We start from the raw sequence: 57,671 nt of genomic DNA, 5'->3' as shown, positions 1-57,671 counted from the left end.
TCTTGGATTGTCTACATATGTTCAGCAAAATTATTTTCCAATTTTTGGTCGTGGTTGGGCTCGCTTGAATGGCCATGAGCCAGCAAAAATAGCATTATCGCGACTGAATGTCCCCGATAGCTTGATGGGCGAGGCTTTTACGCTACGAGTTTTGGATAAAAGTCGCTATGAATTGCTCCTTGGCGGCAATAAAGTCTTAGATGGACAAATTGGGAAATTGGCCTCTGGACATGGTGTTTCATTGCTGGTCAGTGATATTGACACCCCAGACGGAACTGAATTCACAGTAATAAAAAGGACCAAACTTGCTGTTTTGGCAGACATGGCTAGCAATTTGTCTGTCGCTGACAAAGGCAAGGATACCGGTGTATTGGGCTTAACCTATCGCGGCGAAGATCCTGAATTAATCAGCAAAATACTTAATAGCATTAGCCGCAATTACTTACAACAAAACGTAGAACGCAAATCAGAGGAAGCAGCAAAGAGTCTGCAGTTCCTTGAGCAACAATTGCCGAAAGTTCGTATGCAGTTGGATGAAGCTGAAAATAAATTGAATGCCTATCGGCAACAAAAAGACTCGGTAGATATGTCTTTAGAAGCTAAGTCTCTATTAGATTCGGTTGTTGGCGTAGAAGCTCAACTCAATGAGTTGACCTTGAAGGAGGCTGAGATTTCTCAACTTTATACCAAAGATCATCCGGCGTACCGTGCACTGATGGATAAACGTCAGACGTTGGTAACAGAAAGAGAAAAATTCAATAAGCGCATTAGCAAAATGCCTGCAACACAGCAAGAAATTTTGCGTCTGACACGGGATGTACAAGCAAGTCAGGAAATATACATGACTTTGCTAAATAAACAGCAAGAGCTAAGTATTAGTAAAGCCAGTACCATTGGCAATGTGCGAATAGTGGATAGTGCTGTAACCATGCCAAAACCAATAGCACCGAAGAAGTCGTTATTGGTTGCATTAGTGGTGATATTGGGCGGTTTCTTCTCGGTAGGTCTCGTTTTTGTCAGGGTATTACTGCATAAAGCGTTACAGAGTCCTAGTCAAATTGAGGAGCTAGGGGTCAACGTATATGCCAGCATCCCAATTTCGGAAGTACAGCAAAAGAAAGACCTGTTATTGATTCGTAATAAACATCGTCAGAAAGAGAGTGGCTTGCTGCTTGCGGAAGCTAACCCAGCTGATCTAGCGATCGAAGCTATACGTAGCCTACGTACCAGTTTACATTTTGCCATGATGGAAGCAAAAAATAAGGTAGTGATGATTTCTGGCGCATCACCCGAAATTGGTAAAACCTTCGTTTGCGCTAACTTAGCCGCAGTGATCGCGCAGTCGGGTGAAAAGGTATTATTAATTGATGGTGATATGCGAAGGGGGCGCTTGCATGAAGTGTTGAACTGTAACAATAAAAAAGGGTTGTCTGCTGTGTTGTCTGCTCAGGCATCTGCCGATGATGTTGTTCGGACAACGGGAGTTACCGGTTTGGATTTCTTGCCGCGTGGACAAGTACCGCCTAATCCTTCAGAGTTATTGATGGGGGAGTGGTTTACAAAGTTAATGGCATGGGCTACTGAGCGCTATGATATGGTACTGATTGATAGTCCTCCTATTTTGGCTGTAACAGACGCATCAGTTATTGGTAGTATGGCTGGAACCAATATGTTGGTTGCACGTTGTAATGTTACTACAGCGAAAGAACTCGAAGTGAGTATTCGTCGTTTTGAAAATAGTGGTGTGGATATTCGAGGAGTTATTTTCAATGCTCAGGAAAAACGCACATCCGGTTATTACGGATATGATTATTATAATTATGAAAGCAAAAAAGATTAATTGACTTATTGCCAGCTCGGCACTCAGTATAGTACTGAGCTGGGTTTTATTTTTTTCGTTTTTATTAAGGCTTTTAATATGCTATATGTAAATGCTCGTTTTCTTACACAGGAAATGACGGGTGTGCAAAGATTTTCCGAAGAGATCAGTCTTGCATTAAATGAGTTAAGAGATGATATAGTATTTGTTTCACCACCTGGAATATTAAGAGAAGACATTGCGGAAAAACTTAAAGTACGGATCGTTGGTGAAAGAGGTGGTCATCTTTGGGAACAAGTAGACTTGCCTCGCTATCTAAATAGCCAGGGGAAACCCTTGCTACTTAATTTATGTAGTACTGCCCCTATTTTTTATAAAAACAAAATAGTTACGCATCATGATATAACTTATAAACGATATCCGCAAAGTTTCTCCAAAAAGTTTCGTCTTTTTTATAATTTATTTACACCATTTATGTTAAAAGGTAGTCGTCATTTGATTACCGTTAGTAACTTTTCAAAAAGTGAAATTTGTCAGGTATATAAATACCCTCAAGATAAAATATCTATTGTTTATAATGCTGTTAGTGATTTATTTAAAGAGCATGCAAATTCTGATATTAAGAGTGAACGATATTTGCTTGCTGTATCATCACCCAATTTTCATAAAAATTTCCACGGGATGATCAAAGCATATGCTCAGTTAAATCATCCTGATTTGACGTTAAAAATCATTGGAAAAGCGTCCGGTGTTTTTTTACCGCAAATGTTTGAAAGTCAAGTCTTGGGAAATGATAAAGTACAGTTTCTTGGACGGGTAGACGATCGTGAATTAATTGAATTATACAGTAATGCCTTAGCTTTTGTTTTTCCCTCTTTCTATGAGGGGTTTGGAATTCCTCCTTTGGAAGCTCAGGCATGCGGCTGTCCAGTTATTTCTTCAAATGCGGCTTCAATGCCTGAGGTCTTAGCTGATAGCGTATTATATTTTAAACCTGATAATGATGATGAAATCGCGGAAGCAATGAAAAAAGTTATTAGCGATGAAGAGCTACGGAATGAGTTAAGTAAGAAAGGCTCTGAAAATATTAAGCGTTTTTCTTGGGTTTATTCTGCTGGAGTAATTTCAGATTTGGTCAATCGGCTAAAATAAAGGAGCTGTCTGTAAAGTGAAAATTCTCCATGCAGCTGAAATAATTAAAGGCGGTGTTGCTACTGTCATGCGACAACTTGCTATCCATCAGTCTGGGGTTGTTGATGTCGACGAGCTTATTTGCCTTGTTCCTGAAGATCAGGCAAGAGAGCTATCTCCACTGAATGAAAAGCATATTAAAACGTTTAAACGTAGTGGGAGAAATGTTTATTCATTAATTTGCTTTTTGCGGAGCTTCGTTCGTTACGTTATTTTCCACAAACCGGATGTGATACATGTTCATAGCTCCTTTGCTGGCGTATTAGCGCGAATGGCATTGATAGTATTACGCCCAGTTTATCGTCCAAAAATTATTTATTGTCCTCATGCCTTTTCATTTATAATGCAAGGGAGTGAAAAAAAGAAAAAATTTTATGGTTTCATCGAGCGGTTTTTAGCGAGATTTACCGATAAAATTATTTGTGTAAGTCAGTATGAAAAAGATATTGCTGTTAATTATGGTTTGCCGGAAAAAAAATTGGTGGTTGTCTATAATGGTGTTCCTGTAATTACTTGTGATAATGCAGAATATGTTAATCCTTACCCGAAGGATGTCACCAACCTCCTTTTTGTAGGACGTTTCGATTTTCAGAAGGGCTTTGATATTTTAGAAAGACTCGTTACCCGCTTGGAAGGAAAACCATTCCATTTAACCGCGGTAGGGGGGGCTGTACTTAATGCTAATGTAGAACCCTTACAATCGTCCCAGATAACTTATACTGGATGGTTGAGCAGCGCTGAGTTGGCACCGTACCTGGCATATGCTGATCTGTTGATTATCCCCAGCCGTTGGGAAGGATTCGCGATGGTACCGCTTGAGGCGATGAGCTATGCTTTACCCGTTGTGGCGAGTAATTCTACCTCACTACCTGAGGTAGTGGTTGATGGTGAAACTGGCAGACTTTTCCCATTAGAAAATGAAGATATTCTTTTTGAAATTATTACCACAACATCAATGAGTGAATGGATTGATATGGGGTGTAAGGCTAGACAAATTTTTCTTAATAGATTTACGGCAGCCAACATGGTGAGTAATACAGATAAAATATATAAAGAATTGATGAAATAATTTATATATTGGCACTGCATCTGTTTATTTGTAATGTTGATTGTTAAATAAAAATTAATCCACCATATTAAATAATATATCTCTCATTAAAATAATAGGTAAGAGAATATGAGTGTTTATCAGCGTGGTACAATTCAAGCAAATGCCTCTTTGACATCAATGCTCCAGAGGTTTTCTGACATATTTATTATGTTTTTAGGGCTTTATCTGAGTTGTGCTATTTTTGACATGAGTTTTGATTTAACTAAAATGATCACTATCCTTATCGGTTTGGTAATTTTCCAAATGATAGGAGGTATCACCGATTTTTATCGTTCATGGCGTGGTGTTAGGGGGATGCTTGAAATTAAAGCTATCTTCATAAATTGGACGATTAGTTTTATTCTAAGCATGTTTATACTTTCAGTATTCAATATTTCAGATGGTGAGTATATTTTCCGTTTTAATTGGTATTGGATTGTGCTGATTGGATTAATTGCCGGGAGGTTTTGTATAAGGCTGGCATTGGCTTATTTGCGTAAAATAGGATATAACACGAGGAATGTTGCTATAATGGGTTCTTTACCGATCGGAATTCATTTGGCAGAAACACTGAATGAAGCCCATTGGATGGGGTTCAATGTTCTAGGTATTTATTCAGATGAAGTTATTCCCTCTTCTACGCACATCCCATTTTGCGGCGATCTTGCTACTTTAGTTAAAGATGCAGAACAGGGTAAGATCGACCGTATTTATATTGCGATGTCTATGTCTACGGAAATGAAAATACGCGAAACGGTTGCAAAGCTCACCGATACTAAATGTTCTGTTTTGCTGATTCCCGATATGTTCACATCAAATATCTTGCAGTCAAGACATGAAGAGATCAATGGAGTCCCGGTGATATCATTGTTTGATACACCCATGAGTGGTATTAATGCGGTCATTAAGCAGATAGAAGACCGTACTTTAGCTTTATTTATTCTATTGTTTATTTCGCCTGTGTTGTTGGCTATTGCTGTACTTGTTAAATTGACTTCGGAAGGACCTGTTATTTTTAAACAGCAACGCTATGGTATTGATGGCAAGGCAATTGAAGTTTGGAAGTTCCGCTCTATGAAAGTAATGGAAAATGGTAATTCGGTTATTCAGGCAAAAAAAGGCGATGCAAGAGTAACTAAGTTAGGGGCTTTTCTACGACGTACATCATTGGATGAATTACCTCAGTTTATCAATGTGCTAAAGGGTGATATGTCTATCGTTGGACCTCGTCCACATGCGGTGGCGCATAACGAGCAATATCGAAAGTTGATTAATGGTTACATGTTGCGGCACCGAATGAAGCCGGGGATCACCGGATGGGCTCAAATTAATGGCTGGCGCGGAGAAACAGATACGTTAGACAAAATGGAAAAGCGTGTCGAGTATGACCTTGAGTATATCCGTAACTGGTCTGTTTGGTTTGATATAAAGATAATATTTTTAACTGTATTCAAAGGTTTTGTTAATAAGGCAGCATATTGATAAGTCAAATTGCCAATATTTTTTGATAGTTGGCTGGCGTATGAAAAGGGGATGAAGCATTTCTGCCCATCCCCTTTTTAGTTGTAGAACTTATGCTATGGTTAGCTCAGACACTGGCGCGTTTACTACCCCATTCAGTGCAACCTGTGGTGCATAATGCAGCGTATCTAGTAGGTTCTGGTGGTTTTGATCCGTCAGATAGATTACTGAGTCGGCATTATCCAGAGTACCATTGTCATTGTTGTCAATAATCACGTAGGAATCAGCGTTGAGACCATCAAACACAACTGAAGCCACGCCGACTTTAGATGTCAGAGAGTTACTGTTATCCAACCCTAGGATCCCGCCGAGTAATCCAGCTGCAGAGCCAACAACACCGCCCAACAAGCTGCCCAGAATACCATCCAACAAGTCAGCTGAGCGCGTTCCATAATCAGCAACAGCGGTACCGGCTGTATCATTGGATATTTCTAAGCCTGACAATCCATCAATGATGTTATCTTTTGTGCTGCTGAAGTCGTTAATGGTTACACCAGCAGATGAGGTACTGGATTTCAGGTCGTAGGTGTTTGCACCCGCACCACCAGTAACGCTGGTGTTAGAAGCTATATCGAATGTATCCGCCGTACCGGTGCCAGTAACATTCAGTTGATAACCATTCAAACCTAGCGCTGTTAGCACTGGTGTCAACAAAGCAGTAGTAAGTGCACCTAATGGTAAGGCATTCAGTAATTGTACGATCAGACCATCACCCGTACCTCCGTGATCAGAATCAAGATTTAGGCCACCAGTATTGCTGGATGCATTGATGGTACGAACGTTGCTAAAACCGCTGGATAATGTCAAATCAAGCGTATGATCGCCTGTCACGTTAATAGTTTGTACTTGGGAGTTGGTTCCTACTAGCGACAGAGAATTATCAAAGTCACCGGTACCACCGGAGGCTATGTTTACCGTAGCAAGGGCGGTGCCCAACAACGCACTGCTGCTGCTGTTAAGGCTTATTGAACCAGCATTAATATCTGTATTACTCGTCGCGGTGAAGGAAATATCGAATTTGTTGGTAGCGTTCTGTACGAAGGTGAAGTCCAAATTGCTTGCGGTTGTAGCATCACCTGTGACTTCAAGTTGTGCTGCGCTACCACCTGCGGCGTTAATGACTTTAACCGCATCTGCCAAGCCAGACAGAACAAAGCCTTGGGTACCTAGTGCAGTAGGTACGTTAGCTTGTGTAATCGTACCGCCAGCGGTACCTTCAACTGTTGCGCTACCGTTCAGCAAACCGAAATCGAATGTATTTGCTGCGGTGGTCACTGCGGCGCCATTCAATGTGCCTACTGATTTACCAATATAGCCGGCCAAGTCAACTTTCTCAAAGCTGGTGAAATTATTGGCATTACTGGTGATTGTACTGCTACGGATACCAAGCACGTTTGAGGTCGTGGCGACTGATTTCGTAATAAAGTTAGCAGAAATAATATCGGTGCCCTGACCACCGTTACCACTAATGCCTGCGCCGACAGTGTTGGCGCCAGTTGTTGCATTGCCAGCCCATTTTAGCGTGTCATTACCCGCACCTAAGTTGAAATCAGCGGAACCGCCAGCGATGTTAGCTGCCGATGTTACTGTGGCGATATCGGCTCCAGAGCTACCGTTAAGAACCACGTTGCTGTTGTTGACCGTAATCGCTACACCGTCATTGACCCCGTTGTCCGATAAGTTAACCGTCGCCGCGCTGGTACCATTAATTGTAAGGTTATCCAGGTTATCGGCAAATTTAAGGTTAACATTACTGGCAGCATTGGCATCCAATATGACGTTAGTTAAAACGGCAGTTTCAGCATTACTCAATACATGGCTTGAACCGGTATTTACCGTGCCTGTTGCATTGCCGCCAACTGCAGTTGCCGTCAAACTGGCCGCTGTTTTATACAGTAGGCTGGTGCCGATATCTGCTTCAAATGCATGCTGTTGTGTAACGGTTGCATTATCTGTTGCTACAGAATTGCGCAGATCTTGAATGATCGCACTGGTGATTGCTTCTTTTGATCCGAGAGATGAATAAGCTGCTAACTGGGTTGTATCTGCTGCAATTCCGTTAACTGCGGTGAATACGTGTTGAATAAACGCGTCGCCAGTTAACTGTGCGCCTTTGTTTTGGAATTCAGCAGAAGCCAGCAGCTTTGCGTTAAGCGCGGTGAAACTTTTACCTGCGGCGAGTTCCTTACCCCATGTATCCAGCGCTCTGGCATCGATACCACGTTCTGGTACGGCAAGATAGATAGAGGCTGCTTGCTCTTGGAAATTCAAGTCAGGCAACTCGCCTGGCTGGTACACTTTGGTTGCCGCATTGAAATTAGTTTGCGCTGCAGTATCACCTGTAGCAACACTGCCACGGATGGCGGTAATGATATCGACCAACACATCACCGCGGCTTGAACCACCAGTCAATGCATTGACATACTGATCCACTTCAGTAGTGGTGGCGGCTCTGCTATAGGTATTTTGGAAAACAAAATTAACAAAATCGTCGTTTGAAAGGGCTTTGAGCGCTGTTGTCGACGTTGCAAAGGCATTTGCGACTTCAGAGAAGGTCTTACTACCGTTTGCTAAAACTGTTCCCCAATAATTAATCCCTGATTGAGCTTGGGATTTGCCAAGAGAATAATACAACGCCTGTACGTCAGCAGAACCTGCTGTCGCAGAGGTTTGTGTTACTGGGAACAAAATGGTATCAATGGTAGCTTCAAACGAAGCCTGCGTCGCTAAAGTGCCTTCATCAAATCCATTATAATTCAGCAAATCATCAACTAGTTTAGCTAATGCTGCAGAGGTTGTTCCCTCGGAAATCAATTCAGACAAAGGAGTTGCTGCCGGGGCTGAACCGTACACGCTAGTATAAACTTGGGTAATGATTTGTTCTAGAGTTTTACCCGAGAAACGTGCGCTTGCCTCACTGGAAGCTAAAAGTGATTCTGTTAATGTGATTAGTGTTTTACTTCCGCCTTCCAATTGTTGACCAAAGAAATCATAGGCGTCTGCGGTTGCATTTTTACCAATGACCGCAAAGTAAAGTGCTGCTGCCTTTTGCTGTGCTGCTAGAGAAGCCATAAATTACCCCTTGAGATACTGGTTAAATTATCCACTTAAAAATAAGAGGTGGAGACAAAAAATGTGCCTGAAAGTAGCACTCGGTAATGAGGGTCGTGTAAAAAAGTGAAAAATAGACCCAACAGTGTCTAATAAATAAAGAAGCTGTCCCTTAAAAAGTCAAGCTAGGCTGGTTTATATTTGCTTTTTTTGCAGGTAAAAAGAACAATGCATGAATAAATATAGTAATAACAGATAGATGTGTAAAATGCATAACTTCTGTGTTTTCATTGCTGATGAAATAATGACTGTTCTAATTTGTTGTGGTCTTTTTTACAAGCCAATATCTAAGTTTATGAAATTAAACTATTTTTAAGTTTTCGGGTTTTTTTTAAGATTTCATCTTGCCGAAAATCAGTGTGTTTGCCTATAGTTAGAAGAAAGCTAAGATAGCAAAAAATATACATGAAAACTTTCTATTGATTTTTGGTTTTCTGGTTTTATTCTGAAAATTTATCTTGTAATGATAAAAGTATTAGTAAGGAAGAAAAGTGAACCAATTCATACCGCGTAATGAGATTGCGGATGTTATTCGAACACGTAGTAAAGTTTTTTGGACCGTTGGCATATTCACTGCATTTATTAATTTATTGATGCTCGTCCCCTCCGTTTATATGTTGCAGGTTTATGACCGTGTACTTCCTTCGGGCAACGAAATTACCCTACTAATGTTAACGCTAATTATGCTAGGACTATTTAGCATGATGGGGTTATTAGAGTATGTTCGCAGCATGGTTGTCATCCGTATAGGAAGCCAATTGGATATGCGTTTAAATACGCGTGTTTATACCGCAGCCTATGAGGCGAATCTGAAAAATGGCTCATCCGATGCCGGTCAAATGTTGGGTGATTTAACGACATTACGTCAATTTCTAACGGGTAACGCATTATTTGCTTTTTTTGATGCGCCCTGGTTCCCGATATATTTGCTGGTAATCTTCCTGTTCAATCCGTGGTTAGGGTTATTCGCGTTAGTGGGGTCACTGCTGCTGATTGCACTCGCAATAATCAATGAAATGGTGTCGAAGAAACCACTAGGCGAAGCCAGTAAGCTATCGATCATGTCTGGAAACTTAGCGAGTACTAATTTACGCAATGCTGAAGTGATTGAAGCATTGGGCATGCTACCGAATTTAAAGCGTCGTTGGTTTGGCTTACATCAGAGGTTTCTGAATAGTCAACGTGTTGCCAGTGAACGTGCGGCGACGGTTACGTCCATCACCAAAGTGGTTCGTCTCTCGTTGCAATCTCTGGTGCTTGGGCTAGGGGGATGGTTGGCTATCGATGGGTTGATCACGCCAGGCATGATGATTGCGGGATCGATTCTGATGGGGCGCACGTTGGCACCGATTGAACAGGTGATTAACGTTTGGAAAAGTTGGAGCGCTGCCAAGCTGTCTTATGGCCGTTTGGTCAAGTTGTTAGATGAGCACCCGCAACGTGGCACAGGTATGTCGCTTCCACGGCCGGAAGGCATTTTGGCTGTTGAGGGGGTTACTGCTACGCCTCCTGGCTCTAAAGCTGATGCAGTCTTGCACAATGTCAGCTTTGCTTTGCTGCCGGGTGATGTATTGGGGATTATTGGTCCTAGCGCCTCAGGAAAATCTACGTTGGCACGTTTATTGGTTGGTATTTGGCCGGTCAGTGAAGGCATTGTTCGTTTGGATAACGCTGATATTTATCAATGGAACAAAGACGAACTGGGGCCGTTTATCGGTTACCTGCCGCAGGATATTGAATTATTCGCAGGTACCATCGCTGAGAATATTGCACGCTTCAACGATGTGGACTCTGAAAAGGTGATCGAAGCCGCCAAATTGGCCGGCGTACATGAACTGATTCTGCGTTTTCCTAAAGGTTATGATTCGATTATTGGTAACGGCGGTGCTGGCTTGTCCGGGGGGCAGAAGCAACGCATCGGGCTAGCTCGCGCATTGTATGGCGATCCTTCACTGATCGTGCTCGATGAGCCGAATTCAAACTTGGATGATGCCGGTGAGAAAGCGCTGAATCAGGCCATTCAATTCCTCAAGCAACGTAATAAAACCGTAATACTGATTACGCACCGCACTAATCTGCTGTCGATGACCAGCAAGTTGTTGCTGTTGACCAATGGTGTGGTCAATGCATTTGGTCCGACGCAACAGGTACTACAAGCGCTGGCGAATGCGCAAAAAGCCCAAGCCAGCCAACAAGCGGTGCGTGCAGTCAATACACCGACGGATGAAGGCAACTTCCCAAAAACTCAAACTAATTAGTTGTGAACTTGCCTGGCGGCACTGCGATGGCCGCCCGCAGTTAAAGGAGTTGGTATGTCTATGCAGATTGGCGAGCCGCAAGACTCGTATTCACAGCAGATTCCACAGGATGAAAAGCGTTTTACCCGTATGGGATGGTTGGTCGTTGGTATTGGGTTGTTTGGTTTCTTTGCCTGGGCTGCTTTTGCACCATTAGATAAAGGCGTGGCATCTCAGGGGTCGGTGATCGTTTCCGGGAACCGTAAAACTGTGCAGGCACCTGCCAGCGGCATAATCAAAAATATTTTGGTAAAAGAAGGGGACAAAGTAAAAGCAGGTGAGGTGCTGGTACAACTGAGCCAGGTTCAAGCCCAGGCTCAGGTGGATTCCCTGCGTGACCAATATTATACCACGCTGGCGACCGAAGGACGGTTGCTGGCGGAGCGAGATGGTCTCAGTGCTATTGCTTTCTCCCCGGTTTTAGAACAAGTTCAGACTCAGCCTCGTGTGGCGGAAATTATTGCGTTACAAAATCAGTTGTTCTCATCGAGGCGTCTTGGCTTGCAAAGTGAAATTGATGGTTATAAGCAATCGATGGAGGGGATGCGCTTTCAGTTAAAAGGTCTGCAAGACTCTAAAGCCAACAAGCGCATCCAGCTTTCTAGTCTGCGTGAGCAAATGAACAGCATGAAGCAATTGGCTGCGGAGGGATATTTGCCGCGTAACCGTTATTTGGAGGTTCAGCGTCAGTTTGCTGAGGTTAATGGCAGCATTGATGAAACGGTCGGGCGCATTGGTCAATTACAAAAGCAGTTATTGGAATCGCAACAGAGAATTGATCAACGTTTTGCCGATTATCAACGCGAGGTAAGAACCCAACTGGCGCAAACGCAGATGGACGCAAGTGAGTTTAGAAACAAATTGGAAATGGCCAATTTCGATCTTGGCAATACCGCCATCACGTCACCGGTCGATGGTAGCGTAGTGGGGTTGAGCATTTTTACTCAAGGGGGCGTCGTGGGAGCGGGTGACCACCTGATGGACGTGGTACCAAGTCAGGCTACGTTAGTGGTGGATGCGCGTCTAAGAGTCGATTTGATTGATAAAGTTTATCAGGGGTTACCTGTTGATCTGATGTTTACGGCTTTCAATCAAAATAAAACCCCAAAAGTTGCGGGCACAGTGACGCTGATTTCCGCTGACCGCTTGGTGGATAAAGCCAACGGTGAACCTTATTTTCAAATGCAGGTTACAGTCTCTCCCGAAGGCATGAAAATGCTCAATGCGGAAGAAATCAAGCCTGGCATGCCGGTTGAGGTGTTCGTCAAAACCGGTTCGCGTTCGCTGTTGAGTTATCTCTTTAAACCTATTTTGGATCGCGCTTATACTTCATTGGCAGAGGAATAATTTTGAATCGATTTAAGCGGCGGGCTGCTGGCCTGGTGGTCAGCTCCCTTATGTTTGCGGTGTCTGCGCCGGTTTATTCGATAGGTATTTTGGACGCATACTCGCTTGCACTGGATAAAGACCCCACCTTTCAGGCGGCGTTAAAAGAAAAAGAAGCCGGTGATGAAAATAAGAATATTGGTCGTGCAGGATTGCTGCCCAAAGTCGCGCTTAGCTATCAAAATGCGCCGAAAAACTGGCAAACGGTAAAGCAGCCGCAAAGCAATATCTTCACTGGCGAAACCATCCAAACAACCAATAGTCAGCAGTATCGGAGTTATTCCGGCTCTGTGACGTTGACTCAGCCATTGTTTGATTATGCCGCCTATGCCCGTTATAAAGCGGGCGTGGCGCAAACGCTGATGTCTGATGAGCGTTATCGTGCCAAGTTTATGGATTTAGCTGTGCGGGTAGTGGGTGCTTATGTTGAAGTGGCCTATGCTAAAGATCAGATTGCATTAGCACAGGCACAAAAAACGGCCTATAAGGAGCAGCTAGCGTTAAACGATCGTTTACTAGCCGCTGGAGAAGGTACGGTGACCGATCTCTCAGAAACCCAGGCTCGTTATAGCTTAGCTGAAGCGCAAGAAATAGAGGCGCGCGATACCTTAGATGCAGCACAGCGTGAGCTGGAAGTGATCATCGGTATGCCGCTAAATCAGTTTGATGAGTTACAGATTTTGCGACCGGGTAAATTTGAGGTTGTACCACTCATCCCTTCCAAGTTCGAGGAATGGCAAAAAATCGCCATAAAAAATAATCCTGAACTTGCGGCCTCGCGCCACGGTGTTGATGCGGCAAAGTATGATGTAGAACGTAATCGCGCCGGTTTCATGCCTCAGGTGCAACTTTATGCAAGCCATTCAGAAAACGATTCTAGCAGTGATAACACTGTCAACCAGAAGTACCGTACTGACAGCATCGGAGTGCAGGTTAGTATGCCGATATATTCAGGCGGTGGTGTAGCAGCTTCAACTCGACAAGCTGCTGCGCGCTACGGGCAAGCGATGTATGAGATGGATGCGCAGGTTGGTTCTACAATTAATGAGTTGCGCAAACAGTTTAATCTATGTGTGAGTAGCCGTGCTAAACTTGCGGCCTATGAATTAGCGGTTAAATCGGCGACCACTCAGGTAGAAGCCACGCGCAAAAGTGTGCTTGCCGGACAGCGTGTTAACGTTGATGTGCTGAATGCGGAACAGCAGCTTTACAGTGCGCAGCGTGACTTGGCTTCGGCTAAATATACCTACATCAAATCCTGGATTTCGTTGCTAAGTGATTCGGGTACTCTGGATGAAAATGACGTGAAGCGAGTTGCACAGTACTTTACCTCTTTGAGATGAACATTAAATCATCGACACTTCCCTACTCCCTGAGTATTAATCTGAAAGAGCAGCAGTTCGCTGCTCTTTTGACGTTCAATACGTTATGTTAGAAAGCTTATGTAAGTTACACATTTTCCGTAATCTTTACAGATTGTTAGTTTTTTTCTGAAATCGAGGAAGCATGGAGCAACTGGAGTTATGGAACAGGTTAATTATCAACTTGATTTATAAGGTTTTTACTTGAGATTTTTATGACAATACAATGAGATCTCATGTTTATAGAATGAACAACTCAGTACAAAGGGTAATTTAATGCCTAAGCTAATTCCTGTGATTATGGCTGGCGGAACAGGCAGTCGTCTTTGGCCTATGTCACGTGAGTCTTTTCCCAAGCAGTTTTTATCTATTGATGATAGTGGGTTAAGCTTGCTGCAGCAAACGTTACAGCGCTTGGCTGGTTTGAAGGGTATTGCTGCGCCTTTGGTGATTTGCAATGAAAATCATCGTTTTCTGGTTGCCGAGCAACTACGTGAGATCGATCAACTCGCCACCAATATCATTCTTGAGCCTGTAGGGCGTAATACGGCACCAGCTGTAGCCCTCGCCGCACATTTAGCCGCCGAGGAGGAGCCTGGCAGCATGCTGCTGGTGTTGGCTGCAGATCATCTCATTAAGAAAGTGGATAACTTTCATGACGCGATCACTAGCGCCATGCAATTCGCAGCGCAGGAACAGTTGGTTACGTTCGGCATTATTCCGCAGCATCCAGAAACGGGGTATGGATATATCAAACGGGGTGCCGCCCTATCCGATGATTGCTTCAAAGTCGATTCTTTTGTTGAAAAACCAAGCCTTGATAAAGCCGTTGAATATCTCGAGTCGAGTGAGTACAGCTGGAATAGCGGCATGTTTATGTTTAAGACCGCTAAGTTTTTGTCGGAGCTGAAACGCTTCAGTCCTGAAATTTTTGCTGCCACTTACCAGTCTGTCACAGAAAGTAAGCGTGATATGAACTTTATCAGGGTTGAGCAAGATACGTTCAAAGATTGCCCTAGTGATTCCATTGATTATGCCGTAATGGAAAAGACCCAGGATGCGGTTGTTATTCCGATCGACGCTGGCTGGAGTGATGTTGGATCCTGGTCTTCACTTTGGGATGTCTCTGAAAAAGATCATCTTGGCAACGTTTACAGGGGAGAAATCATCTCGATCGACTCTAGCAACAATTACATTTCCTCCCATTCTGCTCTGGTTGCCACCATTGGTTTAGATAATCTGATCGTGATCAATACGAATGATGCTCTATTGATCTCAACGAAAGATAAAGTACAGGATGTTAAGAAAGTGGTTAATGAGTTGAAGTTGCGTAATCTTCACCATTTCCGTCAGCATTCTTCCTCTTATCGACCATGGGGCAATATTTCAGATGTTGATAGTGGCCCTCGTTATCAAGTTAAAAAAATTATCGTCCGTCCTGGCCAAGGATTATCGGTACAGCGTCATGTGCATCGTGCCGAACATTGGGTTGTTGTTAGAGGGACGGCCAAGGTCAACGTTGATGAACGTGAGTTTTACCTCTCCGAAAACCAGTCAACTTTCATACCTGCGGGGAGTGTGCATACATTAGAAAACCCCGGAAAGATAGATCTGGAGATGATTGAAGTTAGGTCTGGCTCTTATCTTGAAGAAGATGATATTGAACGATTGCATGACCGGTATGGACGGATTTGATGGTGGATAAGTTGACGTGTTTTAAGGCATATGACGTACGTGGGAAACTGGGTACTGAGTTAAATGACGATGTAGCTTATCGTATTGGCCGTGCTTATGGCGAATTTCTAAAACCCAAGACAATCGTGTTGGGGAGTGATGTGCGGCTGACTAGCGAAAGCTTGAAACTGGCGTTGGCGAAAGGATTGCAAGACGCGGGTACGGACGTAATTGATATAGGTATGACGGGCACCGAAGAAGTCTATTTTGCCACATCCTATTTGCAGGCTGATGGTGGGGTAGAAGTGACTGCCAGTCATAACCCTATTGATTATAATGGTATGAAACTTGTTCGCGAAGATTCTCGCCCCATTAGCGGTGATACAGGATTACGCGATATCCAAGAGTTGGCTGAAAACAACTTGTTTGCGCCAGTGGCTTCTGTTCGTGGCAATTACATTCGCAAAGATGTGCTCGCTGAGTATGTACAGCATATTCTTTCATATATAACCATCAATAATTTTACGCCGCTGAAGTTGGTAATTAACTCGGGTAATGGTGCCGCGGGGCATGTGATTGACGCCATTGAGGCTCAGTTGAAAGCTCAGGATGCTCCTCTTGAGTTCATTAAGGTGCATCATAAGCCGGATGGCACATTTCCGAACGGTATTCCTAACCCACTTTTGCCAGATTGTCGTGCTGATACCGCCAATGCGGTGCGTGAGCATAAAGCAGATATGGGAATTGCCTTTGATGGTGATTTTGACCGTTGCTTCTTGTTTGATGAGCGTGGTGAATTTATTGAAGGCTACTATATTGTCGGTCTGTTGGCGGAGGCATTTTTGCAGAAGCAACCTGGTGCAAAAATCATTCACGACCCTCGGCTTAGCTGGAACACCGTTGATGTAGTGACCGCGTCCGGCGGCAAACCGGTAATGTCTAAAACCGGTCACGCATTTATTAAAGAGCGTATGCGTGCAGAGGATGCCATTTATGGTGGGGAAATGAGTGCCCATCACTATTTTCGTGATTTTGCCTATTGCGATAGTGGCATGATTCCCTGGCTATTGGTGGCTGAGCTGATTTGCGTGAAAGGTAACTCCTTAGGAGAGTTGGTTCGTGATCGTATTGCGGCCTATCCCTCCTCGGGAGAAATCAACATCATATTGACACAACCGATGGTAGCTATTGAGTTCGTGAAGCAACACTATCTTGCCTTAGGCGCTGAGGCGGATTATACCGATGGGATCAGTATGGCATTCCCTGATTGGCGGTTCAATTTGCGTACTTCCAATACTGAACCAGTTGTACGGCTTAATGTGGAGTCGCGGGGAAAACCAGAGTTGATGAATGAAAAAACCACGGAGATACTCAACCTGTTAAAGCAAGTGTAAGTCTATCGGGCCAGTTACAGGGGAGTCTCTGGCTCGTTAATATCTCACTAGTTCATTGAGGCTGCAAATAACTGGGGGAGGATCAGCTTTGATACTGACGAATATTTTTGAATTGGCGTTGTATTACATTTAGCCCACTCAATGCTGGCCTTTCTTGTTCTGGTTGCGAACTTAAGCATCGGTACTTGGCTATAAGAGCATATTCGGTAGTCTTAATCCTAAAAGGCCATTGTATTACCACGTTTGACTTGTATCACTCTACCAATAGTATAAAAATCTGTGACACATATTGTTAAAAACTTGCACTGTTCTCTTAGGACGGCATTTTAGTGACTCACGTAACTAACGTAGGTGAAGCCAGTTAACAGTCGAGCTTGGTGCTTATAGGCACCTTGTAAATGTAGATAGGTGCACGTTGGTAGCCTAAAAGCCAAGGGCGGTAGCGTGCGTGAACATCGCTATTGCATTGTTTGAGGCCTACATAGCCTCATTGACAATGGATATTGTCCTGTCTGACACTTTTCACGTAAGTCACTATACCCGCATGGAATATTATGCCAATATCATCGCACGCATTAGGTAAGATGCTGCATTTTCGCATAATATAATGTGTTGATGTTGACCCAAAATGGCTTTGAGGTTAGAGAAAGTGTCAATTCATAAATGGGCGAACGATGTCAGTAGCAGCATTGTAACGTATAGGCACTCAGTACTTGGTTGCTAAAGCGTTGTCTCCAGGCAAAACTGATGTAGAAAATAGATGGAGCAAGTCACCGCCGTATCCCACTTTCTGATGGGAAGGCAATCTGCCACATTGACTGCGATATGGCGTAAGGAGATAGTGGCTAGTCACGCTGCCGCTTTACAAATACATTGACTTTGAAAGTGATGATAACTTGATGAAAAGAAAACAGTTGAAAATGGTATCTCTTTTGATATCACTCAGCATTCTAAGTGGTTGTACGGTGTTTCCAGGCTCTCATCTTTCAACATCGGGAAAAGATGTGGTGAAGCAGGATGATGCGGACTTCAATATTGATAAGTTGGTTAATGTTTATCCAATGACGCCAAAGTTGCTGGATAGACTGCGTCCGCCAAAAGTAGTAGCTCAACCTAACAACCAACTGGATGCGGCGTTACAAAAATATGAGTACCGTATTGGTGTTGGTGATGTGCTGAATGTTACGATTTGGGATCACCCTGAGTTGACAACGCCAGCCGGACAATATCGTAGCGCTAGCGATACTGGCAACTGGGTTCATTCTGATGGCACTATTTTTTATCCTTATATTGGTCAGGTAAAAGTTGTTGGCAAGACGGTAACTCAAGTTCGTACTGAAATTTCCCGCCGCTTGGTTAAATATATTGAGAGTCCACAGGTCGATGTGAGCATTGCTGCATTTCGGTCGCAAAAGGCGTATGTTACTGGCGAAATAGTTAAGTCAGGGCAGCAGCCTATTACTAACGTGCCATTAACTGTTATGGATGCGATCAATGCTGCTGGTGGGCTTACGGAAAATGCGGACTGGCGTAATATTGTGCTTACGCATAATGGTCAGGAGCAGCGTATTTCGCTGCAAAAACTGATGCAAAATGGTGATCTGACTCAGAATCGCCTGCTATATCCTGGTGATATTCTTTATATACCACGTAACGATGATCTTAAGGTTTTTGTTATGGGTGAAGTTAAGTCACCAGCAACCTTAAAGATGGATCGCAGCGGGATGACGCTGACCGAAGCGTTAGGCAGTAGCCAGGGGATTTCTCAAACTGCAGCCGATGCAACTGGCATATTTGTCATAAGGCCGTTGCATGGTACCCAAGGTAGTAAGCTTGCAGATATTTATCAACTTGATATGTCTGATGCGACTGCATTGGTTATGGGGGCAGAGTTCCAGCTTCAACCGTATGATGTCGTCTATGTTACCGCGGCTCCTGTTGCTCGCTGGAACCGTTTGATTCTTCAGCTTGCGCCAACCATTGACAGCTTCAATAATTTGACAGAAGGTTCATTGCGTATTCGTAATTGGCCGTAGTAGGTTTTAATTATTGAAACGGCTGGTAAAATTTATCTAGCATTAGGGGCGGGCAGAACTTTTAAGTTCTGCTCGGCTGTTTATACACGTTGAATCATATCTACATTACTAATAATTTAATAGTCATAAAAATATTAAATTATTATGTATCGAACCTTCTTAAAAAAATCAAATAGCGACTATATGTGCTTTTGCTAGCCTATTGTGTTATAGCCTCATAGGGTAAACAGGCATTATGAATATATTGATTGTTAACACACTATATGCCCCTTTCAAAGTCGGTGGCGCAGAAGTCTCAGTTCAATTACTCGCTGAAAGGCTTGTCACTAGTGGGCATCAAGTTCGCGTTGTTTGTCTTCATGATGAAAAAGAGAGAAAACAAACCATAATAAATGGTGTTGAGGTCGTATATTTACACCTTAAGAATCTATACTGGCCTTTTTCTGATGTGAAAAAAGGTAAGTTTCAAAAGATCATCTGGCATCTTATTGATAGTTATAATCCTTTAATGAAAAAACCTTTAGAAAAGGAAATTGACGATTTTAAACCTGATGTTGTACATACAAATAATGTAAGTGGTTTCTCTGTTTCAGTATGGGATGCAGTAAAGAAAAAGAATATTCGGTTAGTGCATACGACACGTGATTATTATTTGTTTCACCATAATTGCACTTTATTTAAAGAAGGCATGAATATGGATGTTTCTTCGAATAAATTGAGGATGCTGTCTGCGATAAAACGGTGGAAAAGTAAGAATGTTGATTCTTTTGTTGGTATTAGTAAATATATATCTGAGCTTCATCGTTCTAATGGCTATGCACCGAGTTCGGTACACTCGCATATATATAATCCGATAAAAAGTTACGTGGTTGCTAACATCCCCGCGGAGGTTATCCGCATTGGATTTATTGGTCGTCTGACAGCGGATAAAGGGTTTGCAGAGTTTTGTGAAATTGCCAAGAGTACCACGCATGCTAAAGACGTAGTCTATTTTGCCGCGGGGCGGTTAGCCAATACCCATGAGGGTGAAAAACTTAAGGATATGGCAAAACAGGCGGGTGTAAACCTCGTAGGTTTTGTCCCTGCTGATGAATTCTTGGCGAGTATAGATATGCTCTTACTCCCGATTAAATGGAATGAGCCTTTTGGGCGGGTAGTAGCCGAAGGGGCATCAGCAGGTAAATATGTTTTTACATCGTTTTCCGGCGGTATCAAAGAGATTGCAGATTTTTACGAGAATGTGTTTGAATTGGACGAATTTACGTTAGAGCGAGTTCGCGAACTTAAAAAGCAAGAACCATTATTGCCCGCAAAGAACCCATTTGATGTCATGGTGTTAGCAGATTCCTATCAAAAAATTTACCAAGGTTAAATACGTTTAGTACCAGTTGTGTAACATGTTATATCGTTTAAATTGTGTTTTGGTTGAGCTTATTGCGTTCATTTTCTTGTTGAAAACGGGAGGTTTCTATGAAAATCCGTATCGGTAAGCGAAAAAAAAAACCTCTGTTATCGTCCTTATCTAAAACTTTATTAACTGCTGGGTTGCTGGTGACGAGTTGTTTATCGTATGCTCAAGATTTTGAAGTAGGTATCAACGTTCATTTAAGAAAATATCCTAAACCAACCAATAATTATCTGTCGCTTATTGAGAAAGCCGGTTTTACTTCATATAGAGATGGGTTTCTATGGGGGATGATTGAACCGGAACCTGGAAAATTCAGTGTGATGGGCGATACTCTTAAAGAAGATAAAGCCTATCAGAATGGAAAGTCAAAATATAACTTGGATGGCTTGCTTGTTCTTGGTAATGGTAATGGGCGAGCGGGTTACACTGCGGATGGTGGTTATCCTAGAACGCCAGAAGCTATTGATGCTTTTGCTAAGTATGCTTATTGGACTGCGCGTCGTTTTAATGGGAAAGTAAAATACTACGAAGTTTGGAATGAATGGACGGTGAGAACAGGAATCCGCAATAAAGAAACTGTTCCTTCCCCGGAGGTTTATGCACTTTTAGTCAAGAAAACATCTGAAGCGGTTAAACGTGCAGATCCTAATGCTATTATTATGGCTGGCTCTTTAAATCCGTTAACGCCTAAAGGCCTTCATTGGTTTGATAGCCTTATGAAACTTGGAATTCTTGATAGTATTGATGGTATATCATTACACCCTTACTCTTATAAAGATAATGATTTAACCCTACGTAATCCTGAAGATAATCTAGCCGCGATAGATAAATTTGAGGCAAGGGTTAAAAAATTTAGTAATAGAACCGTTCCCATGTATATCACTGAAATCGGCGTGCCAACATATAATGGTGTTGGTGGAATGACGGATGATGAAGCCGCGCAATACGCGGTGAAATATACCATGCTGGCCAAGTCTCGTGATTATATTCGCGGTGTTTGGTGGTATGATTTAATTGATGATGGTGACAATCCAAGGATAAACGAGCATCGTTTTGGTTTTTATAATAGAAAGGAAGAACCGAAATCAGCTGCGTTGGCGTTTGGAAAAATAGCTCGTGTTGTAACAAGTTATAAAGTAAGTAACTATAATACCTCTTCTGAGGACGTTATCAGTATCACTTTGACTGATTCAATGAATAACCATGCGATGATATATTGGAAAAAAACGGCGGTTACTCAAGCCAAAAGCGATGATGGCGTGATAAAATCGTTGCTGAAGCGATTTATAGGTACGGAAAATCGTAATACGGCGATTCATCCTATAGAGGAAATGAATGCCAATGATTATGTATTGAAGGGGGGAACGCCGATTCTGGTTTTCTCCGATAAACCTATAAGTCAGAAAGATATTAAAGGCACCCAATAAAACGTTTGATGTGTAGAGCTAATTAGTAGAAGGGGCTAAAACCGCTTTTGAATTTTTTATTCATCATTAATATTATGATGGTTTTATTTTTTTATTAGGTGATAGATTAAATATGGGGATGCTTTCTCGAGCTTCTAAAAATAACTCGATATTGAATATGCTATGGCTTTCGGGGGATAGCATATTACGAATGGGGTTGGGTTTTATTCTTAATGTTTGGTTAGCCAGGTACATGGGACCCGATAAGTTTGGCATATTCAACTATGCCATGGCAATGATCGCAATTTATACCTCAGTTGCGTCATTGGGGATGAATGGTGTTGTCGTCAGAGAGCTAGTGCGTAATTCAGAATCTACTGACAGAATTATGGGAACCTCCTTTCTTCTTCAAGTATCTGGAAGTTTTCTAGCTGCATTGTTGGTTGTGCTAAGTACTATATTACTAAGGCCCGGTGAATGGGATATTTTACTCATAACGCTTGTAATGCTGCCATCTATTTTATTCAGATCAAGCGATATTATTAAGTATTGGTTTGAGTCAATTATAGCAGCAAAATACACCGTAATTGCACAGAATGTCGCATTCCTTATCAGTGCGGGCATTAAAATGTTGATCATGCTTCAGGGGGGCTCCTATGTCGCGATTGCGGCGACGGTAAGTTTGGAGGCGTTGCTTGTAGCCATTATTTTGATCTATCTTTATCGGCGTAAAACTAAGAATTACGCATGGTGTGTTGAGCGACAAGAGATTGGACGATTGCTTTCGCAAAGTTGGCCACTCATCATTTCAGGATTGGCGCTCATGTTATATATGCGCGTTGATCAAATAATGATCGGAAATATGATTAATAATACCTCAGTGGGTATATACTCAGTTGCGGTTAAAATGACAGAGGTTTGGTATTTCTTTCCCGTTGCTATAGTTTCCTCTCTATTTCCTAAAATAATAAAAGAAAAGGAAAAGTGTGAAAAAAGTTACAATAAAAAAATGCAATTTTTATATGACCTGATGGTTGCTACCGGTGTCGTTTTAGCGATTATTGTTACTTTATTGTCGGATTACATTATTGCTTTCTTCTATGGTGAACAGTATTTTGAGGCATCACGCCTAATAAAGATATATGCTTGGGTGAGCGTATTTTATTTTCTGAGCTCTGCTAGTGGGCGATGGTATATCAACGAAGGGTTGCAAAAATATGCTCTGAATAGAAATGTGTTGGGATTAGCTATAGGTATATTGCTAAATTATTTACTGATCCCAATCTATGGTGCTGAAGGTTCTGCTTATGCAACATTAATTGCTTATGGCTGTGCAGCTTATCTATTTGATATTTTGAGTCCAAAGACGAGAGTTGCGTTCTGGCAGAAAACTCGAGCATTATGGATCCCGAGTGCAATTTTAAGAATTAAAAACACTATTTCAAGGTAGTTATAAATGGAAACTCATTCTTCTGAACAACGTCAGGTTGTGTTATACGGTGCATTTGATCGATACAATTACGGTGATAATTTAATGCCGATCCTGTTGGAGATGTATTTAACTCAAAAACACCCAGATAAGATTAAAGATATAGAGTTTGTTTTCTCTTCGATTAAAAATAGCGATCTTACACATTATGACTGTAAACCTACGATTGCAATGAAAGATCTGTTAAACATCAAGGATGATTCGACGGTAATTGTCGTGGGAGGCGAGGTTCTTGGTGCTGATATCGGTATCTTATATATCCACGTACAAGATAACCCCTTGGCGGTGAAAGCACTGAGATTTATTCGTAGATTTTCTCCCAGCCTTTTGAAGGCGATTGCCAAAAGAAAATATGACTCTATCTGGGATTATCCGTATATTCCTAATAAAGAAGCATTCAAGAACAATGTTAAGGTTGTTTATAATACCGTTGGGGCTGTGCCTAATGCCTCACAGCGAAAAACTATTAGTCAGGCCGATTATATTTCTGTCCGAGATCAACGAACTTTCAATGCAGTCTCGAAGATATGTAATACACATTTAATACCTGACTCTGTATTAATGATGTCAGCACTTGTTGATGACAATTTTTTTGAAAAAAAAATTCGTAAAGAATTAATACATCAATTGGAAGGTAAGCGTTATATTTCGGTACAGGCTTGTCCTTATAAAGTACAGTTTAGTCCAAAAGAGCTGGCAGATGAACTAAGCCTTGTTAAGCGTGATTTTGGCCTGGATACAGTGTTACTGCCTATTGGTTATGCAAGTGGTCATGACGATGTCGTATTCCTTGAAAAGGTAAAAAATTGCTCTACTTCATCTCCTTTATTACTGAATGAGTTGAATGTTTGGGAAATTATGTACGTCATTGCGAAATCCAATGGTTTTTATGGTACCAGTCTACATGGCGTTATTACTGCGATGTCATTTGGTATCCCCCATTTTTGCATAAATAATGAAATAGAAAAACTAGTGTCGTTTTTGGAAACTTGGAGTGTTGCACCGTATTATTCACCTATTACCGTTCGCGAAATTTCATCCACAATTACTCTAACCACTGAAAAACAACGGGAAGAATTGAGCCTTGCTGTGGAAAAGGCACAGGAGATCATCTTTAAGAGTATAGATGAAGTTGCCTCAATCCTTTAATTATCATTATCTAGCCGCTCTGATTTTTAACGAGTGAGTGAAATGCTAATTTTAACTTTTAAATTATAGGATAAGGTGTGGATAAATATAACGCAATTGTAATTGTTGTTTATAATAAAAAAGTTTCCGAATCGACTACAATTAATACTCTTTCGAAATATGTTCTTAAAAACTCTGTTTTAGTTATTTATAATAATGGGCCAAAGGAAGTGGCCTTGGATAAAACTATAGAGAGTGAACTCCAAGAAAAATTCATGGGTGTAAAGGTTGTTAACAACCTTTCTAATTCACCATTGAGTATATTGTATAATGAATTTATCGCTGGTTATGCTGATGCCGATAAGTATGTGATTCTTGATGATGATTCAACTATTACAGACTCATTTATTAAGGCGCTGGATGATGACGATTATGATATTGAATTGCCAAAAATTATATCCAGAACAGATCAAGTAACCTATTATCCTATTTCTTCGGGGGAGGTTGTTTCCTTCGATGGTTTCTTGAAGACTCAAGGAACTTTTTCTATAGGCTCGGGTCTGATCATTAAGCGCAGCATGGTGGATATTTTCAATAAACATAAAATCACTCTTTTTGACGAAAATTTTGCCTTATATGGTGTTGATGTTAGCTTGTTTAGACGGATGTATAAATTAGATAAACAAGGTGAAAGCTTTAAAATAAGAACTAAAAGTAATATTCTTCACTCACTTTCTCGTGTGGAGGGAGAGGAATCCGCTTTTAGAAAGAAAGAAAGGTTGATTGATGTTGCCATTAGTACCAGACGATATCCGACCCTCAGAATGCATGTGCATTTATTTAAGAAGCTATTGATGAGTCTATTCGGTGGTGATTTTGCCGGTTTTTACGCGATTTTGAATGCCTATTGTTATGGCATGCATCCGAGGTGTCGCCCGCGTTAATATGCTCGCTGCCTTATCCTATCCTGCCAATCGACATGGCTTGCTGTAAAACTATGCTAGGCATGTTTTTTCGTACTTGATATCTTTGAGCAGGGTACCCCTTTTGTGATTTCAGCGTGCAACTTGGAATTAATTAGCTAAACATACGCGACACAGTGGGAGTTAATGGAAGGGCTATTAAATTAGTGGCATTTGGCGGTGGCTATCCAACTGAACATGACATATGGGGGCGTGATTACACTCATACCATGCATTTGGCTGATGGCTGTGGATCATTTAAAAGAGCCTAAGGGATTTAAAGCTTATAATCCGGGGGCAGGGAGGGCTATTCGGTGCTTGAGATACTTATAACGGTCGGATAGGTATCGGGGGGCACCATTACTTACCAGTTACGGCCACGCAGAAGAGCCGATTTGCCGGCATTCTTGGCAGTAGCCTAGCTTGCAAAAAAGTGATTGGCTGGACCACACATCGTGGCATCGAAAAAATGATGCGTGATACTTGGAACTGGCAAAGCAAGAATCCAAACGGTTATCGCAAGTAATGCTCTTGATGAAAACATCATTGGTCATGGCGAGCCTATGATATTTCGCGTAACATACAGAAATTATTAGATATACGTTATGTGAAAATACGACTATCGTTTTCTTGCAGATGAATACGGTTGTAGCAAGTATGTAAAATACGCGACCTGATTCAGGTCGCATAGTGTTGTATAGAGGGGTTTATGAAAATTATAGTTACCGGCGGTGCCGGTTTCATTGGCTCGGCTGTTGCTCGACATATTATCAGTGATACTCGCGATCAGATTTTAGTCTTGGATAGTCTGACATATGCTGGGAACCTTGATTCTTTAAAGGAAATTGCCGGCAGTGAGCGCTTTACTTTTGAACAAGTGGATATCTGTAACGGTAGTGAACTTGAACGCGTTTTTACCGCATTCAAGCCTGATGCAGTAATGCACCTTGCAGCGGAAAGCCATGTAGATCGTTCAATTGATGGTCCATCGGCGTTCATTGAAACTAATATTGTTGGTACCTACACCCTCCTTGAAGTGGCGCGTAAATATTGGTTAGCGCTGACTGAGCAAGAAAAGCACGCTTTTCGTTTTCATCATATCTCCACTGATGAAGTTTATGGCGATCTGCATGGAACGGATGATTTATTCACGGAAACAACACCGTATGCCCCAAGCAGTCCATACTCAGCGTCTAAAGCAGCAAGTGACCATTTGGTTCGCGCATGGCTGAGAACCTATGGTTTGCCGACGATTGTCACGAACTGTTCTAATAATTATGGTCCTTATCATTTTCCTGAGAAACTGATACCGCTGACCATTCTCAACGCGTTAGAAGGGAAAGCTTTGCCGGTTTACGGTAACGGTGCGCAGATTCGTGACTGGTTATATGTAGAAGATCATGCACGTGCCTTATATAAAGTGGTGACTGAAGGCACTGTAGGCGAAACATATAATATCGGTGGGCATAACGAACGTAAAAATATCGAAGTTGTACAAACGATTTGTTGTCTTTTGGATGAGCTTGCACCAACTAAACCCAATAATATTAAAAACTACGAAGAGCTGATCACTTTTGTGAGCGATCGTCCTGGGCATGACATGCGCTATGCGATCGATGCTTCAAAAATTGATGTAGAACTCGGTTGGAAACCGCTTGAGACTTTCGAAAGCGGGATTCGTAAGACTGTAGAATGGTACTTGGCGAACGAAGCTTGGTGGAGCCGAGTCAAAGATGGCTCATATGCAGGTGAACGTTTAGGCCTAAGCCGTTAATTAATTTTTAGGAGTCGGTCATGAAAGGTATTGTATTGGCGGGTGGTTCAGGCACACGTTTATATCCAATTACGCGTGGTATCTCAAAGCAGCTGTTGCCAGTCTATGATAAGCCGATGGTTTATTATCCTTTGTCAGTACTGATGCTGGCAGGTATCCGCGATATTCTTATTATTTCGACGCCAGAAGACATGCCTTCGTTCCAGCGTTTGTTAGGGGATGGAAGCCGATTTGGTATTTCATTGAGCTATGAAATTCAGCCTAGCCCCGATGGTTTGGCCCAAGCATTTTTGATAGGTGAAGAGTTCATTAATGGAGATAGTTGTGCGCTAGTGCTGGGTGATAATATCTTCTTTGGTCAAAGCTTTGCTAAAAAACTGGAGTCCGTAGCTGAACGTAACCAAGGCGCGACAGTCTTTGGCTATCAGGTTATGGATCCGGAACGTTTTGGTGTAGTGGAGTTCGATGATAAGTTCCGTGCTCTTTCATTAGAAGAGAAACCGCTGGTACCGAAGTCAAACTGGGCAGTAACCGGCCTATATTTCTATGATCGAGATGTCGTTGAGATGGCGAAGCAAGTTAAGCCATCAGCACGCGGTGAACTTGAGATTACTACGCTAAATCAAATGTATTTGGATAAAGGTAACCTCAATGTTGAGTTACTTGGCCGTGGATTTGCATGGTTAGATACCGGCACGCACGATAGCCTCGTTGAGGCTTCCCAGTTTGTGCATACCATAGAAAAGCGTCAAGGCTTTAAAATTGCCTGTCTTGAGGAGATTGCTTTCCGTAACGGTTGGTTAACGCGTGAAGAGGTCGAAGCTGAAGCAAAACTGCTCAGTAAAACCCTCTATGGTCAATATTTGTCACATTTGATCGGAGAGAAATAAAATGCAAGTCACTGACACTAAGATTGACGGCGTAAAAATCATTCAGCCGAAAGTCTTTGGCGACGCACGCGGTTTCTTCCTGGAAACGTTTGAGAATAAACGTTATAAGGAAATGCTGAATATTGATTTGGATTTTGTACAAGATAACCATTCGCGCTCCTCTAAAGGTGTGTTGCGTGGGTTGCATTTTCAGAGAAAAAATCCTCAGGGCAAGTTAGTACGCGTCGTGCGCGGTGAAGTTTTTGACGTGGCTGTAGATATCCGGCCTGATTCACCAACCTATGGTGCCTGGCAAGGCGTGCTACTTTCTGAAGAAAATAAAACCCAGTTTTGGGTTCCGCCAGGTCTGGCCCACGGGTTTGTTGTTCTATCGGATATTGCTGATTTTGAATATAAATGTACGGATTATTATAATCCAGCTCACGAGGGATGCCTGTTGTGGAATGACCCGGCAGTCGGTATCGAGTGGCCGGTAACTGAACCTTTATTATCTGAAAAAGATAAGTTAGGAAAATTACTGGCGGAGTTGGCGCTATGAGAGTTTTATTGACGGGCTCAAAAGGGCAACTGGGTAATTGCTTTCAAGATCGTTTACCAGCAGGCTGGGTCGTTTTGGCTACCGATAGTGAACTCCTTGACATTACCTTATTAGATAACATTAGGAGCACAGTTGCTGATTTCAAGCCTGACGTCATTGTGAATGCTGCCGCGTATACTGCGGTAGACAAGGCTGAAACTGAACAAGAATTGGCTAAATCAATTAATGAGCAGGGCCCCAAAAACTTGGCGATGGTAGCGAAGGATACCGGCTGTCGTCTGGTTCATGTCTCCACTGATTATGTTTTCGATGGCGACGGGCGTGTTCCTTACAGCGAAAATGATAAAACCAATCCATTAGGGGTCTATGGTAAGACCAAGCTTGACGGTGAAATTGCCGTGATGAATGCGCAACCTGAGGCCATTATTATTCGGACCGCTTGGGTATTCAGTGAACATGGTAATAATTTCGTAAAAACCATGCTAAGGTTAGCAAAAGAACGTGATGTGCTGGGTATTGTTGCTGACCAGCGTGGTTGTCCTACTTATGCAGGTGATATTGCTCAAGCGATTATTGATTTGTTGCAAAAAGGCGCTAAAGGAGGGATTTATCATTTCTGTGGCGATAAAGAAGTCGCATGGAGTGAATTTGCCGAGGCAATTTTTTCTTCCGCCATCAAAACGGGGATTTTGGATAAGTCACCGATAATCAATGGCATTAGCACCGAACAGTATCCGACCCCCGCTAAGCGTCCAAAGTACTCTAGTTTAAACTGCGGTAAGATTATGGCCAATCAGGTTAAACCTTCTGATTGGCTTCGAGCATTAGATAATATTATGCCTGTATTACGCTAAGGTTAGTAGCATCGTACTGAGGTTATTGTATAAAAAAGCATGCCTGAAATGGCATGCTTTTTTGTGATTATTGCTCGCGTATTTTCTCATGCCTGAAAATTTTCAAAGACATACCTACGATCAATACCGTCGCCAATAGTTCGGTAATCAGAAGTGAGTATGATGCGCCGAAGGCACCAAATAATTTGATCATAATATATATGTGAAGGCAGTGGGTGGCCGAGCAGAGCAGATATATTTTCTGCAATACTCTGTCGTGGCTATTGGCTAGCAAGTAGAGTTGGGCCAGTACAATTGCAGGTGGAATAATCAATAACATTGCTGAAAGGATCGCCAATATTGGCGCGGACTCTATGAACTTCTCACCAAAAAGTAAGATTATGATTTGCGATGAGAAAATATTTAAAGTCAAGAAGGCGCCGATACCAAATGCAAGGCTTAGTGCCAAAACCAATTTAATGATTTTATTGCGTTTGGCGGTTTCTTTCGATCCGTAGCTGCAAATTATTGGATAAGCAGCTTGGCAGAGTGGTGCCATGACGGCCAAACCTGAACGCACTAGTCGCTCAGCCGCACCATAAAGCCCGGCGATGACTGGTCCGGACATTAGGCCCAACAATATTGTGTTACTGGCAGAATAGACCATAGTAATTGAATTTGCTATGAAGATTGGCCAGCCTTCCTTTAAGTTAGCAAATACGTCCGAATTAGAATAAAAAGGTAAGCCTATATTGTATCTTTTTATTACCCAGTAAAGCATAAAGATAGCGGCAAGGAAATTAGGGAGGGATAGTAACAAAGCTGCACTTACGCTGGTAATAGGAAATAATAAGAAAGCTGCAAGTGTAACTAGCCGTGCACAGAGCGTTATCATCGCTCCTGCAGCCATTTTCCCCACCCCCTGTAATAGCCAATAAGGTGATATCATGGACGCAAAAATCAAAAGGGATGATATGATCATGTAATCACTGAGCTTAGCCAATTTTTCCCAAAAAAGGGTCATCAGTAATAGCATTAAGAGTGTTGTAATGGCTAATATCATCTTGGAGAAGGTGATGTTGTAAAAAGTTTTACCTATCTGGCTATGGTTGGTCATTTTTGAAACTGTTCTTACTGCCGAAAAATTAAAGCCATAATCGACGAAGATAGAGAAGTAGAAGGCAACCATGTAACAGAAAAGAATATTACCAAACTCGCTTACTCCAATATTTCGCCCAATAATCGGGAATACGAGTAGTGGGAATATGAAATTCCCACCTTGCACTAACAACAAAGAAACATAGTTCTTTACAAGCGGTTGATTGAGATATTTAATCATAAGACTAAATATCCACGCGCGACTTTTTTATAGGCTTTGATATTAATGATAACCAGTCTTTTTTCATAAACCATTTGAATAATAGTAGTAAAGTGATGTTAACAATAATGGTAGAGTTATAAAATTGGTTATCACAAATCATGAAAAGAGTTACCATTCCAATATAGCTATATAAGATCATGCTTAAAGTATCTTTTTTCCTCTGAAGTCTATAATAGAGAAACATACTTAACGAAGTAAAGAATAACATAAAACCAATTAGGCCGTAAGAACCAAAGTCCATATATGGCTTTTGCATGAAGCTTAAAATATTAACCCAGTTGTACGTATCCATCTTTGATAAATCTAATGTTTCATCAGGTAAGAAGTGTTTTGTTATGAAGTGGAATGTTCCTGTAAGTAAAACCCTCCCGTCTCTAAAATCATTTGTTTTATTGAAGTAGATGACCATATTGTTGAAAGCATGAAGTTCTGTGCTCAAATTAACCCATATAGGCATCAACTGTGGGGGGAGTTCCATCGTTGGTTTAAATTCTTCGTATGAAGACGAATTTATGGAGTCAGGGGTTAAATCCTGCGAGATTGGCTGTGGGGTGCTATATATATCAGAATAATAATCTGCACCACTTTCTACCTTAGAGTCGTTTGTTACGGCATAATACTTATCTTGAGTATAAATTTGTGCGCGTATCAATGGTATTGTTGTCATTAAAAATGCAACAGAAGAAAAAATTAGAAAACCAGTGATGAAGGTACTTCTTCTATCATTTTTATTAAAATAAAAATAAATTGTTATATAGAATAAGCTGGTAAATATAGGGATGAATATGTTTGTTCTACCGCCAAGAAGAACTAGCATAAGCAGAAAAATAGTACTAAATATCATATAACCATATTTTTTTGTATGCGTAACATAAATAGAATTAAAGATAATTAGATATATAGGCATGACGAGTATGTTCATTAAGTAATTGCTTATTACATTTGGCATGATATTAGCTCGTGCATTATCATTAAATAAAGGAATGCTACCTATTTTATTAAATGCATAACAGTATAAAGCAATCTCAACAATAATACCTATTATATTTGAGGCAAATAGAGTCCGTGATGATATTTCGTAGTTACCATGTTTATTTTTAGTAATGTTCTTTTTTTTATTTGATAAGATAAACCCGATGCAAACTGTGTAGAAAGTAATAATGACAGCTGAGATAGCGAGCCAAGTGTCGTAACTGAAATCATTTTGTTCAATTGCTGTAAGTTTTGCTTGGCTACAACCAATCATGAATAAAAACATGCTCATGAAAATTGATGCAGGGTTGTAAAAGTTTCTAAATAAGTAAGTAAAAACGACAAAGTTGGCAATTGCGGCAATAGCAAAGCCTTTACTAACCCAGTTGACAGGGAGTATTAATATGAAAATTAACCCTATTAACCCTAGTAGACCTGGGGAATGTTTTCCCAATATTCCATTTTTCATTTCATTTCTCCTCGCTATGCTTTGTGATCTTGGATAATTCATTTATGCATTTTTTATTGAAGCTACGGCGTTCCAAATCGAAGAACCAGCCCCATTTATTGAAATAGCTTATGGCTGAACTGACATGGTAACGCATTAGTTTAAAGCTTTTGTACGAACCTTTGGCGAATGCATGCGTTACCGTGGCTTCTGAGCAAAATATAGGTATTTCATAGCGAAGCACTTTTCGGCATAGATCGACGTCTTCCAAATACATAAAGTATCTCGGGTCGAACCCTTTAATTTTTTTCAGAAGGGTGGATTCAACAAACATAAAACAACCAGAAATGGCTGGCGCAAAAAAGTTTTTATTATAATCCGCAAACTGCAACTCGTAGTTTTTATCAAGGAACCGCGAAAAAAATGGCATAAACCTGCGCAAGAATAAATGTGCTGGTGTAGGCAATAGTCGGCAAACTCGCTGTTCATCACCGTTCGGGTAAATAATGCGAGGAGCGATAAAACGATGGTTACCTCGTTCAGCAAAATCAAAGAGTGTTTTTACTGTCCCTAGCTCGAATTCGATATCTGGATTACAGATAATAAAGTATCTGCACTTATCGAGATAACGGGCCATCGCTTGATTATGTCCGTGACCGAATCCTTGGTTTCGGTCGGATTTGATATAGGTAATACGCGGATTATCTAATTTATTTGCCCACTTGCAATCAGCATTGTCCACAAGAACAATAGTTTCAACTAAGTCTTCAGCTAAAAGAGAGTCCAAAGTTGGCATGATCTCTTCTTTACTATGTTTATATAAAACGATAGAAGCGATGACTTGCTGTTTTGATTCTACGGCATTCATTTTAAACTAATTCCATCTTTAAGCGCACGATACCAAGTGGTTAGATGCGTTTTTTTGTTCGGCTGTGTAACTATTAGCAATATCTGATGAAGTGTATTAAAGAGGTTCTCGCGCATTTTTACCAAAAGAGGTACGTGAGGCATCCGTAGTAAATATATACCGTTACGCAAACGATAATACCTGCGGAAAGCTGAGTGCATCGGTACATGCCATGCCAATACTTTAATCGCTCGGTCACCGATTGCATGAGACATTTTTGCCGACGTCGCGGCAAAAATTTTATAACCCTTCCCGACCGCGCGTAAGCACCACTCTGTATCGACATAATCAATAAACAGAGTTTCGTTCATAACACCTACATCTTTCAGCACGGCAGCTGGTATAAGCGAACCTGAAGAGATAATCATACTGACTTCAAAAGGATGTTGTTGAAATTGGGGTTTGATTTTGGTACGCCAGCCCCATTTGTTCACTTTTATTAATGGGTAATAAAATCCATAACGAGAATCTGTAAAGATAGGCCCAATAGCTGCGACCTTATTTGTTGCAGCAACGAGATGATAATCATTTAACAAACCTGAAATAAACGTTGCCTCTACATGACTGTCTTGGTCAAAGAACACTAGCAATTCAGCTTGATAGCTTGCAGATGCCTGTTCAATACCAATATTTTGAGCTTTGGCGATGCCTACATTATCATCCAGGCGAATTACGGTCGCTATTTGTTTCAATTCATCGACAACCGCAGGTGATAATGAACCGTTATCGACGAGCACGCTAGGTACGTGCTGGCGATTCAACTCTTGGATTAAGGTTTTCAGATTATCCAAGTCAGGATGGTACGAAACAATCACCGCAGCGATTTTATCATCCACTGACGACACGACGGGCTCGGCTGAAGCAGAACCGATAGCTTGATGCTCAGACACTACGCTCTCCATTAGAATGCGGTATTAATGCACTTTCGGCGGTTTGCATCTTTCAATAAAGAAGAACCCTCTGCATTAATCAAGCTGACAATTCTAACAGCCAACGTAAATCACGCAAACAGGAAAACTCTAATTAAGTTGTGATGCGTTAAAAGTGGACAACCAATTGAAATTTAATTTTATTAACTTTTTCTGCTCTCCATCGCTACGACATTATAGGAAGAAAGGTTAAATTGGCGGCTTGTCGTATGGCCTATCGCACCAATCACTACCCACCAGCCTCAAACCTGAGTTAACATGTGTGCCACATCACAAAACCTGTTAGCCGAGAGCAGTTAGCAGGGGTCATCCTCAGACAGGAGTTCTTCAATGTCCAAGCAACAAATCGGCGTTGTCGGCATGGCGGTAATGGGCCGCAATCTGGCACTTAACATCGAAAGCCGCGGTTACACGGTTTCCATTTTTAACCGTTCGGGCGACAAGACTGATGAAGTCATTGCTGAAAACCCAGGTAAAAATCTGGCGCCATTCTACACCGTTGAAGAGTTTGTTGAGTCCTTAGAGAAGCCACGTCGCATTTTGCTGATGGTAAAAGCAGGCGAAGCCACAGACAAAACCATCGCTTCCCTGACTCCGCATCTGGATAAAGGCGACATTCTGATTGACGGTGGCAACACCTACTACCAAGATACAATTCGCCGTAACCGCGAATTGTCAGACCAGGGTTTCAACTTCATCGGCACCGGTGTTTCCGGCGGTGAGGAGGGCGCGCTGAAAGGGCCATCGATTATGCCTGGTGGCCAGAAAGAAGCCTATGAGCTGGTTGCGCCCATCTTGCAGAAAATTGCAGCGGTAGCTGAAGGCGAGCCTTGCGTGACTTATATTGGTGCGGACGGCGCCGGTCATTACGTGAAAATGGTTCACAATGGCATCGAATACGGTGATATGCAGCTGATTGCAGAAGCTTACTCTCTGCTGAAACAAGCGTTGAATCTGAATAACGAAGAATTGGCATCGACCTTTGCCGAATGGAACAAAGGTGAGCTTAACAGCTATCTGATCGACATCACCAAAGACATCTTCACTAAAAAAGATGAAGAAGGTAAATACTTAGTTGATGTGATTCTGGATGAAGCGGCGAACAAAGGCACGGGTAAGTGGACGAGCCAAAGCTCGTTGGATCTCGGTGAGCCGTTGTCGCTGATTACCGAATCCGTGTTCGCGCGTTATCTGTCCTCCTTGAAAGACCAACGTGTTGCGGCATCTAAAGTACTCACTGGGCCAAAAGTTGCAGCATTTACCGGCGATAAAGCAGAATTTATCGAAAAAGTGCGTCGCGCGCTTTATTTGGGCAAAATTGTTTCTTATGCGCAAGGCTTCTCTCAATTGAAAGCTGCGTCTAAAGAAAACAACTGGGATCTGAATTATGGTGAGATTGCTAAAATCTTCCGCGCAGGTTGCATCATTCGCGCCCAGTTCTTGCAGAAAATTACCGATGCCTATGCTGAAAATGCTGACATCGCTAATCTATTGCTGGCGCCTTACTTCAAGCAAATTGCTGATGAGTATCAACAAGCTTTGCGCGATGTCGTTTCTTATGCTGTTCAGAACGGCATTCCAACGCCGACTTTCTCTGCGGCTATTGCCTACTACGACAGCTACCGTTCAGCGGTGCTGCCAGCTAACCTGATTCAGGCACAGCGCGATTACTTCGGTGCGCACACCTATAAACGCATCGATAAAGATGGCGTGTTCCATACTGAGTGGATGGAATAACCTAAAACCTGAGTTTTAACATGATAAAAAGCCGCTGGATTAATCCTCAGCGGCTTTTTCTTTATCCAGAATAATTACTTCGTATGCCGTTCTCGCAGGCGGTTGATTACCGCGCTCAGATCCAGCTCCTGATCCTGTAATAGGACCATAAGGTGATAAATCAAGTCAGAAGCTTCGTTGGTGAGTTCTTCACGATCGTTGACCGTAGCGGCGAGGGCGGTTTCTACACCTTCCTCCCCGACTTTCTGCGCGATACGCTTGGTGCCGCTGGCGTAAAGGCTGGCGGTGTAAGAGCTGGTCGGATCGGCGTGTTTACGTTCTGCCAACAGCTGCTCCAACTGATAGAGGAAAGCCCAATCGCTCGTTGCCGGATGGAAACAACTGCTGTTACCTAAATGGCAGGTAGGGCCGATGGGCTTGGCCAGAATCAGCAGGGTATCGTTGTCGCAGTCAGGGGTGATGCTGACTACGTTGAGGAAGTGGCCAGAGCTTTCGCCCTTGGTCCATAGGCGTTGTTTCGTGCGTGAGAAAAAGGTGACCTTGCCGCGTTGTTCCGTGACCGCAAGCGCTTCCTGATTCATATAACCCAGCATGAGCACTTCGCCGGAAACGGCATGCTGAACGATTACTGGCAATAGATTGCCGGTTTTTTCCCAATCAAGCTGGGCCTTTTGTTGCGTGGTTAACACAGGCGAATCTCCACGTTGTGATCGGCCAAGAACGTTTTCAGTTCGCCAATATTGATAATTTGCTTGTGGAACACGGAAGCAGCCAAGGCACCATCTACGTTGGCGTCACGGAAGGCATCCAGAAAATGTTGCGGAGTGCCAGCACCACCAGAGGCGATCAGCGGGACATGGCATATTTCGCGCACGCGTTTTAACTGTGCCAAGTCGTAGCCGTTGCGTACGCCGTCCTGGTTCATCATGTTCAGTACGATTTCGCCAGCGCCCAGTTTTTGCACCTCTTTTACCCAATCGAGCGTTTCCCACTGCGTGACGCGCGTGCGGGTTTCATCGCCGGTATATTGATTGACGTGATATTTACCGCTTTCATTGTCGTACCAAGTATCGATCCCGATGACGATGCATTGAACGCCAAAGCGATCGGCCAGACGACTAATGAGCGTGGGGTCTGCCAACGCTGGGGAGTTAATAGAGATTTTATCCGCACCAAAAGACAGGATCTGGCTAGCATCATCGGCACTTTTGATGCCACCCGCCACGCAGAAGGGGATGTCGATCACTTCTGCAACGCGCGATACCCAGCTTTTGTCGACGACACGGCCATCGCTGGAGGCGGTAATATCATAGAACACCAATTCATCAGCACCTTCCTGCGCATAGCGCTGTGCCAGCGGCACAATGTCACCGATGATTTCGTGGTTGCGGAACTGCACGCCTTTCACCACTTGCCCGTCTTTCACGTCCAGACATGGGATTATCCGTTTTGCCAGCATGCAATAGCCTCCTCAACGCTAAATTTACCTTCGAGCAATGCGCGCCCGACAATCACGCCCTCTACGCCGCTGCCGCGAAGCTGAGCAATGTCTTCCAGACCGCCAATTCCCCCGGAAGCCTGAAAGGCGATTTGGGGATAGCGGGCGCAGATTTCACGATACAGTGCCACGTTGGAGCCGGCCAATGTACCGTCACGCGAGATATCAGTGCACAGTACATGTTTCAGGCCATAAGGCAGGAACTGTTCCACCACCTGTTCCAATTGGGCATCGGAATCCTCTTGCCAGCCGCTGATCGCGACCTGTTTGGCACCATCGGCGTGAATGCGAACATCCAGTGCCAGCACTAACGCATCGGCACCGTAGCGTTCAAACCAACGTTGAACCAACGCGGGTTGTTTTACCGCGGTCGAACCAATCACTACGCGGCTGGCACCGGCGTCTAACAGTGCCGTCACGTCTTGTTCGGTGCGAATGCCGCCGCCAACTTGTACCGGTACGCTTACGCCTGCCAGCAGCGTCTGTAGCAGTGGAATCTGCCGCGCGGCCGGATCTTTGGCACCGGTGAGATCGACCAAATGCAGTACCTGAGCGCCTTGCCGTTGGTAATCCTGCAGGCGTAGCAGCGGGTCGTTGCCGTAGTCACGTTGTTGACCGTAGTCCCCTTGATGCAAACGCACCACGTTGCCGTCGATCAAATCTAAAGCGGGAATAATCATGCTGCCTACATCTCCAGAAAGTTTTTCAACAGTTGTGCGCCGGCTGCGCCAGAACGCTCTGGGTGAAACTGCACGCCGAAGAAATTGTCTTTTTGTACGGCGGCGGAGAAGGGCTCGCCGTAGTTCGCCTGAGCGATGGTGCTTGGGCATATTGGCATCGCATAGCCGTGAACAAAATAGAAGTAAGCGCCGTCGTCGATGTTGCGGAACAGAGGGTTGCCAGCCTGTGCGGAAACCTGGTTCCAGCCCATATGTGGTAGCGGCAGGCCGCAATCGGTCATCTGTTTGACTGGCGTATCGATGATGCCAAGCGTTGTTATGCCACCGCTTTCTTCGCTGCCGCTTGCCAGTAACTGCATGCCGAGGCAAATACCTAAAACTGGCTGGTTGCAGACTTTGATCAAATCGATCAGTTCACGCTGCTCTAACTGTGCCATCGCCGCTTGTGCGGTGCCGACGCCGGGTAGAAACAGTTTGTCGGCACGCAGAACGCGTTCCGGATCGCGGCTGATGGTGGGTTGATAACCCAACCGTTGTACCGCGTAAGTGACGGAAGAGAGGTTGGCACACCCGGTATCGAGAATCACCACGTTCATTACAGCACTCCTTTTGAACTCGGCAGGATGTTACCCTCAACGCGAATCGCTTGGCGTAGCGTGCGACCAAACACTTTGAACAGACTTTCCACTCGGTGATGGTCATTTTTGCCTTTGGTTTTCAAGTGCAAAGTGCAGCCCATGGTATAGGACAATGAACGGAAGAAGTGCTCGACCATTTCAGTGCTCAAATCACCGACGCGTTGATAGTTGAACTCGGCTTTGTATTCCAGATGCGGGCGACCGGAAATATCCATAGCGCAGCGCGCCAAACACTCGTCCATCGGTAATACAAAGCCGAAACGAGCAATACCGCGTTTGTCACCTAGCGCTTTGTTTAGTGCTTCACCTAATGCCAGCGCGGTGTCTTCTACCGTATGGTGATCGTCGATATACAAATCGCCATTCACCTGAATATCCATGCGGAAGCCGCCGTGAGTGGCGATCTGATCCAGCATGTGATCGAAGAAGCCGACGCCGGTTTTGATCTTGCTGCTGCCCTCTCGATCCAACCAGACATTGACGTCAATTTGCGTTTCTTTCGTGACGCGGTTGACATGCGCATGACGATCGCGCTGCGTCAACTGACGGGTGATCTCTTGCCAGCCAAGCGTATCACGTTGATACAGTAACCCTTGAATGCCCATATTGGCAGCCAATTGGACATCCGTTTGCCGATCGCCGATCACGTAGCTATTGGCGATGTTGATCGCCCCTGGAGCCAAATAAGCCTCCACTAGCGCAGTTTTCGGTTTACGACAATCGCAGTTGTCTGCTGGCAGATGAGGGCAAATCAGAATGTCTTCAAATTCAATACCCTGAGAACTGAGGATCTGCATCATCAGATTATGCGGCGGATCAAAGGTTTCTTGCGGAAAACTAGACGTGCCCAGCCCGTCCTGATTCGTAATCATCACCAAGGTATAGCCCGCAGCCTGTAATGCGAGCAGGGAAGGGATAACATCCGGTTCCAGTGCCAGTTTATCCAGGCGATCAACCTGGAAATCTTCGGGTGGCTCGGCAATTAATGTACCGTCACGATCGATAAAGAGATATTTCTGGCTCACATTGGCTCCTGGCGAGTCTCGGTAGCACCGGGCAAGGTCTTGAGTGCGTCAATAACGCGCTGACATTCGTCGCGGGTGCCTATGGTGATACGCAGGCAGCCGGACAACCCTGGCTGTTTGTTTTGGTCTCGTAAAATAATGCCCTGATCCCACAAGCTTTTAAACACATTACTGGAGGCAGTAAAGCGTACAAGCAAATAATTACTGTCGCTGGGGAACACCTGTTCGACACAGTCGCAGTTTGCCAGAGCCTGTTGCAGCCAGTTGCGATTGCTGGCGATCTCGGTAACACGTTGGCGCATCACACGTAGCCCCTCAGTGCTCAGTGCTTGGGCGGCGATATCAGCTACCGGCGTGGAGAGCGGATAGGGGGCAATCACTTTCAGCAGCAAGGCAATCAGATCTTCATTGGCTAAGGTGAAGCCGCAACGCAGCCCCGCCAGTGCAAACGCTTTGGAAAGCGTACGCAAAATGGCCAGGTGCGGATAATCACTGAGCCAAGTGCTTACGCTGGCTTGTGGACAGAACTCGATATAGGCCTCATCAATCGCCACGACTGCCTTGCCTTTAGCCATGTCCAACAGTGCGCGTAAGTCGTCTGGATCGATCAGGTTACCGGTGGGGTTATTTGGGCTACAAACATAAATCAGTTTTACGTTGTCCAAACTTTCGGCTATCGCTGGCAGGTCGAGCTGCCAGTTTTCTTGGGCTTGCACCGTACGCTGTTCGATACCAAAGGTTTCCGCACTGACGGCATACATACCGTAGGTTGGCGGGCAAAACAGAATGGCATCTTTACCCGGTTCGCAGAAAGCACGAATCAGCAGTTCGATGCCTTCATCTGCACCGCGGCTAACCAGCACTTGCTCTTTTTTCACCCCCGCATACTCGGCATAGCGCTCAATCACCTGCGCAGGTTGGCATTCCGGATAACGGTTAAGGGTCTGCGCCGTCAGTTGGAATTCGGTTGCCAATGGGTATTCGTTGGCGTTTAGCCAAACGTCGCCCTTGCCGCCGAGCCGCCGAGCGGATTGGTAAGGGGTCAGCTCGCGCACATTCTGGCGTGCCAGTTGTTCAATGCTCATGCTTGCTCCTTTAACGCGGCCACGCGTAGGGTAACGGCATTTTTGTGGGCGGTTAATTGCTCAGCGGCGGCTAATGTCTCAATGGTCGCCGCCAAGTTGATAAAACCTTGCGGAGACAGTTCCTGCACCGTCATGCGCTTTTGGAAATCCGCCAGTCCCAGACTGGAGCAGGTGGCGGTGTAACCGTAGGTCGGCAGCACGTGGTTAGTACCCGATGCATAATCGCCGGCGGATTCCGGCGACCAGTCGCCAAGAAAAACGGAACCGGCGCTGGTGATTTCATCGACTAAATCACGGGCGTTGCGGGTCTGAATAATTAAGTGTTCGGGGCCGTACTGATTGCTGATACGAATGCATTCTGCCAAGTCCTGCGTCACGATCAATCGGCTGCTGTTGAGCGCCTGTCGGGCCGTCTCGGCGCGCGGTAACGCGGCTAACTGTTGTTCCACCGCGTCAGCAACGGCTTGTGCCATCGCTGCGTCCGGCGTCAACAAAATGACTTGGGAATCCGGACCGTGTTCGGCTTGTGATAACAAATCCGATGCCACGAACGCGGGGGTCGCACCGCTATCGGCGATCACCAACACTTCTGAGGGGCCGGCTGGCATATCGATTGCGGCGCCGTCGAGACGTTGACTGATCTGACGCTTGGCTTCGGTGACAAATGCGTTACCGGGGCCGAAGATTTTGTCTACGCGTGGTACAGACGCGGTACCGAATGCCATGGCTGCGATCGCCTGAGCGCCGCCGACTTGAAACACTTCCTGTACGCCACACAACTGTGCGGCATAAAGGATCTCATTGGCAATCGGCGGTGGCGAACACAGCACTACGCGTCGACAGCCCGCAATGCGTGCGGGGGTGGCCAACATCAATACGGTGGAAAGCAACGGCGCGGAACCACCCGGAATGTATAGACCAACTGAATCGATTGGACGCGTTACCTGTTGGCAACGCACGCCCGGCTGGGTTTCGATGTCTACCGGCGGCAGTTTTTGCGCATTATGGAAGGTTTCCACATTCCGCACCGCCACGGCCATCGCTTGTTTCACCTCATCGCTCAGTGATGCGGCGGCAGCGGCGATTTGCTCGGCGCTGACACGCAACGCAGCGACGTCGGTTTTATCAAATTTTGCGCTGTATTCACGCAGTGCGCGATCGCCATGGTTTTTCACGTTATCGAGAATATCGCGCACCGTTTGCGCGATGCTGTCTTCGGCGGCGATGGCCGGGCGCATTAACAGCGCGGCTCGCTGCTCAACGCTGCATTCGCCCCAATTGACCAGAGTATTGAATGTTGACATGGGATTACTCCATCATCTTCTCGATCGGTAGCACCAGAATGGAGCTGGCGCCCAGCGCTTTCAGCTTTTCCATGGTTTCCCAGAACAGGGTTTCGCTGCTGACCATGTGCATAGCAACGCGGTTTTGCGCGCCAGCCAGTGGCAGAATCGTTGGGCGTTCTGCGCCGGGCAGCAAGGCGATGATTTCGTCCAGTCGTTCGCTGGGCGCGTGCAACATGATGTATTTAGACTCCCGTGCCTGAATGACGCCCTGAATACGTGTCATCAAGCGATCGATCAATTGCTGTTTAGCTTCTGGCATTTCGCCATCACGTTGAATCAGACAGGCTTTCGAGCGGTAGATAATTTCCACTTCGCGCAGGCCATTGGCCTCTAAGGTTGCGCCGGTGGAAACCAAATCGCAGATGGCGTCGGCCAGACCCGCGCGCGGGGCTACTTCTACCGAACCGTTTAGCAGGCATGATTTAAAACGGACGCCTTGTTTATCGAGGTATTGTTTGAGCAGGTGTGGATAAGAGGTGGCGATGCGGGCATCTTGCAGACTTTGCGGGCCGGTATATTCTCGATCCAGTGAGGTAGCCAGCGACAGACGACAAGCGCCAAAATCTAACCGGCGCAGGGTCAGATAACGGGGATCTTCGCCTTGGGCGCGGCGGTTGAGCAACTCTTCTTCCAAGACGTTTTCACCAATGATACCCAGATCGACCACGCCGTCCATCACCAACCCCGGAATATCGTCATCACGTACGCGCAGGATATCGATAGGCATGTTTTCTGCGAAAGCGATCAGCCGTTGCTGTTGCAGGTTAATTTTAATACCGCAGCGCGCCAGCAGTTCTTGCGACTCCTCGCTCAGGCGGCCTGATTTCTGCATTGCTATCCGTAAACGTGTTTTGTCCAACATGGTAACCTCTGTATTTTCTGTAATCTTATGAAATAATTATAAATTTTGTATTCTGTCTGTCCGAAGCCAAAAAAAAACCCTCGGAAGAAATCTTCCGAGGGCTCTCTGTTACATTTCGCGCGCCACTGGAAGAGTCTAAAACCGTCTCCCAGCACACATCGCCTGAAAGACTAGTCAGGATGATGGTGATGATGGTGGCTGAACTGAATACGCGTCATGTGTAATCTCTTAATCATGGTAATTGATAACTGCATTGCTAATTAACCTAAACTATAGGCTATCCCTCGTGCAACACTTTTTTACGGTCATAAATTTAATTTATTGAAACAGGTATAATTATTAGCTAAATACCACTTTACGTAACCATACAGGATGTCGATTGTCACGCTTGTCAGAGTGGCGTAGCCTTAATCGATAAGCGCTGCGATCTTCAAGAGAGGAACAGATGAAAAAAGTCGCCATTGTTGGCCTGGGTTGGCTCGGCATGCCGTTAGCAATGTCATTGATGAACCACGGGTTTGAAGTGGTTGGCACTAAAACCACCTCGGATGGGGTGGAAGCCGCGCGGATGAGCGGCATTGAATGCTACCAACTGGAACTGACGCCAGAGTTGATTTGCGATCCTGACGATCTCGAGGTGTTGTTACAGGTAGATGCGCTGGTCGTCACGCTACCGGCGCGTCGAACCGTGGCAGGCAGTGAGAACTATTTTAATGCGGTACGCATATTAATTGATAGCGCGATGGCGAATAACGTTCCGCGTATTATTTTCACCAGCTCTACGTCGGTGTACGGTGATTATCCCGGCATGCTTGATGAAGATTCGCCCATCAAACCGGTGACCGCTTCCGGTCGTGTCTTGGCTGAGTTGGAACGTTGGCTGCATGAATTACCTAATACGTCAGTGGATATTTTGCGTCTGGCGGGGTTAGTCGGTGCCGAACGGCATCCGGGGCGATTCTTGGCGGGTAAGGTGGATGTGAAAGGCGGCTCGTTAGGCGTTAACTTAGTGCACCAAGACGATGTGATTGCGGCTATTCAACGGTTGTTGCAACAGTCAAAAGGCGGCCATGTTTACAATCTGTGTGCGCCACACCATCCGATCAAACGTGAATTTTATCCTGCGCTGGCGGAACAGCTGCAATTGACGCCGCCGCAGTTTGCTGAAGAAGCGGAAGAGGAAGGACGGCTGGTGGATGGCAGCCGCATTTGCAAAGAGCTGGGTTTTGCATACCAATATCCTGATCCTGCGCGGATGCCGGTCAGTTAATCTATTGACGGCACGAATGACTTTGCCATCGTGCCGTCGCTAATCGTTTTTTCTTCCCGCAGCCGTTCGCCACTAACCGGTATTTTTGCGCCTTATTTAACCTCTCCCCCTGCTTTTACTTCCGCTGTTCGACGGGCTAATCAGTGAGTTTTTTGGTCAGAAAATAACACTCGTGTTCGATCGGATAATTTTGCAGTGTCATTTGCAACTGATAACCCAGTTTTTCGTAAAAGGGGCGCGCCTGAAAACTAAACGTATCCAGGCGTGAATAGCGGCAACCTCGCGCCATGGCTGCTTGCTCAGCAGCCAGTATGACCTGCTTACCTATCCCGCCCCCACGCTGCGATTCCGCCACCCATAACCAGTCGATACTCAGCCAATTCCCCCAGGTGATGGCGGTCAATCCGGCGACAATCTCTCCGGTTGCGTCGCGAACAAAAACGCCGAGCGGCTTGCGTTGACGGGGATCGATAAAGGGGCGGTTATGCGCCATTAACCCTTGACGAATGGCATCGAGGGCTTCTTCGTTGAGCGTATCGGTTACGGTGATATTCATGCTGCCTCCTTGATTATCCACTAACCTAAGCACTGTGCAGTTAAAAAGCAACGTATTGAAAATAGGATTAAACCGTGAACTCGCCGGGCTGGGCTACACTCAATGAGCACGCTTTTTAATCAGGAGGTTGCATGCCCAGAGTACTTTCGATCGTCGGAATGCTGTTATTCAGCGGTTGGTTGCAGGCCGCGCCCGCCGTCACCTTATTGCAGGATAAACTAGAACACCCGTGGTCGCTGGCTTTCTTGCCAAACTCGCAAGGTATGTTGATTACGGAACGCCCTGGGCGCTTGCGTTTATGGCATCAAGATCACGGCCTGTCAGCCCCCATTGAAGGTGCCCCTTCTGTTTATGCGCAAGGCCAAGGTGGATTGTTAGAGGTTGTACTGTCGCCAGACTTTGCCGTCAACCGGCGGGTGTACCTGAGCTTTGCCGAAAGTGATAATGAAGGGAAAGCGGGCACCGCCGTTGGTTACGGCCGCTTAAGTGACGATCTGACTCGTTTGGAGGATTTTCGGGTGATCTTCCGCCAACTGCCAAAATTGTCCGTGGGAAACCACTTTGGCGGCAAGTTGGTATTTGATCGGCATGGCGATCTGTTCATTGCGTTGGGCGAAAACGACCAACGACCAACAGCGCAGGCGTTAGATAAACTGCAAGGAAAAATTGTTCGGCTGACGGCAGTGGGCAAAATACCGGCTGATAATCCGTTTGTCGATCAACAGGGTAAGCGATCGGAGATTTGGTCATATGGCATCCGCAATCCGCAGGGGTTAGCGCTGAATCCGTGGAGCGGTGTGGTGTGGGAACATGAGCATGGCCCGCGCGGTGGCGATGAAATTAATATTCCGCGTGCCGGCAAAAATTACGGTTGGCCGCATGCAACCCATGGCATTAACTATTCTGGTTTGCCGATACCTGAAGCGAAAGGGCAACATGCGGAAGGCACCGAAGCGCCGTTGTACCATTGGGAAGTGTCTCCGGGCATCAGTGGCATGGCGTTCTACGATGCCGCTCGTTTTCCCGCTTGGCAACATTCGCTATTTATCGGGGCATTGGCACAAAAAGAGTTGATTCGCCTGACATTGGACGGTGATAACGTGGTCGCGGAGGAGCGTTTGTTGAGCGATCGCGGTGAGCGCATCCGTGAGGTGCGAGTAGGGCCAGACGGCTATCTGTATCTGTTAACGGATGACGCTGATGGCAAATTGCTACGGGTAGGGGAATCATGACGCCCCGCTGGGCGTCATGAGACATTATGTCAGGGCTGTCATCACTGTACTCTGGTAGGCTGGTCGCGCGCGAAGTTGCTGGTACCAACGTTCGATAGACGGACGCGGTTGGCGCGCGATCGGCATTTCAAACCAGGCGTACATAAAACTGCCTAGAGGGATATCACCGATACCGAATGCATCACCGGACAGATACGGTTGCTGACTGAGCGTGTGTTCGATGATATCGAGGCACGTCTCCATTTCGGTGATTGCGGCTTCAATTTTTGGCATGTCGCGTTGATCGGGCTGAGTCCGTACCAGTCCCCAAAATACGCTGCGGTAAGGTGGCACCAAGGTGGCGGTGGTCCAGTCCATCCATTTTTCGGCGGCAGCACGTTGTTGCACGTCTTGTCGGTAGAACGGTTCCTTACCGTATTTGGCCGCCAGATAACGCACGATAGTGTTAGATTCCCACAGCACAAAATCATCATCTTGCAGCAGCGGCACCAAACCGTTCGGGTTCAACGCGCGATAAGCGGTTTCGTTCACTTTACCGTATGCGCCCCCGGCGGGAATATGGGTGTAGTCCAATGCCAATTCTGCGGCGCACCAGCGTACTTTCCTGACGTTGTTTGAATTTTCACGGCCCCATAGGGTTAACATAAACGATCTCCTCAGCGGGTTCACGGATAGGTTAATTCCTACGCCACAATCAGTCCGTTGTCACCGTTAAAATGATATTTTGTTACTTCAACGTCAGTACTGCCAGCCACACACTTCCCAACCGTGTTGAATGGCGAGAGCATGTAAATCGGCTTTTGGATTGATCACCGTGGCGCTATCGGCATATTCCAGTCTCGGCGACCGTCAATGGCGTCGCTGTAGCGATGAATATGTGTAAAGTATTGGTCAGAGTGTGGTGCAAGCCACTGCTTACTTGGTTGACTAGTTTTTAATCCAAAGCGTACAGTTATGTAAAAATGTAGAAAATTCAGGCTAAACCCTGCAAAAATAAGATGAATCTAATAAACTCACTACAAAGACCGTGACGGGTTTGGCCGAAAATCGGCATCAGATCGCAGGGCGCTTGCGGTTAGTAAACGTGCAATGAGTACTTCTCGCTGGTTGGCTGAAAACTTATCAGGTTTGACAGTTAACGTTATTTCAATGGGTTGAATGGACATTCTGGCGACGACATGATGAAAAAAAAGTTATCTTCTTCTGTTAAAAAACTGACCATAAGCGTCGGTATTCTCGTGTTGGCAACACCGGCCGTACTGGCCGCGGCACCGCCAGCGCCTCCTCAAGTTGATGCCAAAGCGTTTGTTTTGATGGACTACAACAGCGGCAAAATTCTCGCTGAAGGCAATCCCGATGAGCGGCTTGATCCGGCAAGCCTGACCAAAATTATGTCGAGTTATGTCATTGGTCAGGCAATTAAAGCGGGCAAAATTAAGCCGACCGATAACGTAACCGTGGGTAAAGATGCTTGGGCCACTGGGAATCCGGTGCTGCGCGGTTCATCGTTGATGTTCATCAAACCGGGCGATCTGATTCCGGTGATGGAATTGAACAAAGGTGTTGTTATTCAATCAGGCAACGATGCCAGTATTGCTTTGGCTGACTATGTTGCAGGCAGCCAGGATTCGTTCGTTAGCCTGATGAACAGTTATGCCAAAAACTTAGGCTTGCAAAATACCCACTTTTTAACGGTGCATGGGTTGGATGCGGAAGGCCAATACAGCACCGCGCGTGATATGGCATTGCTGAGTCAAGCGATGATCCGTGATGTGCCTGACGAGTATGCACTACATAAAGAGAAAGAGTTCACGTTTAACAAGATCCGGCAGGTGAACCGTAACCGCTTGCTGTGGAGCAGTAACCTGTCGGTTGATGGAATCAAGACGGGTTACACCAGCGGAGCAGGGCACAACTTAGTCGCCTCGGCGACGGATGGCCCAATGCGCTTGATTTCGGTGGTGCTGGGCGCGCCAAGCAATCGCGTGCGTTTTAGTGAAAGTGAGAAACTGCTGACTTGGGGGTTTCGTTTTTATGAAACCCATACGCCGATAAAAGCAGATAAGCCATTTATCACTCAACGCGTATGGTTTGGAGATGTCAGCGAAGTTCCGCTAGGCGTCGCGAAAGATGCATCGATCACGATTCCTAAAGGGCAGATGAAAAATCTGAAGGCCAGTTATAAATTGAATAGTGATGCTTTGCAGGCGCCGTTAGCCAAAAACCAAGTGGTTGGTACCATTGATTTCCAACTGGACGGTAAAGTTATCGACCAACGCCCACTGGTGGCGATGCAAGAAGTGAAGGAGGGTAACTTCTTTAGCCGCATTTGGGATCGGATCGTGATGCAGTTTACCCAGTGGTTCGGCGGAATCTTCGGTTAACGCGTAACGCTCAGGGCGCTGACAAATGGATGGCGCCCTGAGTGATTATAGTTACCGCACGGCGTAATCAGTGACAGGCCACCACTTTGATTGCCAGCCCACCCTGCGAGGTTTCACGGTATTTGGCGTTCATATCTTTGCCGGTTTCATACATAGTTTCGATAACTTTATCCAGACAGACACGAGGTTCACTGGTGCGGCGTAATGCCATCCTTGCGGCATTCACCGCTTTGACGGCGGAAATGGCGTTACGTTCGATGCAAGGTACTTGAACCTGGCCGGCCAAAGGATCACAGGTTAGCCCTAGGTGATGTTCCATCGCGATCTCCGCCGCAATGCAAACCTGTGCTGGGCTACCGCCCATCAGCTCAGCCAATCCTGCCGCGGCCATTGAACAGGCGACACCCACTTCACCTTGGCAACCTACTTCAGCGCCTGAAATCGAAGCATTCATTTTGTACAATGCGCCAATGACGCCGGCAGACAAGAAGAAACGGCTGTAGGAGTTTGCGTTCACGGGGCGGATGAACCGATCGTAATAGGCCAGCACCGCCGGAATGATGCCGCACGCGCCATTGGTGGGTGCGGTCACGACGCGACCGCCTGCGGCATTTTCTTCATTCACCGCGAAGGCGAACATATTAATCCAATCCACCACGTTCATCGGATCGATATTATTCTTGTCGCCGGTCACCAAGAGACGGCGTAATGCGGCGGCACGACGTTGTATCTTCATGGGGCCGGGGAGCAGCCCTTCGGTATTCATGCCGCGCTTAATGCCAGTACGCATCACCTGCCAAATTGCCGCAAAATGTGCGTCAATCTCTTCTTTACTGCGTAGCGCCAGTTCATTGCGCATCACTAACCCAGATAGCGACAGGCCGACGTCTTTACAGTGTTGTTGCAGGTCGCGTGCGGTTTTGAACGGATAAGGCACAGATGCGGTGTTGTGGGTAGGTTGACCGAAATGAGCCTCATCGACAATGAAACCACCACCGATTGAATAGTAAGTTTTGCTGTGTAGCAGGTGCTCACCGTTGAATGCGCGGATTCGCATGCCGTTTTCATGCAGCGGCAGATTATCACTGTGGAAATTCATGCTGCGGGATAGAGGGAATTCAACGTCATGGCGACCGTTGGCAATCATCAAGCGACCGCTTTGCTCCACATGACGGATAAATCCAGGAATGCTATCGATGTCGACATCGTGCGGCAAGTTGCCTGCTAGCCCCATAATAATTGCAATATCCGTGTGGTGGCCTTTCCCCGTCAGTGACAATGAGCCGTAGACGTCAACCACTATGCGTTGGGTTTGCTCAAGGCTGCCTGCGGTAATTAAATCATCGGTGAATTCTTTACCGGCTTTCATTGGGCCGACGGTATGGGAACTGGACGGGCCGATACCAATTTTGAAAATATCGAAAACGCTAACCATGGCTTCGCCTCCTTATTGTGAATAAAGGCGTAAATCTAGGTGGAAATAAGGTAGGTAGTGCTGAGTCGCCGGCGCGAAAAGCGCCGGCGGTGTGGGCTTAGCTAAACAGGGTGTACAGGATGGCCGACATGGCAATCAGCCCCATCAGCACCACAAAAGCGTTACTGATATGGCCACTGTATTTACGCATTGCAGGGACTTTGCGGATGGCATACATAGGCATCAGGAACAGTAGCATGGCGATGATTGGGCCACCCAGCGTTTCAATCATTCCCAAAATGCTTGGGTTCAGCGTTGCAACAACCCAAGTCGTGACCAGCATGAAGAGCGTCGTAATACGGTTCAGCTTGTTAGCGCTGATGGTTTTACCACGGGTCTTCAAAGACTTATGTACTATACCGTTGAAACCTTCACGGGCGCCTAAGTAGTGGCCCAAGAATGACTTGGTGATAGCGACGAAGGCGATAACCGGTGCGATGTACTCAATCATCGGGTTATGGAAGTGGTTCGCCAGATAAGACAATATCGAAATGTTTTGTGCTTTGGCCTCAGCCAGATTGGCTGGAGACAGACTCAATACGCAGCTAAATACAAAGAACATGACGGTCAGCACCATCATAATGTGCGCGTAACCTAAAATGCGTGAGCATTTTTTTTCTGCATCTGGGCCGTATTCTTCGCGTTTAGCCACGGCAAACGCAGAGATGATGGGGGAGTGGTTGAATGAGAACACCATCACAGGGATGGCCAGCCACAGCGTCATAATCAGGCCGTGCCCCATGCCGGCACCGGTGCCTGACAGTGAGACGTTTTCAAAGATGGCGCCCGTCCAGTTTGGGATCAAATAGAGCGCTAACAGCATCAGCACTGCCACAAATGGAAATACCAGAATGCTCATGGTTTTTACGATGGCTTGCTCGCCAAAACGCACAATGCCCATCAATCCGAGGATCAGAATTAGCGATAAAATTGCGCGCGGTGGCGACGTCATACCTAACTGATGCGTGATGAAACTGTCGACGGTGTTGGTGATGGCTACGCTGTAAACCAGCAGAATCGGATAGATCGCGAAGAAGTAAAGCAGAGTAATCAGTTTACCGGCACTGATGCCGAAGTGTTCTTCGACGACTTCAGTGATGTCTTCCCCAGGATTTTTACCGGACAGAACGAAACGGCATAGGCCACGGTGGGCGAAGAACGTCATTGGGAAAGCAATGATAGCCATGATGATGAGCGGAATCAGGCCACCAATGCCCGCGTTAATAGGCAGGAACAGCACCCCAGCGCCGATAGCCGTGCCGTAGAGGCCCAGCATCCACATGGTATCTGTTTTACGCCAGGTACTGCTCGAATCCGAAGCCGCAGAAGTAATTGTGCCGGTCTGTGTAGTGTCCATAAATGTCTCCGAAGTGAACACGTTAATTTAAAATTAAAGGCAAAACTAAAGCTAAAACCAGAGGTGTCATCAGATAGATACACCGCTGGTAAAATTGGGCGTTACTTGCGGGGATAATGATCTCCCCCTGGTTGTTTATTGCGCTAATTACCGCAGCCGGTTAACTCACTCAAAATGTTCTACCGTAGGCAGGCAGATAAAATAGTCATTTATCGGATAATTCTGTGTCTTCCGATTTTGTTGGCGGCAAGATAACGATTTACAGTGGAAACAACCGTGATCATGCTCCCAAATGCGTAATGTGTGTGGAAAATGACGAATAAGGTGAGTTTTTATGCATATGTTGCGCGATTGTGTAATATTTTATGCTAAAAATGGTTTTTGACATGTTTAATGAGATTATCTGCCTTGTTTGAATTTTAACCACACAAATTGCTGCAGTTGATAATAAGCCGAGCAATATATTTTAAGCGAATGGCCGGATCTAGTTAAAAACCGTTATTAAGCTATTTTAGTGACGCAGATCACATTAGTGTCATGCTCGATTTTTATTTAATGTATTGATATTTATGGGTTACTTTTATATGAAGTAATAGATAAGCTATCTAAACAGATGGAATGAATCCGAACTCCAACTTCTAAGTATTCATATTGTGAATGCTTTTTATTGCCTATTTTTTCCTCATTTACGTTATATCACCCTCGCGTTTTGTTGCTGTTTTATCCCGACACTGAGGCGATAAAAAATCGGTTCATTTACGTTAAGCGCTGGTTATTACGCCACTTTGTTTTGTATGGAAATAATCACAATGGTGATTTTTTGCAATTTATTAACTGAGTGTTGGGGGTTTTTGGTATTTTAGATTATTTGATTGCGCAAAATTCACGCAAAATAAGTGAGGGTGAGGAAGCGAAGCCGCGCCGGTAAGCTTACCGGCGGGAGAATAATATTAATGGATTAGTAGCGGATGGAAATCGCATTTTTGTTAAAATAATCAGAGAAGGTACTATCGGGTTGACGATCGGTAATCACGCGATCAAATTCGGTCAGAGAGCTGATACAGGCCGGTTTTACCTTACCAAATTTGCTGTGGTCGGCGACCAAGATTTTTTGCTGTGCCATCGCGATGGCCCGATGCTTCATTTCTAACTCGTTGAAGTTAAAACAGGTAGCTCCCTGCTCCAGACTGAGGCCCGCTGCGGAAATAAAGGCAATATTTGGGCAAATGTAATCCATCTCATTATGTTTGCCGACGCCACTAAAGATGTAGTTGTTAGGTTGGAACTCGCCGCCACACAGGATCACGGTACAATGTGGTTTGTCCTGCAGTGCTAGAAACGTGTTCAATGAATGACAAACTGCGGTGAATGGCAGATCGTCAGCGATGGCGTCGATGATCGCTGGTGTAGTGGTACCGCAATCAAAAAATACGGTATCGTTTTCATTGATTAACGGGGCGGCAAGTAGCCCGATACGCCGTTTCTCATTAACCTGCTTGGCTTTTTGATCGGATACAAAATAATGTGTGACGCCATTATTACGTGGATCGGACACGACATAACCGCCGAGGAGTACCACCGAACTGGGTTCTGCGCTGAGATCGCGACGAATCGTCATTTCCGATACGCCCAGTAGTGCAGCAGCCTCCTTCAAGTGAATCTTGTCAGAGCGCTTTAAAGCCTGGACTAACCGGTTGATACGTTCTTCGCGCCGCGTTTCCATCGAGAATTCCCATTAATTTAGAGATAAAAGAGTCACCAACTGCTATTTGCGGATCTGTTCAACGACAGAAATCAAGAATTATAAAAATTCGGGGCAGTGCGAATTGACACCTTACCCCGAGTTATTTTCGCTTTATTGCTGGCGGCCTGACGGAGCGCTAGCGATTAATAGCTGCCAGCGGCAGCCTGATCGCCGGAAACGATTGCGACGCCAGAGCTGGTACCGATACGGGTGGCGCCGGCTGCGATCATCTTCTCCGCCGTTGCGCGATCGCGAACGGCACCGGAAGCTTTCACGCCCATTTTGCTACCTACGGTTTCACGCATCAGTTTAACGTGTTCTTCACGTGCGCCCCCGGTGCTAAAGCCGGTAGAGGTTTTAACAAAGGCAACATCAAGTTCGCGACACATTTCGCAAACCTGAACGATTTGCGCATCACTGAGCAGACAAGTTTCCAATATTACCTTCAACGGGATCGCTGCGCAAACTTCGCGCACTGCGGCAATATCTTCTTTAACCTGTTCCAGCAAGCCGCTTTTCAGCCAACCGACATTGATCACCATATCAATTTCTTGTGCGCCAGCGGCGATGGCGGCTTTGGCTTCAAAGGCTTTCGTTACGGTCAAACCAGCACCTAATGGAAAACCGATAACTGAACATACCTGTACTTCGCTGTCTTGTAACAAATGCGCGGCCAGTGGTACATAACCAGAATTTACGCATACCGCATAGAAATTATGCTGCTTTGCTTCTTCGCACAATGTGGTGATCTGGGCTTCGGTCGCATCCATCGCCAGCAGGGTATGATCAATATAACGGGCGTAGTTAATGTTTTCGGTCGTCATCGCAGTTCCTTAATTAGTCTGAATGTTAGCATTGTTATAATAATAACATTAAAGAGGCTAATGACATAGACTGGTTTAAGAAAAATCGAGACTTTATCCTTCTGTTTTGTTCTATAAACGGTGGTGTTTTGTTTTGATGTTACTTTTGTAACATTGCAGGGTGATAAAAGTCACACATGATCATTTGGCTGAATGGGGTGAAGAGAGCATGGAGTGATGCTGTGCGGCTCAATGTACCTGAGCCGATTGTGCTAAACAGTGAACGCGTTGACTGAACTTCAATCGGCAGGGATATCATTACGTTGTGGGGATCGCAGAAGACTACCACGATCAGGTGGATGAGGGGCGCTAGCGCCCCAAACAGATTATTCTTTTATCCAGCCTTTACGAATGGGGAAAGCAAAGAGGAAGCGATACAAACGCGCCAATTTGTGAGCAATCAAGTCACCAAACAGATTCCACACCAATTGGGCGAACAGACAACCAACTAACCCCAGCATAAAACCGCCGACCATATCCAATGGCCAGTGCACGCCAAGGTAAACACGTGACCAAGCAATGCCTAAGGCGATAATCAAAAGCGTGATGCCGGACCAGACGCGGTGCCAACAGAGGAAAGCAATAGCAAAGGTGAAAATAGCGGTACCGTGATCGCTTGGAAACGAACTGTCTGGTGCATGATACAAGAAGGTATAACCGATACCGGCGACAAATGGCCTTTCATGCGGCAGCAGCATGCCGATTGAAGCGGAGGCTAACAGCGAGAAACCGAGAGCAATGGTCGTCTTGGCGACCACTTCACGTTGCGATACTAAACTCTTCTTTGATCCCCAAAACCAAAGCCCGACGATCAGTAACGGAACAATAGCGATCACATCGCGAGCTAAAAACATCGCGAGATCGATAGACCATTCAGGCGAGGATGGAGTCGCATTCATCCAGGCGAAAAGAAGATAATTCAACTGCTCCATTATATTTACCTCGTTTTGCGGCGTAATTAACCGCGAACCCACCAATAAACAACCAACTGGCTGAACCAAATTCACTAATCTGCCTCTTGATTAAGGTAGGCAGCGTTGCACTAAAGATTGCCGATCGCAGTGCCAGTAAAAAACAGCAACAGCAACTTACTGATCAACAAAACAAAAAAACGTACTTAAGGTAAACTGATGTTGGTGAAGAGTAAATGGTATATGTCCTAATCTGCAGTATCGTTGAGGGTTGATTTAATCAAGATTACGAATGTTTTGGCGAGTCCAGGTATTTTGGATATAGCGCAGCAATACAGCGGGATGGGCATCATGGAAAGCAAGTATTGTTTACCTCACTTGGCTAATCAGCGGTTTTATCATTAATCCACATCGGGCGACGTGCCAGAGACGAGGCACGCCATACATGCCGAATGATAGCCAAGTCACGGTTAAATCTTGGCGCAGATAAAAGAGGGAATATTATCAACCATGAAGACATAGCCCTTGTTCCCTTGGCGATAGATATGAATGCGCAGCCCTCGATCGGGGTACAGATAGAAGTCCGGAACGAGATTCGTCATAATTTTAGCCAGGCTATCTGGTAATGTGGATTGTGTGGAAATCAAAAACATATCATCGCCCGTACGGGTATAGTTAAATTTCAGCGATTGCGAAATTTTCTGGCTCTTCTCACCCTGTTCTAGGAACTCTCCCAGCGAGCTCACTTCGCCTTTCCCGCCATTAAACATAAATTTCAGGTGGGCTGTGAATTGGGCATCATCCTTGAAGTAATGCACGCTGCCCCGGCAGGAGAAGTGATTGGCACGATATTGGGATACCATGTGAATCACCAGAGAGGATAGTGTAATTATAATAAATAGAATAATTAGGAATCTAAATTTATTACTTTTCATTTTTTGGCTCAAAATAAAATTTTGTTAAACATGATGCGGAGTTATTGATGCTTTTGTCACAAATGTGAATCAGCACCCGTATCGCTTCAGGATTTATCGCTATGTAAGCAACCTGTCCGGGTTCGCAGGTGATGTTTTTTTTCACAAAAAAATTAACGTATTCATGTTTCGCACGCAGAACATATTTTTTATTGCTATAAACAGTGCACTGATTAACATCGCCGATGGCGACGTAGTCGGCGAAAAAATCCGTATCTCTTTTAATGTCCTGATAGGCCATAAATGATGAAAGTATCGCCACCATCAACAAGCCAGCCAAGGCTATTTTTTTTAGAGGATAACGCGTTTTCCAGGCAATAAATTTCTTCGGCGTCGAGTTCGCGGGCTTCTCCGGCAAAACTGAATGGGCGGGAGAGGCTAAGGTGCTGGTGCTTAAATTCACATCAGCGTTTTCATTCAGCGGCTCCGGACCATCTTCCTCAATCAATGCGCACTTACCGATGAACATAAGCCCTTCTTTAGGTATCGTTTTGATCATTATTTCTTCGATACCGGCGATCTTTAATGCCCTACGCAACAAATAAATGTTTTGGAAGTAGGTATTTGCATTCGCAAATTGACCTTTGCTTTCCCATACCTCGTACAAAAATTCTTTCTGGCTAATTACTTCGCCTTGCCGTTGTAGTAACAGTAATAGACAGCGACTGGCCGGTACGTTGAGCGCGATGGGAGGCCCTTGATCATCTACGGGTTCCAACCTGTGTTGGTCAGAAATAAAACGAACTTTCTCATTTAAAAGATAGATGTTATTCACTTTAGGTATCCCGGTTAAAACTCACTGATGCAGAACCACTTAGCTCAATTCACCTAGTTTAAACTAATTTTAATCTCAACGAGAAAAATCTTAATAAGCATTTTTAGTTATTTAAATTCAATACGTTGCCTTTCTTCAATCCGAGTTGTTCAACAATGCGGTAAGCAAAGCTTTTCCTTATGCCGGAATCTTTATAAGTTATTTACTATCAATCAAATAGGATGAGAATCATGAGTGCTCAGACTCCGTGGATCCTGTAGGTCGTGAAGGCATTTTGCGTTCTGATTAAGATTGATCTGCGATAACTGAAGGACGAAGAATAAGCCGGAACATTGCCTATAGGCGCATCACGTGAAAAAAAATTGGCTGGAGTGCAGCCAGACAGTGCGCTATGCGTGCCCGCTATTGAGCAAATCTATTAAAACACATCCCAACGGATATTTCCCACCGTGATACTCAGCCTATCTCAAAGAAGCCTATCCGGTGATGTGGTCGATGAGTATATTAGCTGAGATTAACGCCATTTAGGTGGCTGATTTCCCTGAAAACAAAATTAAACATAGTATTAACATCGTTTTATTTTCTTTTGTAAAGAATATTAAACTACTGGTGTGATGGGAAGGAGTGTATTAATTTATAGTGGAGCTTCAGATAAATAATAGGGAAAGTACATGAAAAAGATCTCTTTGTTGATTGCCAGTATGCTGATGGCAAGCACTGCTGGCGCCGCGACACCTCCTGCTGAAAAGGGTGATGTTAGCAAACAGCCTTTGGAAAAAATCGCACCTTATCCGCAGGCGGAGAAGGACATGACACGGCAGGTGATTTATTTACCTAAGCAGGAAAACGAAGAAAACCTTAAGGTAGAGCTGCTGATCGGTAAAGTGTTAGAAGTGGATTGCAATCGCCATATGATGGGCGGCAACTTGGAAAGTAAAACGCTGTCTGGTTGGGGCTACAGCTATCTGGTGCTGGATAAATTGTCAGCTCCGGCCTCTACGATGATGGCGTGCCCGGACAATACTAAGCATGAGCAGTTTGTTGCAGCGAATTTGGGCGACGCTGCGATGCAGCGTTATAACAGTCGCCTGCCAATCGTGGTCTATGTACCGAAAGATGTGGAAGTTAAATATCGGGTATGGCAGGCCAGCGAGACGGTTAACAGCGCGGTAGAGAAATAACGTTTTCGACGTGATTTAACGGTATGAGGCGGTATTTATGAGACTGTAATTTAAATTGTGTAATTGCCTGTTTTTGATATGTTCTTCCTGACAATGGAGACAGGCAAATTATGGACGAAAAGAAACTTAAAGCA

General features: G+C 44.9%; 47 protein-coding genes and 1 other annotated feature (1 of these 48 running past the window's edge). Of the genes, 24 read left to right on the top strand and 23 right to left on the bottom strand.

The window, feature by feature from the left end; genetic code table 11:
• The 4 genes from ACQKDS_RS18130 to wcaJ all read left to right on the top strand — a co-directional run.
• Positions 1–1,840: the 3' portion of a polysaccharide biosynthesis tyrosine autokinase gene (locus ACQKDS_RS18130; protein WP_399673227.1), read on the top strand. The gene continues 314 nt to the left of window position 1, outside the view; only the last 1,840 of its 2,154 coding nucleotides appear in the window; its start codon lies off the left edge, out of view; its stop codon occupies positions 1,838–1,840.
• Between the two features lie 78 nt (positions 1,841–1,918).
• Positions 1,919–2,971, top strand: coding sequence for a glycosyltransferase family 4 protein (locus ACQKDS_RS18125; protein WP_399673224.1), 1,053 nt, complete (start codon positions 1,919–1,921; stop codon positions 2,969–2,971).
• Positions 2,972–2,987: 16 nt separating this feature from the next.
• Positions 2,988–4,079, top strand: coding sequence for a glycosyltransferase (locus ACQKDS_RS18120; RefSeq protein WP_399673222.1), 1,092 nt, complete (start codon positions 2,988–2,990; stop codon positions 4,077–4,079).
• Positions 4,080–4,187: 108 nt separating this feature from the next.
• The gene (gene wcaJ, locus ACQKDS_RS18115) at positions 4,188–5,582 is read left to right on the top strand and encodes an undecaprenyl-phosphate glucose phosphotransferase (RefSeq protein ID WP_399673219.1); all 1,395 of its coding nucleotides are present in this window, start codon (positions 4,188–4,190) and stop codon (positions 5,580–5,582) included.
• A gap of 90 nt (positions 5,583–5,672) precedes the next feature.
• Here the strand turns inward: wcaJ and ACQKDS_RS18110 are convergent, their stop codons facing one another.
• On the bottom strand, positions 5,673–8,693 hold the full coding sequence (locus ACQKDS_RS18110; RefSeq protein WP_399673216.1) for a beta strand repeat-containing protein: 3,021 nt from the start codon (positions 8,691–8,693) through the stop codon (positions 5,673–5,675).
• 530 nt (positions 8,694–9,223) lie between these two features.
• On the opposite strand from ACQKDS_RS18110, the gene ACQKDS_RS18105 reads away from it, so the two are divergent.
• From ACQKDS_RS18105 to rfbD, 15 genes are all read left to right on the top strand, one after another.
• Positions 9,224–10,990: a type I secretion system permease/ATPase gene (locus ACQKDS_RS18105; protein WP_399673214.1), complete on the top strand. Its 1,767-nt coding sequence runs from the start codon at positions 9,224–9,226 to the stop codon at positions 10,988–10,990.
• Between the two features lie 54 nt (positions 10,991–11,044).
• Positions 11,045–12,376 carry an HlyD family type I secretion periplasmic adaptor subunit gene (locus tag ACQKDS_RS18100; protein WP_399673211.1) on the top strand — a complete coding sequence of 444 codons (1,332 nt, stop codon included), beginning with the start codon at positions 11,045–11,047 and terminating at the stop codon, positions 12,374–12,376.
• 2 nt (positions 12,377–12,378) lie between these two features.
• Entirely contained in the window at positions 12,379–13,758 is a 1,380-nt protein-coding gene (locus ACQKDS_RS18095) for a TolC family outer membrane protein (protein ID WP_399673209.1), read from the top strand.
• A 294-nt stretch (positions 13,759–14,052) separates the two neighbouring features.
• Positions 14,053–15,471, top strand: coding sequence for a mannose-1-phosphate guanylyltransferase/mannose-6-phosphate isomerase (locus ACQKDS_RS18090; protein ID WP_399673206.1), 1,419 nt, complete (start codon positions 14,053–14,055; stop codon positions 15,469–15,471).
• 2 nt (positions 15,472–15,473) lie between these two features.
• Positions 15,474–16,844 carry a phosphomannomutase CpsG gene (gene cpsG / locus ACQKDS_RS18085; RefSeq protein WP_399673234.1) on the top strand — a complete coding sequence of 457 codons (1,371 nt, stop codon included), beginning with the start codon at positions 15,474–15,476 and terminating at the stop codon, positions 16,842–16,844.
• An 899-nt stretch (positions 16,845–17,743) separates the two neighbouring features.
• Positions 17,744–18,880, top strand: coding sequence for a polysaccharide export protein (locus tag ACQKDS_RS18080; RefSeq protein ID WP_399673203.1), 1,137 nt, complete (start codon positions 17,744–17,746; stop codon positions 18,878–18,880).
• Positions 18,881–19,115: 235 nt separating this feature from the next.
• Positions 19,116–20,252 (top strand): glycosyltransferase family 4 protein, encoded by a 1,137-nt coding sequence (locus tag ACQKDS_RS18075; protein ID WP_399673200.1) that lies wholly within the window; start codon positions 19,116–19,118, stop codon positions 20,250–20,252.
• Between the two features lie 98 nt (positions 20,253–20,350).
• Complete coding sequence (locus ACQKDS_RS18070) at positions 20,351–21,715, top strand: cellulase family glycosylhydrolase (protein WP_399673197.1); 1,365 nt, start codon at positions 20,351–20,353, stop codon at positions 21,713–21,715.
• A gap of 112 nt (positions 21,716–21,827) precedes the next feature.
• Positions 21,828–23,144 carry a flippase gene (locus ACQKDS_RS18065; RefSeq protein WP_399673195.1) on the top strand — a complete coding sequence of 439 codons (1,317 nt, stop codon included), beginning with the start codon at positions 21,828–21,830 and terminating at the stop codon, positions 23,142–23,144.
• A gap of 6 nt (positions 23,145–23,150) precedes the next feature.
• Positions 23,151–24,332: a polysaccharide pyruvyl transferase family protein gene (locus tag ACQKDS_RS18060; RefSeq protein ID WP_399673192.1), complete on the top strand. Its 1,182-nt coding sequence runs from the start codon at positions 23,151–23,153 to the stop codon at positions 24,330–24,332.
• 77 nt (positions 24,333–24,409) lie between these two features.
• Positions 24,410–25,255: a glycosyltransferase family 2 protein gene (locus ACQKDS_RS18055; RefSeq protein WP_399673188.1), complete on the top strand. Its 846-nt coding sequence runs from the start codon at positions 24,410–24,412 to the stop codon at positions 25,253–25,255.
• A 727-nt stretch (positions 25,256–25,982) separates the two neighbouring features.
• Positions 25,983–27,047, top strand: coding sequence for a dTDP-glucose 4,6-dehydratase (gene rfbB, locus ACQKDS_RS18050; protein ID WP_399673185.1), 1,065 nt, complete (start codon positions 25,983–25,985; stop codon positions 27,045–27,047).
• 20 nt (positions 27,048–27,067) lie between these two features.
• The gene (gene rfbA / locus ACQKDS_RS18045; protein ID WP_399673182.1) at positions 27,068–27,937 is read left to right on the top strand and encodes a glucose-1-phosphate thymidylyltransferase RfbA; all 870 of its coding nucleotides are present in this window, start codon (positions 27,068–27,070) and stop codon (positions 27,935–27,937) included.
• A gap of 1 nt (position 27,938) precedes the next feature.
• Positions 27,939–28,475 (top strand): dTDP-4-dehydrorhamnose 3,5-epimerase, encoded by a 537-nt coding sequence (gene rfbC / locus ACQKDS_RS18040; protein WP_399673179.1) that lies wholly within the window; start codon positions 27,939–27,941, stop codon positions 28,473–28,475.
• A complete protein-coding gene (rfbD, locus tag ACQKDS_RS18035) occupies positions 28,472–29,329 on the top strand; it encodes a dTDP-4-dehydrorhamnose reductase (protein ID WP_399673176.1) in 858 nt (285 codons plus the stop codon). The genes rfbC and rfbD overlap by 4 nt, the downstream gene beginning before the upstream one ends.
• A 67-nt stretch (positions 29,330–29,396) precedes the next feature.
• Here rfbD and ACQKDS_RS18030 read toward each other — a convergent pair whose 3' ends face one another.
• From ACQKDS_RS18030 to ACQKDS_RS18015, 4 genes are read right to left on the bottom strand one after another with little or no spacing between them, the layout of a single operon-like run.
• Positions 29,397–30,647, bottom strand: a complete 1,251-nt coding sequence (locus ACQKDS_RS18030) for an oligosaccharide flippase family protein (RefSeq protein WP_399673173.1) — start codon at positions 30,645–30,647, stop codon at positions 29,397–29,399.
• A 4-nt stretch (positions 30,648–30,651) separates the two neighbouring features.
• The gene (locus tag ACQKDS_RS18025; RefSeq protein ID WP_399673171.1) at positions 30,652–32,130 is read right to left on the bottom strand and encodes an O-antigen polymerase; all 1,479 of its coding nucleotides are present in this window, start codon (positions 32,128–32,130) and stop codon (positions 30,652–30,654) included.
• Position 32,131: 1 nt separating this feature from the next.
• Positions 32,132–32,977 (bottom strand): glycosyltransferase, encoded by an 846-nt coding sequence (locus ACQKDS_RS18020; protein ID WP_399673168.1) that lies wholly within the window; start codon positions 32,975–32,977, stop codon positions 32,132–32,134.
• On the bottom strand, positions 32,974–33,906 hold the full coding sequence (locus ACQKDS_RS18015; RefSeq protein WP_399673165.1) for a glycosyltransferase family 2 protein: 933 nt from the start codon (positions 33,904–33,906) through the stop codon (positions 32,974–32,976). Before ACQKDS_RS18015 ends, ACQKDS_RS18020 begins: the two co-directional genes overlap by 4 nt.
• 369 nt (positions 33,907–34,275) lie before the next feature.
• Here ACQKDS_RS18015 and gndA point away from each other — a divergent pair, with 369 nt between their 5' ends.
• Entirely contained in the window at positions 34,276–35,682 is a 1,407-nt protein-coding gene (gene gndA / locus ACQKDS_RS18010; RefSeq protein WP_399673163.1) for an NADP-dependent phosphogluconate dehydrogenase, read from the top strand.
• Between the two features lie 74 nt (positions 35,683–35,756).
• Here the strand turns inward: gndA and hisIE are convergent, their stop codons facing one another.
• From hisIE to hisL, 9 genes are all read right to left on the bottom strand, one after another.
• Positions 35,757–36,371: a bifunctional phosphoribosyl-AMP cyclohydrolase/phosphoribosyl-ATP diphosphatase HisIE gene (gene hisIE / locus ACQKDS_RS18005; protein WP_399673161.1), complete on the bottom strand. Its 615-nt coding sequence runs from the start codon at positions 36,369–36,371 to the stop codon at positions 35,757–35,759.
• On the bottom strand, positions 36,365–37,141 hold the full coding sequence (gene hisF, locus ACQKDS_RS18000; RefSeq protein WP_399673159.1) for an imidazole glycerol phosphate synthase subunit HisF: 777 nt from the start codon (positions 37,139–37,141) through the stop codon (positions 36,365–36,367). The genes hisIE and hisF overlap by 7 nt, the downstream gene beginning before the upstream one ends.
• Entirely contained in the window at positions 37,123–37,860 is a 738-nt protein-coding gene (gene hisA, locus ACQKDS_RS17995; RefSeq protein WP_399673157.1) for a 1-(5-phosphoribosyl)-5-[(5-phosphoribosylamino)methylideneamino]imidazole-4-carboxamide isomerase, read from the bottom strand. The genes hisF and hisA overlap by 19 nt, the downstream gene beginning before the upstream one ends.
• Positions 37,861–37,865: 5 nt before the next feature.
• Complete coding sequence (hisH, locus tag ACQKDS_RS17990) at positions 37,866–38,456, bottom strand: imidazole glycerol phosphate synthase subunit HisH (RefSeq protein ID WP_399673154.1); 591 nt, start codon at positions 38,454–38,456, stop codon at positions 37,866–37,868.
• Positions 38,456–39,523 (bottom strand): bifunctional histidinol-phosphatase/imidazoleglycerol-phosphate dehydratase HisB, encoded by a 1,068-nt coding sequence (gene hisB / locus ACQKDS_RS17985; RefSeq protein WP_399673152.1) that lies wholly within the window; start codon positions 39,521–39,523, stop codon positions 38,456–38,458. Before hisB ends, hisH begins: the two co-directional genes overlap by 1 nt.
• Positions 39,520–40,608, bottom strand: a complete 1,089-nt coding sequence (hisC, locus tag ACQKDS_RS17980; RefSeq protein ID WP_399673150.1) for a histidinol-phosphate transaminase — start codon at positions 40,606–40,608, stop codon at positions 39,520–39,522. The genes hisB and hisC overlap by 4 nt, the downstream gene beginning before the upstream one ends.
• Positions 40,605–41,912: a histidinol dehydrogenase gene (gene hisD / locus ACQKDS_RS17975; RefSeq protein ID WP_399673148.1), complete on the bottom strand. Its 1,308-nt coding sequence runs from the start codon at positions 41,910–41,912 to the stop codon at positions 40,605–40,607. The genes hisC and hisD overlap by 4 nt, the downstream gene beginning before the upstream one ends.
• Positions 41,913–41,916: 4 nt before the next feature.
• Complete coding sequence (hisG, locus tag ACQKDS_RS17970; protein WP_399673145.1) at positions 41,917–42,816, bottom strand: ATP phosphoribosyltransferase; 900 nt, start codon at positions 42,814–42,816, stop codon at positions 41,917–41,919.
• A 68-nt stretch (positions 42,817–42,884) separates the two neighbouring features.
• Positions 42,885–43,011: a sequence feature (His leader region), on the bottom strand.
• Complete coding sequence (hisL, locus tag ACQKDS_RS17965; RefSeq protein ID WP_101495319.1) at positions 42,987–43,034, bottom strand: his operon leader peptide; 48 nt, start codon at positions 43,032–43,034, stop codon at positions 42,987–42,989. It overlaps the preceding feature by 25 nt.
• 227 nt (positions 43,035–43,261) lie before the next feature.
• Between hisL and ACQKDS_RS17960 the strand changes: the two genes are divergently transcribed.
• Positions 43,262–44,086, top strand: a complete 825-nt coding sequence (locus ACQKDS_RS17960) for an SDR family oxidoreductase (RefSeq protein ID WP_399673143.1) — start codon at positions 43,262–43,264, stop codon at positions 44,084–44,086.
• A 136-nt stretch (positions 44,087–44,222) separates the two neighbouring features.
• On the opposite strand, the gene ACQKDS_RS17955 is transcribed toward ACQKDS_RS17960, so the two are convergent.
• Positions 44,223–44,642, bottom strand: coding sequence for a GNAT family N-acetyltransferase (locus ACQKDS_RS17955; protein ID WP_399673140.1), 420 nt, complete (start codon positions 44,640–44,642; stop codon positions 44,223–44,225).
• A gap of 131 nt (positions 44,643–44,773) precedes the next feature.
• Here ACQKDS_RS17955 and ACQKDS_RS17950 point away from each other — a divergent pair, with 131 nt between their 5' ends.
• Positions 44,774–45,874, top strand: coding sequence for a PQQ-dependent sugar dehydrogenase (locus ACQKDS_RS17950; protein WP_399673137.1), 1,101 nt, complete (start codon positions 44,774–44,776; stop codon positions 45,872–45,874).
• 24 nt (positions 45,875–45,898) lie between these two features.
• On the opposite strand, the gene ACQKDS_RS17945 is transcribed toward ACQKDS_RS17950, so the two are convergent.
• Positions 45,899–46,519, bottom strand: coding sequence for a glutathione S-transferase family protein (locus tag ACQKDS_RS17945; protein ID WP_399673135.1), 621 nt, complete (start codon positions 46,517–46,519; stop codon positions 45,899–45,901).
• A 533-nt stretch (positions 46,520–47,052) separates the two neighbouring features.
• On the opposite strand from ACQKDS_RS17945, the gene ACQKDS_RS17940 reads away from it, so the two are divergent.
• Entirely contained in the window at positions 47,053–48,258 is a 1,206-nt protein-coding gene (locus tag ACQKDS_RS17940) for a serine hydrolase (RefSeq protein ID WP_399673133.1), read from the top strand.
• A 67-nt stretch (positions 48,259–48,325) separates the two neighbouring features.
• Here ACQKDS_RS17940 and ACQKDS_RS17935 read toward each other — a convergent pair whose 3' ends face one another.
• From ACQKDS_RS17935 to ACQKDS_RS17905, 7 genes are all read right to left on the bottom strand, one after another.
• Complete coding sequence (locus tag ACQKDS_RS17935) at positions 48,326–49,693, bottom strand: L-serine ammonia-lyase (RefSeq protein WP_399673130.1); 1,368 nt, start codon at positions 49,691–49,693, stop codon at positions 48,326–48,328.
• Positions 49,694–49,790: 97 nt separating this feature from the next.
• Positions 49,791–51,089, bottom strand: coding sequence for an HAAAP family serine/threonine permease (locus ACQKDS_RS17930; protein ID WP_399673127.1), 1,299 nt, complete (start codon positions 51,087–51,089; stop codon positions 49,791–49,793).
• A gap of 958 nt (positions 51,090–52,047) precedes the next feature.
• Positions 52,048–52,812, bottom strand: coding sequence for a DNA-binding transcriptional repressor DeoR (deoR, locus tag ACQKDS_RS17925; protein WP_399673125.1), 765 nt, complete (start codon positions 52,810–52,812; stop codon positions 52,048–52,050).
• A gap of 164 nt (positions 52,813–52,976) precedes the next feature.
• Positions 52,977–53,657, bottom strand: a complete 681-nt coding sequence (gene deoC, locus ACQKDS_RS17920; protein ID WP_399673123.1) for a deoxyribose-phosphate aldolase — start codon at positions 53,655–53,657, stop codon at positions 52,977–52,979.
• Between the two features lie 365 nt (positions 53,658–54,022).
• Positions 54,023–54,628 (bottom strand): undecaprenyl-diphosphate phosphatase, encoded by a 606-nt coding sequence (ybjG, locus tag ACQKDS_RS17915; protein WP_399673121.1) that lies wholly within the window; start codon positions 54,626–54,628, stop codon positions 54,023–54,025.
• A gap of 449 nt (positions 54,629–55,077) precedes the next feature.
• The gene (locus ACQKDS_RS17910; protein ID WP_399673119.1) at positions 55,078–55,470 is read right to left on the bottom strand and encodes a hypothetical protein; all 393 of its coding nucleotides are present in this window, start codon (positions 55,468–55,470) and stop codon (positions 55,078–55,080) included.
• Positions 55,471–55,531: 61 nt separating this feature from the next.
• Complete coding sequence (locus tag ACQKDS_RS17905; RefSeq protein WP_399673116.1) at positions 55,532–56,356, bottom strand: transcriptional regulator; 825 nt, start codon at positions 56,354–56,356, stop codon at positions 55,532–55,534.
• Positions 56,357–57,027: 671 nt separating this feature from the next.
• Between ACQKDS_RS17905 and eco the strand changes: the two genes are divergently transcribed.
• Positions 57,028–57,537: a serine protease inhibitor ecotin gene (gene eco, locus ACQKDS_RS17900; protein WP_399673114.1), complete on the top strand. Its 510-nt coding sequence runs from the start codon at positions 57,028–57,030 to the stop codon at positions 57,535–57,537.
• Positions 57,538–57,671 lie beyond the last annotated feature (134 nt).

It is taken from the genome of Serratia sp. NPDC078593, assembly GCF_050268245.1.
Lineage (GTDB): Bacteria > Pseudomonadota > Gammaproteobacteria > Enterobacterales > Enterobacteriaceae > JBNNGK01.
This window is presented reverse-complemented; position numbering and strand designations above follow the sequence as displayed.

Coding starts and splice junctions, on each gene's coding strand:
- ACQKDS_RS18125 (WP_399673224.1), top strand. CDS start 1,919: ATGCTATATGTAAATGCTCGTTTTCTTACACAGGAAATGACGGGTGTG.
- wcaJ (WP_399673219.1), top strand. CDS start 4,188: ATGAGTGTTTATCAGCGTGGTACAATTCAAGCAAATGCCTCTTTGACA.
- ACQKDS_RS18110 (WP_399673216.1), bottom strand. CDS start 8,693: ATGGCTTCTCTAGCAGCACAGCAAAAGGCAGCAGCACTTTACTTTGCG.
- ACQKDS_RS18100 (WP_399673211.1), top strand. CDS start 11,045: ATGTCTATGCAGATTGGCGAGCCGCAAGACTCGTATTCACAGCAGATT.
- ACQKDS_RS18090 (WP_399673206.1), top strand. CDS start 14,053: ATGCCTAAGCTAATTCCTGTGATTATGGCTGGCGGAACAGGCAGTCGT.
- ACQKDS_RS18080 (WP_399673203.1), top strand. CDS start 17,744: ATGAAAAGAAAACAGTTGAAAATGGTATCTCTTTTGATATCACTCAGC.
- ACQKDS_RS18075 (WP_399673200.1), top strand. CDS start 19,116: ATGAATATATTGATTGTTAACACACTATATGCCCCTTTCAAAGTCGGT.
- ACQKDS_RS18070 (WP_399673197.1), top strand. CDS start 20,351: ATGAAAATCCGTATCGGTAAGCGAAAAAAAAAACCTCTGTTATCGTCC.
- ACQKDS_RS18065 (WP_399673195.1), top strand. CDS start 21,828: ATGGGGATGCTTTCTCGAGCTTCTAAAAATAACTCGATATTGAATATG.
- ACQKDS_RS18060 (WP_399673192.1), top strand. CDS start 23,151: ATGGAAACTCATTCTTCTGAACAACGTCAGGTTGTGTTATACGGTGCA.
- rfbB (WP_399673185.1), top strand. CDS start 25,983: ATGAAAATTATAGTTACCGGCGGTGCCGGTTTCATTGGCTCGGCTGTT.
- rfbA (WP_399673182.1), top strand. CDS start 27,068: ATGAAAGGTATTGTATTGGCGGGTGGTTCAGGCACACGTTTATATCCA.
- rfbC (WP_399673179.1), top strand. CDS start 27,939: ATGCAAGTCACTGACACTAAGATTGACGGCGTAAAAATCATTCAGCCG.
- rfbD (WP_399673176.1), top strand. CDS start 28,472: ATGAGAGTTTTATTGACGGGCTCAAAAGGGCAACTGGGTAATTGCTTT.
- ACQKDS_RS18030 (WP_399673173.1), bottom strand. CDS start 30,647: ATGATTAAATATCTCAATCAACCGCTTGTAAAGAACTATGTTTCTTTG.
- ACQKDS_RS18025 (WP_399673171.1), bottom strand. CDS start 32,130: ATGAAAAATGGAATATTGGGAAAACATTCCCCAGGTCTACTAGGGTTA.
- ACQKDS_RS18020 (WP_399673168.1), bottom strand. CDS start 32,977: ATGAATGCCGTAGAATCAAAACAGCAAGTCATCGCTTCTATCGTTTTA.
- gndA (WP_399673163.1), top strand. CDS start 34,276: ATGTCCAAGCAACAAATCGGCGTTGTCGGCATGGCGGTAATGGGCCGC.
- hisF (WP_399673159.1), bottom strand. CDS start 37,141: ATGCTGGCAAAACGGATAATCCCATGTCTGGACGTGAAAGACGGGCAA.
- hisA (WP_399673157.1), bottom strand. CDS start 37,860: ATGATTATTCCCGCTTTAGATTTGATCGACGGCAACGTGGTGCGTTTG.
- hisH (WP_399673154.1), bottom strand. CDS start 38,456: ATGAACGTGGTGATTCTCGATACCGGGTGTGCCAACCTCTCTTCCGTC.
- hisC (WP_399673150.1), bottom strand. CDS start 40,608: ATGAGCATTGAACAACTGGCACGCCAGAATGTGCGCGAGCTGACCCCT.
- hisD (WP_399673148.1), bottom strand. CDS start 41,912: ATGTCAACATTCAATACTCTGGTCAATTGGGGCGAATGCAGCGTTGAG.
- hisG (WP_399673145.1), bottom strand. CDS start 42,816: ATGTTGGACAAAACACGTTTACGGATAGCAATGCAGAAATCAGGCCGC.
- ACQKDS_RS17960 (WP_399673143.1), top strand. CDS start 43,262: ATGAAAAAAGTCGCCATTGTTGGCCTGGGTTGGCTCGGCATGCCGTTA.
- ACQKDS_RS17955 (WP_399673140.1), bottom strand. CDS start 44,642: ATGAATATCACCGTAACCGATACGCTCAACGAAGAAGCCCTCGATGCC.
- ACQKDS_RS17950 (WP_399673137.1), top strand. CDS start 44,774: ATGCCCAGAGTACTTTCGATCGTCGGAATGCTGTTATTCAGCGGTTGG.
- ACQKDS_RS17945 (WP_399673135.1), bottom strand. CDS start 46,519: ATGTTAACCCTATGGGGCCGTGAAAATTCAAACAACGTCAGGAAAGTA.
- ACQKDS_RS17940 (WP_399673133.1), top strand. CDS start 47,053: ATGATGAAAAAAAAGTTATCTTCTTCTGTTAAAAAACTGACCATAAGC.
- ACQKDS_RS17935 (WP_399673130.1), bottom strand. CDS start 49,693: ATGGTTAGCGTTTTCGATATTTTCAAAATTGGTATCGGCCCGTCCAGT.
- ACQKDS_RS17930 (WP_399673127.1), bottom strand. CDS start 51,089: ATGGACACTACACAGACCGGCACAATTACTTCTGCGGCTTCGGATTCG.
- deoR (WP_399673125.1), bottom strand. CDS start 52,812: ATGGAAACGCGGCGCGAAGAACGTATCAACCGGTTAGTCCAGGCTTTA.
- deoC (WP_399673123.1), bottom strand. CDS start 53,657: ATGACGACCGAAAACATTAACTACGCCCGTTATATTGATCATACCCTG.
- ybjG (WP_399673121.1), bottom strand. CDS start 54,628: ATGGAGCAGTTGAATTATCTTCTTTTCGCCTGGATGAATGCGACTCCA.
- ACQKDS_RS17910 (WP_399673119.1), bottom strand. CDS start 55,470: ATGGTATCCCAATATCGTGCCAATCACTTCTCCTGCCGGGGCAGCGTG.
- eco (WP_399673114.1), top strand. CDS start 57,028: ATGAAAAAGATCTCTTTGTTGATTGCCAGTATGCTGATGGCAAGCACT.